The sequence below is a fragment of the Deinococcus hopiensis KR-140 genome, from assembly GCF_900176165.1.
GTDB lineage: Bacteria > Deinococcota > Deinococci > Deinococcales > Deinococcaceae > Deinococcus > Deinococcus hopiensis.
Genome location: NZ_FWWU01000008.1, coordinates 56274 through 113606 on the forward strand (window position 1 = coordinate 56274; position 57333 = coordinate 113606).

Below are 57333 nucleotides of genomic sequence, written 5' to 3' on the forward strand. Positions count from 1 at the left end.
CGATTACGCTGCTGCTGGCCCTCATGTCCAGCACCGGGGTACCCTCACTCGACTCGGTGTCGTTCTTGCCGCTGAACGTCTGCTTGACCAGGTGGTACCCGAGAAGGTTGTGGAGCTTCCCATACACCGTATCCGCACCGCGTTCTAAAGTGCGTCTGAAAAACGTGCTGGTGCATGTTTTTCAGACGTATGGGATGGAGGAATGATGGGGCGGAGGTGGTGCGCGAATGATTGGGGCGTCCGTACCCAAACGACCTCACCGATGCCGAGTGGAACGTCCTCCAACCGTTCCTCCCTCCTGAATCGCTTGTGGGTCGACCCCGCAAGTGGTCTTTGCGGGAAATTCTGGACAGCATCTTCTCTGTCCTACGCGGAGGCCGTGGCCTGGCGGGGTACGGCCTCACGATCTTCCCCCCTGGCAAACGATCTACCACTATCACAGGATGTGGAGACTGCAAGGCGTCTGGGAGACGCTCCACACGACTTTGCGTGAACTGGTTCGGCTGCGAGAAGGACGAGAAGCTACACCAAGTGCTGGAATGATTGACAGCCAATCGGTCAAAACCACCGAGGCGGGTGGGCCACGTGGTTACGACGGCGGTAAGAAGGTCAATGGACGGAAGCGTCATCTGCTCGTGGATACGCCCTGCCTCGTCATGGCGATCAAAGTGCATGAAGCGGACATCCTTCCCCCGCGCGGGCGCGGTCCTCCTCTTGCGAGGGGGCGCCGAACGTCTTTCCCCGAATGAAGCACCTGTGGGCAGATGCGGGATACACCGGAAAATTGGCAGGAGAAATCAAAACGTTTCTCGGCTGGACGTTGGAAATCGTGAAGCATCCGTGGTCAGGCCGGCAGACTACTTGGGCACCAAAAGACGCACCTCCACGCCACGTGGAGGTGCCCGCGGGATTCGTGGTGTTGAAACGGCGTTGGGTCGTGGAGCGGACCTTTGCCTGGCTGGGAAAATCCAGGCGCATGGCCAAGGACGATGAAGCTCTGCCGGAGACAGCGGAGAACCTCGTCTACGAGGTGATGATCCGCTTGATGGTCCGCCGCTTGGCCAAGGGTCCACCCTGACCTTTTTCAGACGCACTTTATTGATAGCGGCTTGAATCGGAGACGAGTGGTAGGCTGAGGTCATGGTGCAGGTCTGGCGACCCTCAAGGCTGAGCCGCGCGCAACTCGAAGAACGACGGCTGTATGTGCAGCAACTTCTCCAGGATCCTGAAGTGACCGACCGCGTCATCGCTGAGACCGTCGGTGTTGCGGAAAGTACGGTCAGGACCTGGAAACAGCGACTCCGAGAACGAGGCAGTCTGGAGGCGACGCGGGCCACTGGTCCTCGGCGTCGCCTCACTGCTGAACAACTCAAGCAGCTCCAAGCCCTACTCGAGGCGGGTTCGAAGGCCGCGGGGTATAAGGATGAGCGCTGGACAACCTCCCGCGTGCGGGAGGTGATCGGGGTGCAATTTGAGGTGTGGTACCACGTCGATCACGTGAGGAAGGTACTCCATCAGCTGGGCTGCCCTCCTCAGAAGCCCGATCCACGCGCGATGGAGCGTGACGAACAAGCCGTTCAGACTTGGGTGCAGACCGTCCGACCCGAGTTGGAAAAAAAAAGTCGCTCAGGGCGCAACCCTGGTCTTCGTTGACGAGAGTGGCTTCAGCCTGAAACCCACGGTCACGCGGACCTGGGCTCCACGTGGCCAGACCCCCATCATTCACGCCAAAGCCGGGTGGGACAAGCTCTCTACCCTGGGTGCAGTGACGACCCGTGGTCAATTTCTGCAGCACACCGTACCAGGAGCCGTTCGAGGGCCTCAGGTACTCGCGTTCTTTGAACATCTGCTCCGACATATCAAAGGCGACTTGATCGTCGTCTTGGACAACGCTCGCATTCATCATACGAAGGCCCTCCGGGCCTTCGTTGAGCAGCAACAGCGTCTCACCATCCAGTACCTGCCCCCATATGCCCCGGAGCTCAACCCGATCGAGCACCTTTGGGCCTATGTCAAAGGGCACCTGCTCGGCAATTTCTGCCCCAAAGACCAGGGCGAATTGAAAGATCGCTTGAACTTCGCCTGGCGTCGCCTTCGCGCCTCACAACTCCCCGCCAAGCTCACCCATGCCTATTGCTCGTCTCAAACCTAAGCCGGTATCAATAATGGTACTCCGTTGGGTCTGAAAGTGCTGGCGAAGAACACGGGGGATTCCCACTCTTTCCGTACCGCACTGACCCCAGAAACACGGGCACCATCCATCAGGTTCCCGCCAGTCAACGGAGTACCAATAATACGGAACCAAAGTGACTCCCATATGTGGCTAGATGTATGATGAGGATATAGATCACGTCTGGGAGGACTTAAATGGATATGACTCTCATAACCGTATGAGTGAAAACCATTATTATTCCGTATAATTGGGTCGGAAGGCGTACCCCATGCCCCTTAGGGTTCGGATCAGCCCGGCCGCCTTCACGTTACGGAGCTTGGTGTGGAGGTTTCTCATCTGCATGTGCAGCGTTTGGCGTCCTGGAAGCGGGGCACCGTTCCAGAGTTCGTGTTCGAGTTGCTCCACAGAATACAGCCGCCCGGGATGCCGGGCCAGGAGGAGCAGCAGGTCAAACTCTATAGGAGAAAGCTGCACTTCACGTTCTTCGTAGAGGCACTGCCGGAGTTGCGGACGCAATTCCAGGCTCCCAACGGTAAGCGTGTCGTCTTTACCACACGGCTGACGGCGCAACTGGGCTTCGACCCGGACCAGCAGTTCCTCCGGGAAGAAGGGCTTCGTGAGGTAGTCGTTGGCCCCGGCGCTCAGCAACTCCGCCTTGCTCTCCACGGTATCCACCGCTGTCAGAATGACGATGGGCACTGCGCTGGTCTTTCTGAGTTGCAGAGCCACTTGCGCCCCGTTGATATCCGGCAGCCCCAGGTCAAGCAGCACCAGATCCGGGTGTTGTTCTTGTGCGCGGCGCATCCCAGTTCGCCCGTCCGCTGCGGTCGTCACTTCATACCCAGCACCTTGAAGATCGTACTGAAGGAGCGCTGTGAGGTCTAGATTGTCTTCAATGAGCAGAATGCGCTCAGGCATAGCACCTCTGTGACACACACAGTCCCTTAAAACCTGGTGAAATGCTCAAGGAATTTCTAAAACTTTATTTACGCCGTTTAGGGCTGAGCGAGGTTATGGGCGAGGACGGCCAGGACGACGCGGAGCCGGAGAGAGGGAAGTGTTTTGGTCTGAACGGAGCGAATTTGAGCTTCGACCAATTGTGAAAAGACGGTTTCAATGCGTTTGCGGAGCTTTGGGTGGCGGTCTTGCCGCCACCCGTTGTCATAGCGGGTGTTTTTCTTGGGTGGGAACAGGTAGCCCAGGCAGCAATAGCCCTTGTCCCCAATGATCTTTGGCCCGCCGAACTCAGGCCACCTCCGGTTCAACTCATAGCTGACGGTGGTGTCGTGAAGATTGGCGGGTTTGAGGAGGGACTGGACGATCTCCCCTGCGGGTGTCACCCAGGCATGCAGCTTGTACCCGTACACGTCGCTCTGGGTCCCAAACCCCCATTTCGCTCCCGGGAACTTGCACCGCTTGCCTCGTTTCGGGCGACATACCGGGAGCGGCATGGAGTCAATGATCACTTCTGCACAGCGTTTGGCGGGGCTGACCAAGGCTTCGAGGCGTTCCAGCAGACGCACGCTTCGCATGTACGCCTGGGTGTAGGAGGGAAGACCGACGCGGTCTTCCCTCAACATGTTCCACCAGATCGAGGGATACGGCTGCTTGAACACGAAGCGAGCGAGCAAGAGGGCCACGAGCAGGGCATCCGTCAGCTTCTGATGCTTAAATCGCTTCTGATCGCTGAAGTGCCGCTTCGCCCAACGGTGGAGCTGACGAATCACCGCACGACGACCTAAACTATGATGGAGACGGTATCTGCACATACCGTCTCCATTTTTCCTCGTCTCCGTCCTACTCGGCTACCCCAGCCTCAAGCCCTAAACGGCGTTTATTTATTTCGTGACCCAGCGCGACCCACTGCTGGAGTACCCCGTTTGCGTGAATCAGCACGTCAAGACCAGAGGCAGACGTTAAGCTGGCGTTGGTTCCCACAAAGGCGGACCGCTCAGGAGAGCTTCATGGGCAGTGACGATTCAATGACGTCTGCGGATTTGTCGACCATACAGCGCGCAATTACGCGGCACCTCACGGTGTATCCCGCTTCCCATGACGTCATACAGCAGGTTCTGGAGTGGGCAGGGCAAGCCCTGGGGGCACACTCCGCGAGCATCTGCACCTACAACCCCAGAACCCAAAGCCTGCACCGGGTGAACGCTATGGGATACAGCGAGGAGCGCCTCCGCGAATTCCGTGATATTCCCGTCGAACCGGGCCTGCCCATCACGGACGCTGTCCTTGAGCAACGTACCATCTGCCTGACAGCACGCGACTGGGACGAGCGGTACCCGCACCTCACGTTCATTCGTCTTCCGGAGATGCAGGCCATTGTCGCCCTCCCCCTTCTGCTTGAGGGGAAGGTCCACGGGACCCTGACGTTCAGCTGGGACAGCGGACGTACCCTCGATGGGTTTGAGTGGGTTTTTCTGGAGGGGTTCGCGCTTCAGTGTGCAGACGCGTTGTACCGCTTGCGCCGAACAGCCTGGGACCACAAGGTGCTCGAGTACAGCGGCGGCATCGTGCTGGTGTTCGGAGCGGACAGGAAAGTCAGCTTTCTCAGTTCCAGTGTGACGGCACTGCTCGGGTACACCGAGGAGGACCTGCGTAACCTCCACCTGCCCGACGTCCTCCACCCGGAGGAGGCACACCTGGTGCGAGACGTCCTGGCGGACCCGGGCAGGTCGCTCCGTACCCGAATCCGCGTACGGCACAAAGCGGGTGGCTGGATCTGGCTGGACGTCACGGTGCAGAACTTGTTGGCGGATCCGGACGTGCAGGGCTTCGTGGTGAACGCCCATGACGTCAGCAGCAGTGTACGGGCCATCGAAGCCCTCAGGGTGTCAGACCGTGCACACCGGCAAGCCGCTGACCGTTACCGGCACCTGCTGGACCTCGTGAACGCGTTTGATTTGACCGTGGACCCGGACGCCCTCATCCTGACGATGCTTGAGCGGGCCATGGCCGTCACGGGATTTCCACAGGCGTTCTACTACGCCGCGGCGGGCACGGATATGACCCTCCGGTGGGCACGGGGTGCCCACACCGATGAGGCGCTCGCTCTGTTGCCGAACATCAACGATTTACGTGCTTTTGGAAAGCCCGGGCTGGCCACCATGCGGGGTGAACTCTTTTTCGCAGCGGCGGATGAAGCGCTGTTCGACCCACCAGAAGCGCTGCCACGCCACTTCTGGCGATCATTCTGTTCCGTACCCATCCTCATGGGGGGCGCCCTGCACGGCGTGTTCGTGTTCGTGTCTGGAGCGGAAGACCGGATCAGTCCTGACCTCCAGCAGCTGATGCAGAGTTTCGCCGATCACGTCAACGTGATGCTGGAGCGTTACCAGCATGTGCAGCAACTGGATACGGCACGGGAAGAAACGTTTCGCGCCCTTGGTCGCGCGCTCGAATACCGGGACCATGACACGCACGGTCACACCGCACGGGTCGTGCAACTGGCGGAGCGGCTGGGCCGGGCGCTTGAGCTGAATGAGGCGCAACAGGACGCGCTGCGGTGGGGGGCGTACCTGCATGATGTGGGGAAGATAGGCGTTTCGGACCAGGTGCTGCTCAAACCGGGCGCGCTCACCGAAGGCGAGTGGTGGGAGATGCGGACGCACCCTCAGCTGGGTTACGCGATCCTCGCGCAGATTCCCACGCTGCCCGCCGAGACGCTCGGGGTCGTGCGGCATCATCATGAGCGGTGGGATGGGCGGGGGTATCCTGATGGGTTGGCGGGAGATGAAGTACCGCTGCTGGCCAGGGTATTCGCGGTGGTGGACGTGTATGACGCGTTGACGAGCAAGCGGCCGTACAAGGCGGCGTGGACGAGGGAAGAGGCAATGACTGAACTGGAGCGGATGGCCGGATCGCACCTTGACCCGGACATCGTGCACCGCTTCCTGACGCTCCTTTCCAGCGATGTCATCCGCTCAGCGTCCGGGGATGACCGCTGGCACACGGAGTGAGCAGGGTGCACCCTTCAATCGCTGCCTGGGATGTGGTGCCGCAGGGTGCGCCCGGAAATGACCCGGCCTTCACCCTGAGCCTGGGGCAGCAGGACACCGAACGCGTCCTGGTGCAGGTGTGGGGCGAGGTGATCGGGATGCTGGAGACGACGCTGCGGGATACGCTGGTCTGGACGAAGGCGGACCGTGCCGGGCAGGTGCGTCATCTTCAGGCCCGTCAGGACCGGCTGGAGGACGCGACGCGGGTGGCCCAGAACGCGCGCACAGGGGGAAGCATTCAGCGAGGCGGTGTGGGCAGAGTTGCGACGCGAAGTGACCCAGTTGCGTCACAACCTGGACCAGGAAGGGGAAGGCGCGCGTCTGGAAGCACTGGCTGCGCGGCTCGACGTCCTGCCGTCATGCGCTCAGAGCGCCAAATCCTTTGACATTGGCTTCACCCTCTGCTCAGTCCACTGCAGGAAGATCTGAAATCACTTCAATGTCATCCCTATCGGCCAGAAGGGCTGGGGCGAGATACTCCTGCCAGGAAGGGAAGCGTCCACCTTCTTAAAAACGGACGTGCGAGTGGGGCGGAAGCAGGTTCCCGGGCTGGTTCAAGTCCAGTCACCCACACCCCTCATGCGGCCCCAGGTCGCCTTTTCCCGGTGCTCCAGAGTTCTATAAATTCCTCTGTAAGGAACTGGTCGGCGTTCAAACCGAATGGCCGCCTACCCTGGTTCATATGGCGGAGCCACAGGCACAAACTCTCTTCAGTGATGAACTCCACGCTGTAGGGCACGCGCTCAGTCCCATCCAACCACAAGAGGTGGTCACCGATATCATCCTGCGTCCTGCCATCAGTTCCCTCGGTGCAGTCGCTGGTGCGGTCCTGCTCATTAACGCCATGCAAGATCGCCTGGAACTCATCACGCGGCAGGGCTACGAACAGAATGCCAAGACCATCTGGCAAGACGGTCCCCTGGACCGTCACGTTCCCGCTATCGACGTCATCCAGAAACAGGAACCGTTGTTCTTTAAAGACGCTGAAACGCTGAAACAGCATTACCCGCAGCTCGAACAGGACACGGGAGCCATCAGTCCTCTTGGCAGCGCCATCCTGCCTATCCTCCTGAACGGCCGCTCTCTGGGCGTGCTGGTCCTCGACTTCCACGAGCCGCACTTCTTCACCTCCGCTGAGAGGCAATTCCTGGTTACGCTGGCCCTTCAGTGCGCTATCGCTCTGGACCGCACCACGCAGCACGCCCGGCTCCTCCAGCAGCAACAGCAGCAGGTGGACGTGTTGGAGAGCATCAATGACGGCTTCTACGCGGTGGATGAGACCTGGCGCTTCATCTACGTCAACCGCCGCGCCGAAGAACTCTGGCACCGCCACCGGGAAGACTTGCTCGGCAAGGTCATCTGGGAGGAATTTCCTGAGATCGTTGGGAGTGAACCGTATCAAGCCCACTTCCAAGCCGTGCAGGAACGGCAAATGGTGCGCCTGGAGGCTGTGTCTCCCGTTCTCAATTCCTGGGTCTCAATCAACATCTTTCCTACAACACACGGATTGTCGGTGTACTTTTCCGACATCTCGCAGCGCAAGGCCGACGAGATCAAGGAGCGAGAATTCACCCAGACCTTGGAACGCCAGGTCTCGGAACGCACCCGGGACTTGCAGGACCTGAATGCGGAGTTGCGCGCCTACGCGCTGGGCATCACGCGGGACCTCAGCGAACCCCTGCGCCGGGTGAATGCTGTGACCGCACTGCTGCAACGCCGCCTGGAAGGCCGACTGGATCAGCGGCATGAGCGGTTGTTCCAGCAGGTCCGGGAAGAGGCACGCGGCGTTGGAGAACGTCTGGACGAGTTGCGGCATCTGGCTGTGCTGGAGCGGCGGGAGTTGCGGGAAGAGCCTTTGCCGCTCGCTCAGCTCATCGTGCAGGTGCGGAGTGATCTGGAACCCCTGCTCAAAAGGCGCAAGGTGAAGTGGGTGATTGGGACGCTGCCGGTGGTGCTGGGGGACGCCCTGCTGCTCCGGCAGGTCTTTGCGGAACTGCTTCTGGTGACGCTGGACGCCACCACCGAACGAGTCCAGGCGGTGATCGAGATAGACGGTGAGGCGCGCGGGGAAAACGTGCTGGTCTGGGTGAAGCACAACGGCTTGGGCCTGACGGCAGAGCAAGCGCAGGGCCTGTTCAATGTATTTCAGGTACCCCAAGGCCAGCTCGGGACGGGAGAGCGGATTGGGCTGGCGAATGTCCGCCGCATCGTGACGCGACATGGTGGGCAGGTGTGGGCAGAAGGGAACAGGGAAGGCGAGATGGGGGCCTCCCTGCTGGTGGCGCTGCCGAATCGCCTGGGTGAACTGGGTCAAGCTTAAGGAGTGGGCCCTGGTGGCCTGACAGAAATTATGAAGGCAAGCGAAAAACGAGCGTCCAGCCAACTTCAAGCGAGATCAGAGGGGTTGGTTGAGGACGTTTTCGGAGCTCCAGGGGTTCAGGATCGGGGCCGCCTCGAAGGGTCAAGCGGGTCATGACCGCTTGACCTCGACTCAGGGCGTACTGCATGGCTCGTAACCCAATCTTGAGATAGCTCAATCCCGTTTGCCAATGGGGATCAAGGACGCGCCGAGTCCCGTTCTGCACGACTTGAAGTCCTTCGGAAACCAAGAGGAGGGTGGCCACAGCGATGATCATGACCAGCCGTTCCAGGCTTGCTGCATCGCGGAGTTTGGACGCTTCCAGACCGAACAGCCCGCTTTTATCATCGAGAAAGCCTTCTTCGATCTGGAAGCGTTCGCCGTATTCGGCGAACGTGTCGATGCTGGTTGGTTCATCACTGACGACTTGCCACTGTTCTGACGCATCTGTTGGACGCCCCATGGCCACATGCACTGGGCCAAAATACTGTCCGGTGAGCATGACGTTGTGCAAACACCGGGTCTCTCTGGGGACGAGCTGAACCTCATTGACCTTGCAGAGTCGCTGCCCCTGGGGGGCAGCGAGCAAGAGGGTGGATTTGATCCGGATACGGAAATGCCTGGAGTGAACCCAATCGAGCGGACCGCAGGGCAAGTCACATCTGGGCGGTAGTGTAGCGGGCGGCGAACTCGGCGGGTGGAACGTACCCCAGGCTGGAGTGCAGTCGGCGACGGTTGTACAGGTCCGCAATAAAGAACTCGATGTGTCGTCGAGCGTCGTCCAGATCGACGTATTCTTGCAGATCGACCTCCTCAGTCTTCAGGGTCTTGTAGAAGCTCTCCATTTTGGCGTTGTCATAGGGATTGCCTGTCCTGGACATACTTGGCGTGATTCCTGCGGACCGCAAGCGGTCCACGTACACCCGACTGGCGTATTGCACGCCCTGGTCCGAATGGTGCAGCAGACCGGGGGGCAGGACAACGCGCTGCAAGCGCGTTGTTGAGCGCTGCCAGCGGTAAATCTGCGTCCAGAAACTTTGACATGGACCAGCCCACCACCTCACGGGTAAAACCGTCCAGCACGCAGGCCAGGTACACAAAGCCTTGGCGGACTCGCACGTAGGTCAGATCGGCTTGCCAGACCTGATCTGGCCGTACTGGGACGACTTCGCGTAGCAGATTTGGGAAGCGCTTCTCGTTGTGGTTGGAATCGGTTGTCGCCCGATAGCGGCGCTTCGGGCGGCAGAGCAACCGGCGTTCCCGCATGACTCTCAACACGCGCTTGTGGTTCACTGGGCGGCCTCGTCGGGCCAACTCGCGGGTGACACGCCGATATCCGTATCCGTCGAACTCCACCACTACGGCCTCAATGTCCTGGGACAACGCCTGATCGGCGTCCATCTCCTCCCGGCCCTGCTGTTCGTAGAACCACGAGCGATTAACCCCGTGCAGCTCACACAGACGACGCACCGACACCTCTTTTGGGCGCGCTCCGCGCATCCTCGATCATTTGGTGCCTTGTTTCGAGCGGTACGTCGCCAACGACTTTTTTTAGGATTGTGTTCTCCAACGACAACTGCCCGCAAAACCGTTCCAACTCGGCGATTCGCTGTTCCAACGACTGGTCGGGCTTGGCCTGGTCGGTGAAGGCCATTTCCCCCACGCACCTCGACCTCCTTCCGCCAGCGGTGGATCAGACTGGGCGAGAGAGCGTGTTCTCGGCAGAGCTGAGCGGTCGTCTTTTGACCCCCGTCAACTTGATTCACGATGTCGAGCTTGAACTCACGGCTGTGGGTACGTCCGGGCATACGGGCTCCTTCGGTGCCGTCAGCCTACGGGCTGACGGGGACGAAGTGCTTGGCCTCTTGGTCCGCTCCTAAGGGTTCAGTCCAGCCACCCACAGACCCGGAGCCACGTCATCAATTGGGTATCGCAAAAGCCTCGATCTGCCAACAGACGGACTTCAGAGATCCCTAAGAAATCAAGCATCCCCTTGACCTCGGCCAGGACACCAAGCAACTGCGCTGTACTCACCTGAGCGCTGGAATGCTCCAAGACCCGGGAGACGAGCGGTACCGCTCGTCCACGGAACAGTACTGCCACACGAATCAGACAAAACCGCTCGAACAACACGCTGGTGTCGAGCGCCAATACCAAGGTGTGCTGGCCCCAATCACGCAGAGCATGGGTGATCAGAGGACCATAGATGTGTCCCGAGTCGATGGCTGGACAATCCAGCCATCGACGATAACGGCGTTCCGTGCTCTGAGCGAATGTCGCTCTGGAGTGAACATGAGGGACCCAGGCTGGCAGGGAGGGACACTGGGAGAGCAGCAAGCCCGTGACCATCCAAGCCAACGTCTGCGCATTTCGGCGGTCATTCCACAAGCACGACTGAAGATGATGCAGCACGGCCTGACACAGCTTCCCAGCATCTGACTGGGTGTGCATGGCGGGATGACCGCCATGCTGCAGGGTAGATTCAGGCAGACGAAGAAGTGGCATAGAGCCGGTAGAATTCTGCCGTGGAGTTCGAAGATCAATACGGTTCGGCACTCATGAATATTGAACTGGCCGTCATGGATGTCTATCTGCAGCATCCCCAGTTGTTAGATGCGCAGGTCGATGCAGGTCTGGGGGCGTTGATCTCCCGCTACAAAGCAGAATTGCTGGGACGCGAAGTGAGTCCACCTCAGTTGCCCCAGCGACCCTTGTTGGTCTTCGAATCGGTCCGAGACACGACGGAACTGATGCTGGGCCGTCCCGATCAAGTGATGGATACCATCACCTTGGAAGAGACCGTGACGTGCTTACAGCGTATTCGCAAATCCGTCAATTTCTGGACCAAGCGCAGCGGCAAACAGGGCTACCTCAAATTCGTCCGCTCGCAACTTCATCCCGCCGCGACCGACTCATAAATTCTGTCAGGCCCTCAGGGGCCAGACCTCTTCAAGGAGTTCCCATTCGGCATCCGTTACGTCGGAGTCGTAGGTTTCAAAGGGCATGCCTCAAGGTAATGAGCCACCATGAGAACTAATCCATTTCCAAAACGCCCTCTAGTACTACAGTTGCAGTTGGCGATTGCGTCTCTCAAACGCGGGAATTCTCGGGAGGTGACTGGTGACAGAAAGCCCTTGAACAACAGGTTCCTGGAGCAACTGTAACTGTAGTACTAGTCACTGATAAAGACCGTTCAGGGGATCTGGAGCGCGGCGCGCAGTTCATCGGCATAAGCGTCGAGCGTTCCAGAGGCTTTGGCAACCGCCGCTGCGCTCGTGACGTCACCCGCCTCCGGCTGCCCGATGATCAGTCCCATGCGCAGCAACGCGTATTCGCTACTCGTGAAGCGGTCACGGAGCAGGAACTGCATGGTTTTGAGCGCGGAGTCCACCCGGTCTTCGAGAGACAGCGCAGGCTCGGCCCTGGCGGACTGCGCCAACGTGGGCATTGGAGTATGCCGTGATTTTATTGCCAGCGTGCTCGGTTCGGGGTATTTGCCCTCGGTGTCCCGAATGACGTCCACCAGGACGCCTGAATGGTTGCGTGGCTTGTACCCGTTTTCGAGGAGACCCTGAAATTTCCCCAGGCGCAGCTGCACGTGTTCTTCCCCAAACTCATCCACCAGACGGCGCGCGACCGACTGTGAGATGCGGTGACGCATCAAATCTTCGACCACAGGAGAGACGCTGACAGGCGTAAGGGAGACGGGATCATGTCCGGTGAAGCGGTACGTCAAACGTTGGGTCTTCCCGCGGCCTTCGTAGGTCACCGCTTCCAGATACTGCCTGTCTATAAGCTCGTCATGGGCGCTTTTGAGGGTGCCGCGAATTTTGTTGGTGCGCTGATCGACGATTTTACAGGCCGCTGCCCAATCCACCAGATTGACCGTAAACGACTGCATGGGTGTCAGGGGATTGTCGGGGGGATAGCGGCGCGCATCCAGGAGGCGGTACAGCGCCCGCGTGAGCGGTCGGTCCAGACTCGTCGCGAACTCGTGATCCAGTGGCTTGGTGTACTTCGCGCGGATCGAGCGCACGATCGAATCGGCCAACCGGATCTTGATGACGCTGGAACGCTGAAGCCCGCTGTCATCCTTGTGACTCGTAAATTCAAGCTCCGAGAGGTAGTTGAAGGTCACGGTCGTCCAGTGACCACGCTTATGATCGCGCCAGGCTTCTGAAGCAATGTACGTGGCCGTGCGCAGGCGAAAAAGTGTTTGCCGTAGATTGTGGTAATACCGTCCGGCGTCAGGAAAGCCGGCGCGCTTCAAAATCTGATAGGCGCTGGTGTGCACGATCCCGTTTTCAGGACTGCCGCTCTCTACGAAAAGATCAACGATGGCGGTCGCGATGTCACCATCAAGCCCATGCGGCACGCCTCCGTATTTTGGTATGGCGTCGCAGGTGAGACTTGCCGGGCGACCGTCGACTGAAAAATGTTCGGTCCAGGAGGTAAAGGCCTCTGGAATCCGCTCTTGAATGCTGATCAGCCCAAGGCGGCTGACATTCGCCTCGTCGATCCGCGTGACATGTTCGAGAGGAGCAGGCGGCAGTTTATCACCCCGTTTAATACCCACCGCACTGCCTCCTGGGAATGGAATCCCGCACATCATAATTGGCCGGGATCCCAACTGCTATACCGTACAACTCAGGCGATTGGGCTGCTTCGCGGCCCGTACAACTCAGGCGATTTTACAGTGACGGGTCGAGAAAGACGTGCCGAAGCGGAAATTTCCAGATGGTCCAGCCTGGCTCGGCGGCACCGTACTACTCAGGCGATCCATCATCTTGGTCCCGTACAACGCGAGCGAAATACCGTGCAACTCAGGCGATTGGGCCTTGCGCCTTCCCGTACAACTCGGGCGATTCCGGAGCAGACGTACCGTACAACTCGGGCGATCGGGCCTTACACCTTCCCGTACAACTCAGGCGATTCCGGAGCAGACGTACCGTACAACTCGGGCGATTCAGTCTTTCTCTTCCCGTACGACTCAGGCGAAACGCCCGTACGACTCAGGCGATTGAGTCCTGTTGTCCCCGTACTACTCAGGCGAAAAACGCAGAAAAGGCCGTGTTTGTCGAGATACCCACCGCCCCTTGATGATGATCATCATGTTTTTTAAGATCAAAAACTCAATAAAAATCAACATCATATGTTCTGAGGGTTGGAGACCCTGGCGCTCCTTGCGGTCAGGATTGCCCTGGAGGCAGGGCAACAGGTGGCGTCAGGTCCAGCTTCCTTCTCAACCCCTGAATACGTTCACAGCATGGGGTCCTGCGCTCCCTCCGTCTGAGCCTGGCCTGTTTTCTGCTCTGTCACTTCGAGCGCCTGGACCAAATCGGGTCAGGCCAGGCGGATTCCGCCTGGCCTGACTGGGGTGTGCTCGCCTGACACGTGCGCATGAAGTGTGCCGGCTGGGTGCCGCTTTTTGAACTCAGGAGGACGCGGGAACAGATTCTGGCCGTCTGGAACGACGATCAGCACCATGCCGCCTCAACTGATGAATTTCAGTCAACCACCCTCACTGAATTTTGAGAAAGAGTCCAAGTGCGACTAATTCAGGTGTTATTTTAAACTCATCAGAGTAGGAGATAGATACTTATGCCCTTGACCCTTTGAAACGACATGTAAAAGCGTCTTTTCCAAGTTGATCTCAATCAGTTGGGATTCACGATATTACAAGCCGGAATCAATCTTCTTCTATAATGTCATTCTTGGGCACCGCTTTCGAAACTTGCCTAAAAAACAAAAAGGCGCTCCTATTACTGGTTTGGACAAACTTCTCGTCGAGAGTACCATCTCCAGCAAAGTACAATCTATTCGAAGTATCTAATTTTAAAACAATATTTTTTGCATTAACAAAATTTTCTTGGTAATTTATGCCATATGCCATATTCATTTCTAGATTATTTCGTTCTCTAATTTCACCCAGCTGAGCCAAGCCCTGAGCCACAAATGATTTTCCTTGAACTTTCCCGTACCGTCCCACTGCGAAGGTGCGTCCGTCCTCCGTCTTTTCATCATCAAAAACCAGAGTTCCACTAAAGCCGATAATCTCGCCTGGTGCAATATCATATTCCCAAACTCCTTCATACAAACTATGAATATTGATACTCTGCGTTGTACTTGTCTGTCCAATATTTCCGCTAGAGTCATAGGCTTTAATTGAAAATACGGCTTCTCCATTATCAAGCTGTGTTGCTTTGAACGAGGTTGCGTATGGTGCATCGACATCTGTGGCAATCAAAGTGCCATCTCGGTAAAACTCTACCTTGGTGATACCATTTGAATCAGCCGCTGTGGCTGTTAAGACCAAAGCTCCTGGCTTCTCTGGCACTTGAGTAGAGATGGCCACTGTAGGAGGCGTAGTGTCAACCTCAGGAGGAACTGTCGAGGGAGGAATGGGAGACATGGGAGGCGTGCATGCACTTAGGAAAAATCCGACTATTGGAAGAAAAGCTCTGGACTGACCCCTTAGGACCGGACCAAGAGGCCAAGCACTTCGTCCCCGTCAGCCCGTAGGCTGACAGCACCGAAGGAGCCAAGATGCCCGGACGCACCCACAGCCGTGAATTCAAGCTTGACATCGTGAACCAGATCAATGGGGCTCACAAGACGACCGCCCAGCTCTGCCGAGAACATGCCCTGTCGCCCAGCTTGATTCACCGTTGGCGGAAAGAGGTCGAGGCGCGAGGTGAAGCAGCGTTCACCGACCAGGCCAAACCCGACCAGTCGTTGGAACAACGAATCGCCGAGTTGGAACGATTTTGCGGACAGTTGTCGCTGGAGAACACGATTCTAAAAAAGTCGTTGGCGACGTACCGCTCGAAAAACGGCATCAAATGATCGAGGATGCGCGACTCGCGTATCCCCAGGTGTCGGTACGTCGTCTGTGCGAGCTGCACGGCGTCAATCGCTCGTGGTTCTACGAACAGCAGGGCCGGGAGGAGGTGGACACCGATCAGGCGTTGTCCCAGGACATTGAGGCCGTGGTGATGGAGTTCAACGGGTACGGATATCGGCGTGTCACCCGCGAGTTGGCCCGACGGGGCCGCCCGGTCAATCACAAGCGCGTGTTGCGTGTCATGCGGGAACGACGGTTGTTGTGCCGTCCCAAGCGCCGCCACCGGGCGACGACGGATTCCAACCACAACGAGAAGCGCTTTCCCAACCTGCTGCGTGACGCCGTTCCGGTACGGCCCAATCAGGTCTGGCAGGCAGACCTGACCTACGTGCGAGTCCGGCAAGGCTTTGTGTACCTGGCCTGCGTGCTGGACGGTTTTACCCGTGAGGTCGTGGGCTGGTCCATGTCAAAGTTCATGGACGCGGATTTGCCGTTGGCAGCGCTCAACAACGCGCTTTCGGCGCGTTGTCCTGCTCCCGGTCTGCTGCACCACTCGGACCAGGGCATGCAATACGCGAGCCGAGTGTACGTGGACCGCTTGCGGTCCGCAGGAATCACGCCAAGCATGTCCAGGACAGGCAATCCCTATGACAACGCCAAAATGGAGAGTTTCTACAAGACCCTGAAGACCGAGGAGGTCGATCTGCAAGAGTACGTCGATCTGGACGATGCCCGGCGACACATCAATTTCTTTATTGCGGACCTGTACAATCGCCGCCGACTGCACTCCAGCCTGGGATACGTCCCACCTGCCGAGTTCGCTGCCCGCTACACTGCTACCCAGATGTGACTTGCCCTGCGGTCCGCTCCATTGGGTTCACTCCACTCTTTTTTTCATCCTGGTCACTTTAGCAAGCAAGAAGACAGGAGGTGACTGTAAGTGCCTGGTGGTCCGGTAGGGAAGTGCGTTGGGAACAGGAGGAGCCTGAGGGCGGAACTGGACGATGCCCCGTGGCCCTTCATCCCCAGTCCTCACGGGCGCAGGAGCACACGAGGCGCTCACGGCACCATGCCGGTGACGCCAGTCGGGACATTCGTCTCACCAGCGGAGTTCTCCTCCCCGGCGACGACCGTCCCGTCCGATTTTAAAGCGAGGCTGTGGGCGTCACAGGCTGCGATGGCCACCACACTGCTCAGGCCAGCCGGGACAATCGAAGCCGGAACACTCGTCTGACCAGTGCCGTTCTTTCCCCAGGTGACGACTGTGCCATCCGCTTTTAAGGCAAGGCTGTGGAGGAAACCGGACGTGATCGCCACTCCACCGCTGAGACCAACCGGGACACTCGCCTGACCAGCATCGTTCCTCCCCCAGGCGACGACCGTCCCATCCGCTTTTAAAGCAACGCTCTGCAACGAACCTGCCGCGATGGCCACTACACTGCCCAGGTCAGCCGGGACACTCGTCTGACCAAAGTCGTTCTTTCCCCAGGCGACGACTGTGCCATCCGCTTTTAAAGCGAGGCTGTGCTCAAGACCACCTGCGATGGCCACCACACTGCCCAGGTCAGCCGGAACACTCGTCTGACCCCAGGCGTTCCTCCCCCAGGCGACGACTGTGCCGTCCGCTTTTAAAGCGAGGCTGTGATATTCACCTGCCGCGATGGCCACCACACCGCTCAGCCCCACTGGGACACTCGGTTGTGGCAAGTTGTCGACCTCAAAGAAGCAGAGGGGAGCCGAGCACGCAGGCGGCCTGAACTTCAGGCCGCCTGTTGCACGACCTGCTGCCACATCTTGAAGGCCTCTTCTTTGTGAGAACGGCGCTGGGAAGCAGGGATGGTGGAGCGAGCGGAATGGTGAAGGTTCGAGACTCAGGCGTGCAGGTCGAGGAAGCCCTGCGCTCGTTGTCGTGACCTGAACCCCCACTGCTGACGTTCCTGCCGTCGTGTGGGGCGGTGGGATTGCTCGATCAGAGTGTTGCAACGGGCAGTGGAGATCACCTGGACGTGCTCCACGCTGTGGAACACGGGGAGTTCACGCAGGGGCGCACCAGAGCTCCAGAGCTTGTCGGTGTGAATGATCTCCGGCACGTCGTACTCACTCAGCAGCCAGGAGAAGAACGATTTGGCGGCTTCCGTGTCTCGGTGTTGCTGCAACAAGACGTCCAACACGGCGCCGCGTTCGTCGACCGCCCGCCACAGCCAGTGTTTGACACCACCGACGTCCACGCACATTTCATCAAGGTGCCACCGGGAACCACGTCGTGGTTCCCGGCGAAGGAGGCTCTGGGCGAAGAGATGGCTGAAGTTGATGCACCACGTGCGGATGGATTCACGCGTCACGCAGATGCCCCGCTCCAGCAGAAGTTCTTCGACACCGCGGTCGCTCAGGGGAAATCGGTGGTAGAGCCACACGGCGTAGCCGATGACCGCGAGGGGGAACCGGTCGCCGGGGAGCTTCTGACCGCTCAACACCGCGTCACCCTACCCCAACAACTTGCCACAACCCATTCCACTTGTGGCCGTACACCCGTGGAATAAGCGTCGAGCGCCTGCGTCTGGGCTTCGGTTGCCATTGCGCTGTGCTGACCCAGGTTGTCGAGCAGGCCGTTGCCCCATTTGGGAGAGGAGGCTGTCTGGCTCCTGCTCAGAAGGTGTACGACGACCACCCGAGATTTCCGTCCCGCTGGGGACGGCGTTGTAAGGCGCCGAACTGGCCCTGCTGGTCCTGCGCGTACAAATCAATACCGCCCGAGTCCACGAGCAGTTCGCGGTTCAGGATACGTAAGCCGGGCTCGATGAGGTCAGGATTTCTTGCCAGCGCTTCCTGCAGGTCTGCCTCTGATCCCGCGAGCACAAACCCCCGCTTCCTCGGTCAACGCGAGCGCGAGAGCAAGTGCAGGTTCCAGGAACACCATGCGCACCAGCCCGTTCGGACTCCGCCTTAACGCGAGTAGCACGCACTGCCCCCATCCTCCACAAAAGCGGTCAACTCATCCGTTTTCGGGTGCCAATTCATCGGCTTGACGCCCTTTGGGGAATGAATCTGCACACTCCCATCTCGCTTCAAGAGCAGCAGGTACGGCCCCATATCCGCCGTGCTCATCGCTCGCCCGTGATACGTCACTTCCGCCAGCCCCGCCACTTGCACCAGACACTCCCGGGTCCGCGTTTGGAGACAGCAACAGCTCCCGAACTATCGCGTTCTCCCTCTCCATCCTGCCCTTATACAAACACACTTACAGTACGTAAAGAGCAGAATAGACGCCTGATACAAAACCAAGATGAGTTCCGAGTATAAGAGTTATTGGAGCTCAGTGGTGTAGAACAGCAGCAGGTTGGACAGCCGGACCCTCCCGGTTGAGAAGGTGCAGCCCTCATGCCCGGGCCTGCACAGCGTGCGCCGCGCCATAGTCCTTACGAAACAAGTTGCGCCGCTGCAACTCGGGGACGACCCAGCGGGTAAAGTCGGTCAGGGTGGTAGGGAGGTAGGGAAAGGCGACGTTGAACCCGTCAGCGGCGCCTGTCGTAAACCAGTGCTCGATGTGATCGGCAACGTCCTGGGGAGTACCGATCAACGTGTGGTTGCCGTTGGCAATCCGGTGGACGAGGTCACGGATGGTCAGGCGCTGCTCCTGGGCCTGTTGATACCAGCGCTGCTGCGTACTCACGCTTTTTTCGGTGACCGGCAAGGGGGGCAGTGGCGCGTCAAGGGGCAGGTCCGCCAGGGACACGCCGCCCAACCAGTACTCCACGTCACCCAGCGCCACCCGGGGATGAAGAAGGGCCTTGAGCCGTCCGAATTTTTCCTGAGCCTCGTCGCGGGTCGGTGCGATCACAGTCTCAAGATTCGGGCAGATGATGACATTATCTGGGTGTCGCCCGAAAGTCTCGGCGCGTTTGCGCAGGTCGGCGCGGTAGGCTTTTACGCCGTCATACTCCCGAATGTTGGTGAAAATGACTTCGGCCACGCGAGCAGCAAACTGCTTACCCGCTTCGGAAGCGCCCGCCTGGGCGATAATGGGCCGGCTCAGCGGGGGAGAGGTGAACGGCCGGGTGGGCGAAATGGTGAAGTGCTGGCCACCGTGTTCGAAGAAAGGCTGACCGCCCTGTCCCCAGAGGCCCAGCACCACATCCGCGAATTCTTCAGCCCGAGCGTAACGGCTGGCATGGTCGGCCAAGGCGCTCCCCCCGAAGTTGACGGCCTCGCCATGGTTGAGCGAGGTCACGGCATTCCAGCCAGCGCGACCTCCAGAGAGCGCCTGCAGCGTGGCGAAGATGCGGGCAACCTCCAGCGGATCGCTGTACGAGGTCGAAACCGTTCCAAACAGACCAATGTGAGTGGTCAGGGGAACCAGGGCCGCGAGGAGACTCACCGGCTCGAACGTGTCATTGACCACCGCCACGCGCTCCAGCACGGTTGGATGCGTATCGGGAAGACCCGCCAGATCGGGGATGAACACCGCATCGAATTTCGCAGCTTCCAGTGCCTGCACCAACCTCGACACGTAGGGAAAGTTCACGCCTGCGTCGGGAGGTGAATCCGGATGACGCCAGCCGGCCAGGTACTCGCCAGCCGGCTTCAGGAATGCGTTCAGACGCAGCTGGCGGGTCATGCCACAGCCTTCCTGGCTGGTCTGGACAGCGAGAAGCGTTCTCTTAGGTGCTGACCAACGTGAGCGGGTGTGACCACACGGCGCTCGCGCAGGCGCGTCATGGTCTGCACCATCACGGTGACGGCAGCGGGTGACCAATCCGTGAGGCCCACCTGCACGCCGTGGGCCGCATGGGTGAGCCACAGGTGCTCCAAATGATTGGCCAGCACATCTGAGGTATCCATATCAGGGTGCGGCGGAATGATCACAGGCGGCCAGGTGACCCACCGCGCTGCACTTCGTGCAACGCTGTCAGGCTGCTTGAGGGGAGGGCAGCTTTCGCGCGGAAGGTCACCGGCACCCCGTGCTTCGGGCACTGGCAGGAGCGTCACGTCCGCCACCCGTGCTGCCACAGGGAGGTGAGCAGCCTCGAGCAGGCTCAGGAAGATCGGGGGATAACCCTGAGGCGGACGTGACAGGTTCAGTGGCCCGGCCACCTGGTAAAACATGCCGTGATGGTCGAGTGCCTGCCGCTCTTCCGGACGGTAGTACACACCGCTCGCCTGGTCTCGCACCGGCGCGCCATCGTCGTAGCTGTCCCACAGACCGCGCAGCACGGTCACCAGTTCCAGCAGGTGCAGCTTCGCCCGTGAACCGAAAGGCCGTGGGGCCCGGAGGTGGACGCCCACTCGCCCCTTGGAAACGTGGTCCAGTGAAGCCAGACGCCGGGCGAGGTGAAACGGCACCTGATCCACCACAGCGACCTCGGGCACCACGCCGAGCTGTTGCGTACCGGCAAGCAATACGCCCGTCAGCGCCAGCGGATCGAGCTGCCCACCGTTCCCATCAGGCAGACCATGACCGTACTCGTCACGCAGCAGCAGCGCGTGGATGCCCCCGCGGTCCAGGATGCGGGCCACCTCAAGAAGTTTGGTGGTGGGCGGCGTGTCCTGGAAATTCGGGATAGGCAGGGACACCGCGACATGCAGGGCGTCAGACATGCACGAGTTCCTCCCGCTGCGGCGCAGCCCAGCCGAGGGCAGGGGCGACGTCACGCGCAATGATCTCGGCGTTGCGGATCGCCTCTTTCACGGTGGTCTGCTCCGACTGCACAGCGAGAATCAGGTCGCTGCTTAGCGGGAGGACCGGGTCAGCCCGCAGGCTCCCAACCAGATCCTCCGGCGTGCCGTACTGCACGTTCATGGCCGCGAGCAGTTCGTGAGGCCCCGCATGGGCGCTCACCCACCCAGCCTCCCTGTGCGCGGGCAGTTGCCGCTTGACATCATGCCACAACACGCTTGCCCGCTCCTCCCGGCTTGCGCCAGGAAAAGCCCCACGCACGGCGGCAATCCTGGGCGTCGTGCCCCGGAAGGCGGCGTGATAGGCCTTCGCCAGCGGGAGTTGCACGCTGCGCGCTGGACCGATCCCGAGGAGCAGGCCATGGCCGTCGGCAGCCACCTGTCTCACCGCGTCCTCTCGACTGGGCGCTTCCCAAAGCGTCGCGGCAAGACCCGGCGCGGCTGGTTCCAACCTCAGGTCACCCGGCAACGCCTCACCGCGCAGGATGCTCAGGAACCTCTGTTTATGCGCGTCGTACCGCGTGAAGCGCTGAGCGGGATCAACCCCGAAGGCTGGGAACTGCTCCACGGACGGGCCGCCGGTACCGAGACCCAGTTCCAAACGGCCACCGGAGATCGCCTCGAGCACCGCCGCGTCCTCGGCCAGCCGTAGGGGGTCTTCCAACGGCAGCACCGTCAGGGCGGTGCCCAGCCGGATGCGCGTGGTGCGGGCGGCCACGGCAGCCAAGAACACCAGTGGTGACGGGAGCCGCCCCTGCAACGTCTGCAGGTGGTGCTGCGCGACCCAGCCCGTCTCAAATCCGAGCTCCTCTGCGGCGACGAAGAGGTCGATCAGGGCCGGATACAACTCACGTACTGGGAGGTTGCCGTGAAAATGGGTGAGGAAGCCCAGCCGGAAAGGGCTGGAGCGCAGAGGGGTCATAGCGACGCTCCTTGGAACGAGAACGCGGGAATGCGCGGCACTGAGCCCAGCAGCTGCTGGGTGTACGGATGGGTGGGTCGAGCGAAAACAGTGGCGGTTTGCCCGTGTTCCACAACCCGACCGTTGTGGAACACCAGCACGCGGTCGCACAAGTGCGAGACCACACCGATGTCGTGTGAGACGATGAGCAGGCTAAAGCCCAGGGAGAGGCGCAGGGAGCGCAGCAACTCCAGAATCTGCGCGCGCACCGTTACATCCAGGGCGCTGAGGGGCTCATCGCCGATCAGGAGCCGGGGCTGATGAACCAGGCTGCGGGCCAACGCGATGCGCTGCCGCTGCCCGCCGCTGAACTCGTGAGGGTAGCGGTGCAGCGCGTGCTCATCCAGCCCCACCTGCCGCAGCATGTTCACCACCCGGTCGAGGTGGGTATGACCTGGAATCTCCGGGACGTTGAGCGCTTGAAGCGGCTCCCGGACAATGCGCTGCACCGTGAAGCGGGGGTCGAGCGAGGCATAGGGGTCCTGAAACACAATGCCGGTTTCACGCCGTAGCCAGTGCAGGGTGCGGGCCGGGCCGGGAATCACGTCCCGGCCGTCAAAGCTCACCTGGCCGGCCGTCCACGGTTCCAGGGCCAACAGCATCCGGACCAGCGTGGACTTCCCGGAACCGGATTCTCCGATCAACGCCACGCTCTCGGCGGACTGGATGTCCAGATCGACGTTGTCCACCACGCGCTTTACGGCGGGTGGGCTCCAGAAGAACCGCCGACCGTCGCTGACCGGGTATTCACGGCTCAGGCCACGGGCGCTCAGCAGCGCGGTCATGCGCTCACCCCCCCGGACCACTGACTCGCCCGGGCCGCGCTGACCAGATGGCGCGTGACCGGATGTTGCGCCCGGTTCAGCAAGTCCTGCACTGGGCCGCGCTCAACGATGCGTCCGCCCGACATCACGGCGGCGTGCGTAACGACCTGGGCCAACACGCCCAGGTCATGCGTGATGAACAGCAGGCTGGTGCCGCTGCTCTCGACCAAATCGAGGAACAGCTGGAGGATCTCGGCCTGGACCGTGGCGTCGAGCGCGGTGGTGGGCTCATCAGCGATCAGCAGGCGCGGGCGGGCAGCCACTGCACTGGCGATGCCGACCCGCTGCCGTTGCCCGCCCGACAACTGATGCGGGTAGCGGTCGATGATGGTGGTCGGCTCCGGCAACTGGACCTGCTGGGCCAATTCCACCGCGCGGGCCCTGGCCGCGCGGCGGGAGAGCCGTTCGTGGATACGCAGCGTCTCGGTCATCTGGTCACCGATCCGGCGAACCGGGTTCAGGGATGTCCGCGGGTCTTGGAACACCATGCTGATCTCCTTGCCGCGCCGGCGAGCCAGCTCCGCCTCTGGCAGGGGCAGCAGCGGACGGCCCTCCAGGTGGACCGTCCCGCGCGCGGCCGCTTCCCCGGGCAGCAGGCCCAGCAGGGACAGCGCCGTGAGGGATTTGCCCGAGCCCGATTCCCCGATGAGCCCGAAGCGGGTGCCGGACTCAACTTCGAAGGAGACGTCGTGCACCACGGGCTGGCTATGGATGTGCACGTGGAGGTTATGGACGGTCAGAGTCATGCGTTCACCCGCTCGGTGTCTGGCCCGGCACCGTTGGGCATGCCAGTGAGGGTCAGGTCGCGCGGGCGAGCGGGCCGCCCGTAACGCGCCCTTGGATCGCTCCAGTCGCGCAGGGCGTCGCCGAGCAGCGAGAACGACAGCACCGTCAGCGTGACGGCCAGGCCCGGCCACACCACGGTGAGGGGATGCACATCCAGATACGCCTGCGTTTCACTCAGCAGCCGACCCCACGACGGCGTGGCCGGCGACGCGCCGTACCCCAGGTAGGACAGGCCTGCCTCAGCCAGCACGGCAATCGCCATGGCATTGGAGAGCTGCACGGTCAGCACTGGCGAGACGTTGGGTAGAACGTGGGTCCAGAACGAGCGTCCGGCCGAAACCCCGGCAGCCCGGGCGGCCAGCACGTACTCGGCGGAGGCCACCCGCACGAGTTCGGTGCGCAGCACGCGCGCCACGCTGACGCCCAGACTCGCTCCCACAGCCGCAATCACGGTGCCAAGCGAACTGCCGAACGTGCTGGCCAGCATCATTGCCGTGAGCAGCGTGGGAAAGGCAATCAGCACGTCCAGCACACTACGGCTGATGCGGCGCGCCGGACGCGGGCCCAGGGCGGTCAGGACGCCGAGGCCCAGGCCGACTGCGCCGGCCACCACGCCGGAGAGCATGGCCACCAGCAGGGTTGTGCGGGTGCCCACCAGCAGGCGGCTCAAGATGTCCCGGCCAGTGCCGTCGGTGCCGAGCAGATGCGGCCATGAAGGGCCCAGCCAGCGGCGGTAGGGATCTGCCTCATCAGGAGCGAAGGGCGTCCACATCAACGAGAGCAGGGCCAGTACGGCCAGCACGATCAGGAACGCCAGGGCCAGCCGAGCGGGCAGCTGCAAGCGGCGCGGCGCCGCGTTCACGCGGCCTCCCGCTGACGCGGGTCGATCAGTCGGTGCAGCGTGTCCACGGCCACGCCGATCAGCAGCACCGCGCCGGTCAGCACCAGCAGTTCCCCCTGCACCTTCACCAGATCGCGGTTGCCGACGTCGTTGATCAGCATGCGGCCCACTCCCGGCAGGTTGAAGAGCTGCTCCACGACCACCGCGCCCACGACCAGCCCTGCCATCTGCAGGCCCAGCACCGAGATGACCGACAGCAGCACCGTGGGCAACCCGTGGGAGAGCAGCGCGCGCGTCCGGGTCATCCCCTTGGCGGCGGCGGTGCGCACGAAGTCCTCGTGTAGCACTTCCAGCACGGCCGAACGCACGAAGCGCAGCAACACCGCGCCCTCCACCAGACCGATCGCCAGGGCCGGCAACAGCAGGGAGCGCAGCGCCCGAACCGGACGCTCCCAGCCTTCGCTGGGGAACCCCTGAGCGGGCAGCCAGGGCAGTTTGAGTGCGAAGGCCAGCACCAGCAACAGGCCACTCCAGATGACAGGGACAGAAGCGGTGAGTTGCGCCACGCTGCTGATCACCGCACCTATACCCTGGCGGTGCTTGAGGCCAGACACAACGCCCAGCGGTACGCCGATCAGCACACCGAACCCCAAGGCCAGCAGCGCGAGCGGCAGCGTGACCTGCACCTTCCCGAGCAGCTCAGACGCAATGGGCGTCCCGGTCAACAGTGAGGTGCCGAAATCGCCGCGCGCGACCTGGGCCAGCCAGTGCGTGTACTGCACCGTCAGCGGCTCGCTCAGCCCCAACGCCTGCCGGATGCCAGCAATCTGATCCGGGGTCGCCTGCAGGCCACCGATCACCAGGGCCACGTCTCCCGGCATGACTCGCAGGGCGAAGAAGATGAGCATGCTGGCAACCAACAGACCGAGCAGCAGCGAACCGACTTGATGGGCAAGGATCCGGATCACGTCCCGCCTACCTGTTCACGGTAAGGCCAGCGAGATTCAGGCGGGCGCTGGTGAAGTTGGTGGGCACGCCGGTGATTGACTTGCGGATGGCTGTGATGGTCTTGGCCGTGTACAACCAGTCGGCCGGAGCGTCCTGCGCCACCAACTTGGCAGCCTCGGCCAGTTTGGCCGCGCTGCCCCGCTCAGTTGTGCTGCTCAGCGCCTGGGCGTACAGGGCCTGCACCTTGGCGTTGTTGTAGTTGAAGTAGTACTGCGGGTTCGCCCAGTTACTGAAATCCCGCGCCTCCGCGTGATCCACGTAGCTCAGGTCATAATCCTTGTTGGTGTACACGTCTTTGAGCCATGCAGCGAACTCCACCTGTTTCACCTTCAGTGTGATGCCCACCTTGGCGAGCTGGGTGGTCAGCACGTCGCTGACCGTGGTGCCGTAGAAACTGGGGATGGTGAGCGTCAACGTGAGGTTCTTTTGCCCGGCTTGGGCCAACAGGTTCCGGGCGCGGACGGGGTTGTAGGAGTCGATGCCCGTCAGGCTGGCGTAGCCGGGGTCGCCGGCCGCGATCGGCCCGCCCTGCTGCACCCCATAGCCGTTGAGCACCGCGATGATGGCCTTGTGGTCGATGGCCTGGCGGATCGCCTGACGTACGCGCAAGTCATTCAATGGCGCGCGGGCATTATTGAAGGCCAGGGTGTACTTGTCCGTGGTGCGGCCAGTGACGACCGTGAAGTTCCTGTTCGCCCGAATCTTGTCCAGCAGGTTGCTGTCCACGGCCGTTTGCACGTCCAGATCCCCGGACAGCGTGGCGTTCACGGCAGCGGTGCCGTCCGGGATGTACTTGAAGACCACCCGCGCCACCTGCGCCTTCTTGCCCCAGTACGCGTCGTTGCGTACCAGGGTTAGGCTGTCACCCTGTTTCCAGCTCGACAGTTTGTAGGGCCCGGTACCGTTGGCCGTCGTGGTTAGCGCGTTGGTCGCTGCCTGTTCGAGGACCAGTCCAGCGCGGCCTGACAGGTTCCACAGCAGCGCGGCGTCGGGTTTTTTCAGGCGCAGCACGACTGTGGTCGCGTTCGGACTCGTGATGGACTGAACGTTCTTCAGGTCAGCGTTCCCGCGGAGCGTCGGGGTGGTGCGCACTTGGTTCAGTGACCAGACCACATCGTTGACTGTGAACGGCTTTCCGCTGTGAAAGGTGACGCCGTTGCGTATGTTGAAGGTGTACGTCAGGCCGTCCTCGGAGACGCTGTACCTGCTGGCCAGACCAGGTACGATCCTGCCGTCCTGGGTGCGCGATACCAGTCCCTGGTAAACGTTGTCGATCAGGACCTGATCCAGGGCGATGCCCGCAGTGTTGCGGATGTCCAGGTTGGTGGGCTCTAGCACCAGCCCTACGTTCACCGTGGCGTTCAGGTCGGGGACCGCCTGGGCTGGAGTGGCGAGCAGAAGGGCAGCACTCAGGGTCAGCAGGCGGGTACGGACGGTATGTGTGTGGGTCATGGGTCCTCTGGGGCCGCGTTCAGGCGGTCTGGGTGAGTGGGAGGTGCTGGACGGCCGCGAACGCGAACTCCAGGTCCGCGATGAGGTCTTCGGGATCTTCCAGGCCGACCGACAGGCGGATCAGGCCGGGCGTAATGCCGCCGCGCCGCTGCACATCGGGTGAGAGCTGGGCATGCGTCGTAGACGCCGGGTGGATGACCAAGCTGCGGACGTCCCCGATGTTGGCGAGGTGACTGAACAGCCGAAGCGACTCGGCAAAGAGTTGTCCTGCGGCGCCGCCGCCCCTGATCTCAAAGGACACAATGGCGCCCGCGCCGCGGGGCAGGAGCTCGGCGGCCCGCCGGGCCCAGCGGCTGTGCGGGTGGGTGGCGTAATGCACGGCGGCCACCTGGGGGTGAGCGTGCAGGAAGTCCGCGACCCGCTGGGCGTTGGTGACATGCTGCCTCACGCGGAGGCTGAGGGTTTCCAGGCCCTGGAGCAGCAGAAAACTGTTGAATGGCGAGGGCGCCGGCCCGTAGTCCCGCAGTACGGTGGTGCGCAGGCGCAGGGCGTACGCCAGCTTCTGGGGGCTGAAGCGCGCCCAGTACCCTTGGGCTTCGTGGGGCAGATCAGGGAAGGTGAAGCCAGGCCATTTATCCGGCTCGGCCCCGAAGTCAAAGGTCGCGCCGTCAACGATGATGCCGCCGATGGCAGTGCCGTGGCCTGACAGGAATTTCGTGGTGGAGTGCGTCACGATATCCGCCCCGTGCCGCAGGGGTTGCAACAGGTACGGCGTGGCCAGGGTGTTGTCGATCACCAGAGGCACGCCGGCTGCGTGCGCGATGCCCGCGACAGTGGCGATGTCCAGCACGCTGCCCAACGGATTGCCCACACTCTCCGCGAACACGGCCCGCGTGTTTGGCTGAATGGCACGCCGCCATGAGGCGAAATCGTCGATGTCGTCGATAAACGTGGTGCTGATCCCGAGTTCGCTGAAGCGCCGGGCGAACAGGTTGGATGACCCGCCGTAGATGTGCGATGACGACACCAGGTGGTCTCCGCTGCGCAGCAGGTTCAACAGCGCCAGCGTATTCGCAGCCTGACCGCTGGACACCGCCACGGCGCTCGCTCCGCCCTCCAGAAAGGCGATGCGTTCCTCAGCCACGGCGGTGGTCGGGTTGGACAGCCGGGTGTACGTGTGGTGCTCCAGGTCGTTCAGGGCAAACAGGTCGGCGGCCTGCTCAGCGGACTCAAACTGGAAACTGCTGGTGGCATAAATTGGGGTAGCCCGCGCCCCGGTCGATGGATCAGGGCGCGCTCCAGCGTGAATCTGCGCGGTATCAAACCCCCACGGTCGGCGTGGATCGGTCGGCGTCACAGCGCGCTCCTTTCGATGTCCTTAAGCGCCTGCGTCAATGCACTGGGGGTGTCCTCCTGCAGATTGTGCCCACCCTTGATGGGGTACAAGGCCGCGTCAGGGAGGTAACGCTGGAATTCGGTCAGGTGGCTGGAATTCAGGAATCCCTGCGTCCCATACACCAGGGCCACAGGAATGGTCAGATCCTGGAGGGATGCCCACAAATCCAGGGGGTCGTGGGTGGGCAGCTTGAACAGGTCGAGGTGAGCCAGATGGTGCTTAAATTCCACCTGACCGTCTGGGGTGACGCGGGTGTTCAGGTACACGCCCCGCGCCACGGCCTCTCGGTCTGGTCCGAAGCCGAACGTCAGGGCACGCTCGACGATGGCCTCCCTCGAGGGGTACTGCCTCGGCCCCGCCAGAAAGTCCTTGACCGGGTTGGGTGCCTTGGGATCAATCTGCACGCCGGGCGTGATGTCTACCAGTACCAGGCTCCGGACCTGCTGCGGCTGACGATGAGCAGCAGCGATTGCGCTCAGGCCCCCAAGAGACTGCCCTACCAGAATCTGCGGTCCCGAGGTCAGTTGATCCAGTACGCCGCCAATAGCAGCTGCATTGGTAATGGGGCGATAATCGGCGTCCTCGCGCCAGTCGGAGTCGCCATGGCCCGGCAGATCAACGGCCAGCGCTGGCCTGTTGAGGCCAAGGATGGTGGCGTCCCAGGTATGTGCGTTCAGTCCTGCCCCGTGTAGGAAGGTGTACTGAGGCGGCTCGTTCGTCCAGTGCAGCGTACTGATATTGAGGCCACCGACGGTAGCGTTCTTGCGCCTGACGTGAGGGAGGTGGGCGGAACGGCTGACCAGGGCAGCGTCCTGTGGGAGAAACTGAAACTCTTCGGTGACCGTGGTCATGGCTCTCCTTGGGGGTGTGCCGGGGAAGCTGCATGTTGTGTTTCGGCGTGATCAGCAGAAGGGCGGGTGGTGGTACTCGGGTAATGGCCATAGCCCTGGGTGAATGAATGCCTGCGCCAGCTCCAGATGCAGTCGTGGGCGGTGAGCAAGTTGGGGATCACACGGCTCCAAGTGGCTCTTGGGTCTTGTGAAGCACCCATAAGATTACAAATCTTATCAACTATTCTGTCAGCGACCTGGAATCAAGGTGGAGATCAATAGGGTCCGTTGTCAGAGGGTCCTGCGGTTACACTGCTCGACCGACAGTGCGCTTTGTGCTCAGCCCAGGAGGTGATCCTCCGGGAAGCCCGTCCCAGATCGATTCATAAGTCGCGATCAAGCACCTGTGCCGTTATCTGCTCGGCAATCAGCCCAATTGGGAGTGACACTGAACATGACCCAGCTTCTTATCACCGACCTGGTATCAGTCAGCAGTAGCTCGCTTAAGCCTTCGGGAAAAACGGCCTGAAACGCATGCCGATTCTCTGGAAAGCAAGTTATACCTGGGTGGTAAAGGCAGGCCGTGACCTAGTCATAGTGCTCGGTCACCGAACGACATCGACAGGCACCAAACTGGTGAGCCGAGCGCTGGGGGTGCAGCTGGGTGTGCATCATGTCGTCTCCAGTTTCGCAGCGAGCTCTGAGCACCGGTAGAAGTGGTGACCAGGGTCGTGGTATCGCTACCTTAAAGAAGATTACAAATATTGTCAACTAGCGTTGTCGACGGAAAGCAGAGCGTGCGGACGAACTCTCCCTGGCGCTGACTCGGGCCAGCAAACTCATACTCCTTGCTGACGCGCTCCTCTTGCTCCTGCTGCAGTGATGCCCGAAGTCTGGACGCTCAAGACCCTTTACTCAAACCCCCTGACCGGTCAGAGAGATCTCCGACTCTCCCGTCATCAGGAAAACCCCCAGGCCCCTCTCGTCGCCGAGCGCCCAGGTATCCGTTGAGTTCAATACGCGAGAAGGCATTCGGCGGTAAGGGTATGGGGAATGCAGATGGACTGGGTCACCCCAGGCCTTTTTGCTGGGAGGACATACGCCAGGCACAGAACGAAGCGCGTCGATTACACTAACGTGCGTCTGAAAAACGTGCTGGAGTGGGTTTTACCTGCGTAGAGAATGGAGGGATGATGGGGCGGAGGTGGTGCCCGCATGACTGGGGCGTCACCTTCCCAAACGACCTCACCGATGCCGAGTGGAACGGAACGTCCTCCAGCCGCTGACCCCACCTGAATCGCTTGTGGGTCGACCGCGCAAGTGGTCTTTGCAAGAAATTCTGGACAGCATCTTTTATGTCCTTCGTGGGGGCCGTCGCCTGGCGGGGTACGGCCTCACGATCTTCCCCCTGGCAAACGACCGACCACGCTCACAGGATGCGTCCCCCTGAGTGCCATGGTGCTCCCACAAATATTCGGGACATTGAAGACGGGCCGGTCCTGGCGTGGCTGGTGGAGCGCCTTGAAGTGGGCATGAGCTGTGAGGTGGGCGCCCTGTTCATTCCGCTGGATATGCGCTGACTCCTTCCTCCTGAGCGCGCTTGGCCTGTTCCTTCCATAGCCCTAGAAATGGCTCAAGCTTCCTTCAGGGGCATGCCGGTCTACGTGCCAAACCGGGCGTTAGGGTAGATGCCCTGCCCCTCTTTCGCCCACGTCCGCAACTCCCGGAGGAACAGCCCATGCCCCTTCCCCTGCACCCCGGACTTCTTTTATGCTCCGCCCTGCTGCTTTCACCGGTTCATGCCCAGGTTCCGGCGCTTCCCCCCTCTCCTGTTTCCCCCGTGCAAGCGATTCGTCGGGCGGCCCTGCCTCTGAATGAAAATTCTCAGACTTACACGCCACTGCTGAACATGGCGAGGAACCGTTCGGTGGTTCTGATTGGGGAGTCCACCCACGGCACGCACGAGTTCTATCGGACCCGCGCGGAAATTACCAGGCGGCTGCTCGCTGAGCAAGGCTTTGACGCCGTGATCATCGAGGGGGATTGGCCCGACGCCCAGAGGGTCAACCGCTTCGTGCGGGGAGAGGGCACGGACGCCACGCCCGAGGAGGCATTGGCGAATTTCGAGCGCTTCCCCGAGTGGATGTGGCGCAACACAGTGGTGCGCGACTTCGTGGGCTGGCTGCGCGAGCACAACCGCACGCAGCCACGGGCGAATCAAGCAGGGTTCTACGGTATGGACCTCTACAGCGCCGTTCAGTCGCGGCAGGAGGTGATGCGCCTGCTGGGAGCGCTGAATCCCGGGGGGCTGGGCAAGGTTCGTGACCGGTACAACTGCCTGAACCGCCTTGCCCCGGAAGTCGACAGCGGCATGCCCATGCCTTTGGAAGGAGACGGCAATGCCTGTGAACAAGGGGTAACGGCCGTCCTGACTGAGCTTCAGCAGTACCGCACCGCGCAACGGGGCCGCACTGGGGTCTCTGCTGAGGCCCTGTTTGATCTGGAACAGAATGCGCGTGTGGTCCGTAATGCCCTGACCTACGAACGGGTCAGCCTGGACCCCTTCGGCGGTTCCTCGTCGTGGAATGTCCGTGATGGGCACATGTTCGAAACGCTGGAGGCCATCCGCAGCCATCTGGGACCTCAGGCCAGAGTTGTGGTTTGGGCGCACAACTCGCACCTCGGGGATGCCAGCGCCACCGAGATAGGCCGGGGCGGTGAGCTGAACCTGGGTCAACTCGTGCGGCAGAAGTACGGAATGGCAGCGCTGCTCGTCGGCTTCACCACCCACACGGGAACGGTGACAGCAGCGAGAAATTGGGACCGACCAGGCGAGAAACGCGCGGTGCGGCCCTCGCTGGTGGGCAGTTACGAGCGGCTCTTTCATGACACGGGGCTGTCAAGCTTCTTGCTGTTTCCGTCTCGTCTGCCCGCCGCTGCCTGGGGAGACGAACGGTTGGAACGGGCCATCGGGGTTGTCTACGCGCCGGAAACGGAGCGGGAGAGCCACTACTTTCTGGCGAACCTGCCCCGTCAGTTTGATGCCGTCATTCACTTTGACGTGACGAGAGCGCTAGAGCCGCTGCCACAACGCTAAGGGCAGATGCACAGGGCAATCCCAATGGGACGGAAGGGGAGAGCGTGGAGTTCAAATAGGCCGCCCGCACACCCAACTGCCGCAGCGGATTGACCTCGTCCTTCATCCGGGCGCTGAGGTGGCGCTGCTCCCAACGAGCAGGTCTTCCTCAGTGTGATGTACGGCGCCTCGATCCTCAGGGAAACATCTTGGCGACCGCCGACACGTCCATCACAGGAAACTGGGCCAGTCCACTTGTGCTGAGTCTTGAACGCCAGAGCGTCTACAGCACCCGCACGCTTCTCGCCGCCCAGAATCCACACATCCTCAAGCGCCGCTGGACGGCTCCCCTCGCTTCAACGCAGGCTTCCCCCCTGGCCCGACAGCAAGACGACCGCTGTGACCGGCAAAGGGGCGGGGATCGTTGAGACTCGTCACGCTTCCTCGGGGCTGGTGCGTTAACACATGGTCCATCCCCGCCATCAGCAGGCCAAATCGGATGATCGGGAGTCTGCCGCCGTCACTGCGCTTGCCTATGACCCTACGGGCCGTGTGCTCGCCATTGGTTCTGGGGGCGATGGTATTCCGCGACATGACTTGGTCACTGGGCAGGAACGGTTGCTCTCAGCGCAAGACAGGAAACCTCAAGCGCCCGCACATACAGGGTCTGTGACTGTACTGGTATGGACAGGAAAGCAAACGGTGGTGAGCGCAGCAAACGACGAGACGCTCCGACGCTGGGAGACACAGAGGGGTCATGAGCAGGTGTGCTTGAGCGTTCCTGGAGGCGCACAAAATCGTGCCCTCTGCCCAAACAAGCCATGCGGCTACATGTAGTCCAGCCCGGCGATACCCTAGAGCATTTGTCAAAAAAACCACTTCTTTTTGACCGAGCAGAGCGAGCGAATCTGAACGACCAGTGGGAAGAATGAAGCCGTGAGGGATGCCCTTCCACTCACGGCGGAATTTGGACAAATGCTCTAAACCTGTCCACCCTGTGGACCTAAACCATGTTCGAGTTGGGCGGCATTGCCCGCACCATCCTTAACTTGCTCGGGGAACCGGACATGCAGGGGCGAGCGCTTTCCCTCCAGTTCGTCGTCGCCCTCCTGGCCGCAATTGGGTCCATCCTGCTTCCCCCAGGCGAGAAGGAAGAAGTGCCCGGCCCGAATTGATTGTTGACCTCACCTCCCTGCGCAAGGAAGGCCGTTTTGAGCACCTGCAGGGATGGATGCACCGCCTGAACGACGTCACCACGGTGCATCTTGTCGTTCTCTATCTGTGGTGTAGCTAGCTTCATATGCCCAGGTCGTTCGCCGTATGTGTTTCCGCACCTACCGAGAAAAGCACGAACGCTTGTAAATCGCTGGTGCCATAGTCGCTTCACTCCCAGGTCTGGGGAGTGAAGCGGAGGAAAACTGACAGATTCAAGTAAGTCGCTCGATGTAAAACTATTCCATCATGCCGGAACCTGTTGGTCTCATCGGAGCAAAGTGGAGTGGAGAGCCACTCCTGGCGTACCTGGAGCAGGTACGCGCTCGATTGCAGCGTGCGCACGCCCGTGAGATCAACTGGCGTTCGGAAACCTTTGAGCGCCAAGCGCTCGAAGAGGAAATGGCCTGGAGACTTCAGCACTCCCGCTTCTAAGTAGGTCGTATTGAGATTGTAGAGTTAGGTATGGCAGGACCTGCTCGACGTATCGAAATCTCAGACGAGGATGACGTGGTGCTGCGTGAGTTGGAGACCAGTCGGCACACGCGCCCTAAAACCCGCCTACCGGCAAGTCCCTGTGCGACTTCACCGACAGGGCTGGAGCATTCCCCAACTCGCCAAACACTTTGATCGTAATCATCAAGCGATCCACAATGATCTGACACGCTTCATCGAGCGTGGCGTACCAGGTTGAGCCGATGATCCCCCACCCGGCCCACCCTCACGAATCACGGGACAAGCCGAGCAGTTTCTCGTGGAGAAACTGCGAGAAGAGCGCTTCTGGAACGCGACCATGTTGTGCGCGGAGCTCAGCAAACAGTGCGGTGTGGTGATCGGACCCAGGGCACTGTCCAATCATTTGAAGCGCATGGGATACAGCTGGAAACGCGCGAGGTACGCCCCCGCCAAGACCCTTGACCCGGAGGTTGTACACGGGCATCAGGCCTCTTTGGAGACCTTAAAAAGGAGGCGCTGGACGGCAAACTCACGCTGAAGTACCTCGGATGGGGTTGTCCCTGATGTTGTCTGTGGGTGCCACCTGGTCCAGGCGGGGATCTGGCCAGCCGTTCAGGATCCCCACACGGTGGGGATCCGCTGGACGCTTCAACCTCATGGGTTCGTACAGCCTGCACGGGAATCAACAGGACCTGGACGTCCGAGAACGGCAAGGCACCTGTACTGGTGAACAGGTCATGGCGTACCTCGGTACCCTGGCCGCCCAGTGCACCCTGGATCAGATCACGGTCGTCGTGCTGGACAACGCGCCCTTTCACAAGGGCGCGAAGCTCAGGGAAAAGATCGCATGCTGGGAAGAGCAGGGGCTGTACCTGCGGTACCTCCTGCCCTATGCCCCGTTTCTCAACCTCATTGAGGGCGTGTGGCGTCAACTCAAGGCAATTTTGATGCCACGCCGCTGCTCTGACTCGGTCGGTGAACTTCGAGCAGCCCTTGTCACTGGACTCAAGGTTCTCGGAGCAAAATTTATCTGAATTCTAAATGCGACGTACTGAGCAAGAGGAGAGCGAGCGTAGTTGGCGTCGGAGATGACTTTTTTTGGCGCTCGCCTAATGCTGACGTCTCCACCAGGACCAATGCCAGACCATTGCGTGAGCGTGAGTGTGCTGGAGGGCCAGGAGCAAAAGGCGACGGACCTCTGGCACGGTCAAAGGAATGAGGTCCTCGTCGTGGACCGCCCCCCCTTTTTCTCCTGGGCGGCCACCACCGTCAGGAAGGCATGTGCCAACATGGCGAGCGTGATGTGTCGATACCATCCCACCCAGGAGCGCACTTCGTATTGATCCGGACCGACTTGCCCCTTGGCCATCTCGAAGGCCACTTCTACCGCCCAACGTGACCCAGCAGCCTGCACAACCTCACTTAAGGTCGTGTCCGAGGGCGCAAACACAATGAAGTCAGCCAGGTCCGTCGGGTTTTTGCGTGACCGACGAGCGAGCACCCTATGTTCGGTCACGTCCTTGTTCCTCGCTGCTCAACTGACCTATGGCAGCAGCCCCACGCACCGCTCTCGTCCGTCGCCTGGACCTCCCCGGCCCTTCCGGCCTTACCGTCTTGCACGGCGCTGTTCTCCATCGCTGCTTCCTGCTCATCCCTTTGGTCCGTCATTTCTCCTCCTTTCTCAGGCGCTCTGCAGGGTCATCAGGGGCGACCGTCCGGCAGAGTGCAGCAGATGCTCCATGTACCGCTGGGAAAAACCCTGCACGAGCATCTCGGCCACTTGCGCGGTATCCGGCCCCAGAGGATGACAGAAGGGCTCAGGAACGTTGAATCCGTTCACCTGGGCGCCTTGCACGATGAGTTTGCCAGCGTAGGTCACGGTTAGCGGGAGCTGTACTTTGAACACCGGGCTCTTCAATCCGTCGAGCGGCAGACGCATCGAGATCAGCAGCACCGCAGCGCCCGCCACTTCCTGTGTGGAAAGGGAATGCCCGAGCAATTGGAAGTCGACGTCCCGATACCCGCGGTGTTCCAGGGCCACCTGAATCTGAGCTTGCAGTTCAGTCAGGTACGTTTGAGCCCGGTTCTGCGCCTCCTGTTGGATATAGAGAAGCTGAGCGAAATCGAGGGCGCAGGGTGAGGGGACCATTCCCCTGCGTATACCTAAAGAATTAGAGGTTGACATGGTCATATCAGCATCCCAGAGCGGGCAGGGCATCAGTGGCTGAGGAGACGAACGTGAGTTAACTGCTTTGAGAACATCTTCCCCAATTACCTTAACTCAACTTCACGCAGTTGCTCTTTCTTTTGTTGAAGCGACCGTGATGCAAACCCACATACTACGACCTCCCACATTGCCATCACTCTTCCAAACAAGGCCTGGTGGGTCACTTGTCACGGACGGTTTCCCAAGAATAGAGATGTTGGGAGGAATCTCGGTCAGGACGAATTTCTGCTCTCTCATAATCGAGAGGTCTGAAAGCCTACGCCCGTGACAAGTGACCCACTGGCTACATTTGGCCCCTGGGCTGTTCATCAGCAAACCCAGGAAAAAGAGCGGGCATCCCATACGGGATGCCCGCTCCATCTTCAACGGCCTCATTTGGCTGGCCCGAACCGGAAGCCAATGGAGTCAGCTCCCCCATTGATAAGGTCTTGGTTCTTCAGGCCCTGTGAAAGTGAGGCGGTGTTGCACTCTTAAAAAGCCCACTCTCCGCTGCGGAGAAGCGGCTCTCGGGTGCCGTCCGCAGTGATCCCGTCCACGTCCACGCTGGTGCTGCCAATCATGAAGTCCACGTGCGTCAGGCTGTCATTGCCGCCAAGTGCGGTGATCTCCTCCGGACTGAGATCACTCCCACCCTCGAAGTTCTCACTGAACGAGAACCCAAAGGCGAGGTGGCACGCAGCGTTCTCGTCGTACAAGCTGTCGAGGAAAAGCGTGCCCGTCGCAGAGACGGGGGACTGGGTAGAGACGAGAGCGACCTCACCTAAAAAGCGCGCGCCTTCGTCCGTACCCAGTGCCCGCTGCAAGGCCTCTTCACCCTTTGAAGCCCGCGCTTCGACAATGCGGCCCTCCTCAAAATACAGTTCGATGTCCTCAATCAGCGTGCCAGACAGGCTCAGTGGCTTGGTCGCGCGCACGGTGCCTCGTACCTCCGCGCGATGTGGAGCTGTGAAGAGCTCCTCCGTGGGTAAGTTCCCGGCAAAAAACACGCCCGTTGGCGTCAGCGAGGCACCACCGACCCATACATGGCTATCGGCCAGGCCAACTTCAAGGTCTGTGCCGGGTCCCTGGAAGTGGACTGCTCGGTACCGACGTGCGTTGAGCGCGTCGGCCCGGCGGGCAAGCTCTGCAAGGTGATCACGCCAGGCCTGTACGGGGTCTGGCTCATCCACGCGGTTGGCGGTGAAGACGTCGTCCCAGAGCCGCGCAACGGCAGCGTCGGCAGGCAGTTCTGGGAAGACTCGGGTGGCCCAGGCGGTACTGGGGGCTGCAGCGCGGCACCACGCGAAGGCGTTCTTGCGCATCAGTTCCGTGAAGGGGCGGAGGGGCCCCTGACGGCCCCTCCGCTCCCGGTCGATCAAGTCGGGGTCGATATCCGCCAGGAGCGTTGGATCGTCGGACGTCACGTGCAGGAATGCGTCCCCGCGCTCAGCCGTTTCCCGCCACAGGTCAGCGCGCCACTGCGGAAACGTGGAAAGGGAGTCCGGCGCAGCGTGCTGGAAGCGGACGCGAGCGGTATACGCGTCGTTCCAGATAATGTTTACCAGCGGTGCACCCGCTTTATAAGCGTGCTTGGCAATCAGCCTGGCGAGGGGCGCACATTCCAGATCCGTGCTAAGCAGCAGGCGTTGCCCGGCCTGGAGGTTTACTCCAATATGGATGAGCAAAGCGGCGTAACGGTCGAGACGCTCTTTGAAAGTCAGGGACATGAGGTCACACCATAGGCGGCGACCCCATCTGGCGGACTTATTTATTTTACTTAGGTGGTTCTATCAGAAATGGCGTACCCGATTGCGCGCCCTCATAACTTAGAGCCTAAAGATATTTTGAGTGTCGTAAGCGTGATGCCTTGTGCGTGTAAAATAGTCATGCGAGTCCTCCTGAGAGACGGGAACAGGGTTCTGAGTAGGGTCACTGGTATGATTTCGCCCGCTTCCCCTTCTTCCGTTTCCGGACGGATGGTGCAGGCATCGAGGGCTCAAGGTGGTGTCGCCGGGGCGGCTTTGGGATACTGCGAAGGGGGTGCAAAGGGCTGACGGCCACCAACACCAGGTGGGCTTGCCCATTGCGCTCGAAGGCGGTGACGTAGGCGGTTACTCCAGCGATCAGGGCCTCAAGCCGCAGGCCATCGTGGGAGACCCGACGCAGGACTGCTCTTGGCCAACGTTGGAGCAGCCGCACGACATACACGGGGAGATCCAGCGCGATCTGTTGCAGGAGGAACAATCCAGCTTGGGAGTGCGTTTCGGGTCACCCGGGCAATAGGGATGCACCTGGGGCTGTCCCCCCAGCAATTCATGAAGAGGGAGGAAACGAACGACTGTGAATGGCGCCCTATGGTATTGCTCACAAGCACCTGATTGGGGGAACGACGGGATTGGGACGGTCCTGCAGTAAGCTCACCTTGTGGATGCTCATCCAAGTGCGTTCTCCTTACTCTTGGTTGACGATGATCCGGCGGACGTTCTTCTGGCGCAGATGGCCCTGGATGAACTGAATGCGCCCGTGAAGGTGGAGGTCTCGCACGACGGTGTGCGGGCGTTGGCACGCTTGAAAAACGGGCCCACGCCAGACCTGGTGTTGATGGACATGAACATGCCGGCCCTGACAGGACTCGGGGTGCTGCTCAAGCTCGGGCACACTCTGCGCGGCACGCGCGTGGTCCTGTGGAGTTCAGGCTGGAAAGCGCAGGATGAGCCAGCGGTCATGGCCGCCGGAGCCGAGGCGTACCTGCGCAAACCCACCCATTACAGCGACTTGCTGGCGCTCCTGAAATCACTGACCCAAGGAACCAGGTAGGGCGGAAGCGGAGGGGTACCCCTATAGTCGTGTCCGATGCCCCTTCTACTCCCACCCTGTTCCGTCCTTTTGGTCGAGGACAATGCCTTAGACGTCGTACTGGTGGAAACGGCGTTAGAGGAACTGCAGTTTTTAGGGCAGCTGGAAGTGGTCCTCGGTGGCGAGGAAGCGGTGAAGCGCTTACAAATGCGACCTCTACCGGAGGTCGTGCTGATGGACATTCACATGCCGCGGGTGGGTGGCCTGGGCGTCATGGAGGCGCTGGGTGTGGGATTGACCAAGGTGAAGGTGGTGTTGTGGAGTTCGGCATTCAGTCCACTGGATGCCGTGGAGGCCCAGGCAGCGGGCGTGCACCTCTACCTGGAGAAGCCGAGAACCTATCAAGACCTGCTTGAAGCGTTAGGCCGCGTCATTACGTGCTGACCTGGCGCTGAGCGGTGCGCCCCCAGAGTCGAACCGTGCCGTGCCTGAAAGCGCGTGTGTCTGCAAGGGGCATGGAGTTACGGGCGCGCCAGCAGAACGCGCCCTGCACAAACCGCCAGCAAGACGAGGTAGGTCAGGTCTGCATGGGGACCTCCTCAGGAGGAACAGCAGTCGTGTATGGCCCGCCGGGCTGCTGGGGCAACATGGCGGACCTCCTTGAAACAGATGTGCCCTGGCCTCACGCACGTGGTGGGCCTGGGTCGATGCCCCACGCTGTTCTTCCCATGCAGGGCGACATAGAGCGCTGGTGGTCTGGGCCGGATTCGAACTGGCAAGGACTGGCGTTCAGTCCCCTGACCAGGGCCGAAACGTTCGCTCGAACAGGGTGAGCCAGGCGAGAACGCTGGGCGTTCGTCCGTCAGCTGAACGGAGGAATGATCGTCCTCTCCCCACGTCAAGCGAACGGTCGGGGTCTCAAGACGGTAGGGTCGAGCGACTTGGGCAGACCATCAGGCGTGGAACAGGAATTACGCTGGAAACTGCGCTGGAGGTAACATTCCAGAAACGGAAAAAACCTCACAGGTTCAAGACGTACGGATCCCAGACCCTTCCCCCTCTCCTCTCCGGAATGAAAGCAGGATCAGCCTCGAAGGGTTGACGGAGTGTAAATTTATGCTGTGATTCCTGGTGCCGCTGTGTGCTCGCTGCTCTTGGTCGACGACAGTGACACCGACGTGTTCCTGGTCGAGTCTGCCCTCGCAGAATTTGGAGCCTCCTTCAAAATGGAAGTCGCGCGAGATGGTGTCGAAGCCATCGAAGCGTTGCAAACCGGACCTGACCCGGACCTCGTCCTTTTGGACGTCAACATGCCCCGCATGAATGGGCTGGAGGTGCTGCAAGCCCTGAACGGCAACATGCGGGGCATGCGAGTGGTGGTGTGGAGTTCCGGCTGGCAGGCCAGAGACGTACAAGGCGTGCTTGACGCTGGAGCAAAAGCGTACCTGCAAAAGCCCAGTTCGTACCGAGCCCTCGTCACCCTGCTGGGCAGTTTCCTCCAGGACTGCGCGTAAGACTGCAGTCACGGGACTTCCGGTATACCTGGAACCGTGTCCCCTCGCACTCCAGTTTCCCTTCTCCTGGTGGATGACAGTCCCATCGACATCTACCTGGTGCAGTTGGCCCTGGATACCCTGGGATTCCCCGTTCACCTGGAAGTCATTTTCGAGAGTCAAGAGGCCCTAAAACGGCTTCAATCCGCCCCTGCTCCCGACGTCCTCCTGATGGACATGTACATGCCCGGCTTGAATGGGCTTGAGGTGTTACAGGCCCTGAAGGGCACGCTGGGAGGGGCGCGCGTGGTGCTGTGGAGTGCCGGAGTCCGCCCTGAGGAGGTGGCGGTTGTCCAGGCAGCCGGCGCCGAGGCGTACCTGGAAAAGCCTCTGGACAACGCAGCCTTGCTCAGTACATTACAGACCCTCCTGGGACAAGTTGATCGCCGCGCGTCCTGATCTGGGTTTACGTTCGCTTTGTAAAGTGTTATGACACTTCAGAACTGTCCGTAAGCCTTCTTCAGGCTGTTCCTGAAGAAGGCCCGCTCACCTTTATTGTGGGTAGGTGACGACCCCGCCCACGCCGCTTACAGCTCAGGCCCTCGGTGAGCGGCTGCAGCACATCACTGAAGTGCTCGCAGCGGCCAACACGCAGGACATGGTCTTTGAAGCCGTCTTGCACCCTGCATTGGACGCCCTTAGAGCCAGCACGGCCACCGTACTCCTCGCGGACCGTGAGGGGCAGCGCCTGGAACGTGAGGCCTTGCTCGGGTATCCCGAGGGTGACGCTTCCATCTGGCAAAGTGCACTGGTCGAGGACGACGGCCCCGCAGCGGAAGCCCTCAGGATCGGCGGGGCCTTGTTCTTCCCGGAAGTGCAGGACCTGGTGAAGAAGTACCCGAACCTCGAAGCCCGCATGGGCGCAACGGCTCCGGTGGCGGCCACGGCGGTCCTGCCTATGTTTTTGGACCGCCGTCCTCTTGGCGTCATCGTGCTGGATTTCCAGGAACCTCACCACTTCACGCTTGAAGAGCAGCGGTTCGTCCGCATTCTTGCCGCTCAGTGTGCCATCGCGTTTGGTCGGGTCCGCCTCCTGCAGAACCTGGAAGGGCAGGTGACGGCCAGAACCCGCGAGCTGGAAGCGCAAAAAGTAGTCCTTGAGACGCAGCAGGTGACCATGACGGAACAAGCGCACGCGCTGCAAAGTGCCAATGAGGAACTGGACGTCTTTACCCTGTCGGTCTCGCATGACCTCCGGGCTCCGGTGCGGCACATGCGGGGCTTTCTCAGCCTCCTGAAGCGGGAAGTGGAAGGGCAACTGACGGGAAAAGCTGCCCGGTACTTCCAGGTGGTGGAAGACACTGCTGGGCGCATGGACACCATGATTGAGGCCTTGTTGCAGTTGTCCCGCACCTCTCACCAGGACATGCGGGTTGGACCTGTGAATGTGGAGCGCTTGATCGAGAATCTGAGGTCTGAATTGCAGGGAGAGGCGGCGGACCGCGATATCACCTGGGTGATCCATCCAATCCCGGTGGTGATGGCGGATGAAGCGTTATTGCGGCAGGTCCTGATGAATCTGTTGTCCAATGCAATGAAGTACACCCGGCAACGTGAGGGCACTCGGATCGAGGTGTGGGGGGAGGAGCGGCCCGACGGGTGGGTGATGGAAGTGCGGGACAACGGGGTGGGCTTTATTGATCTCGGCTGAAGTTTAGGACGGAAGGTAGCTGTGGAGGAGGCGAGCAGGGAGTCGGACATACCGGACGCGCGCCCATCCAACCTTGAGGCGCGCCTTCAATTCCTTCAGTGTCCGTGCACAGAAGTTCCCCAGGACGTTGCGCTTGACATAGGCCCACACCAGTTCAATGGGATTGAGTTCCGGAGCGTACGGCGGGAGATATTGCAGAGACAGCCGTGCTTCACCTGTTGCGAAGGCCGTGACGGCCTTCGATTTGTGGATGCCGGCGTTGTCGAGGACGACCACGACCTCTCCTGGAACGTGCGTCAACACGTGCTGCAGGAAGCGAATCACGTCCGGACTCTTGAACGCGCCGTGTTGCGTGTGTTGCAGGAACTGGCCGGCAGTGGTGAGTGCACCGATAGTCGACACCTTGTCCCAGCTGGCTTTGCCATACACCACGGGCGTGTGGCCGCGCAGCGCCCAGGTGTGCTTCACCGTGCCTTTCAGGCTGAACCCCACCTCATCCAGGAAGACCAGGGTCGCTCCCGCCGTTACTTTTTTTTGATCTCGGGCAGGACGGTCTGAATCCAGGTGGCCACCGCTTCGGGATTCTGTTCCAGCGCGCGTTGATCGGGCTTCTGGCGGGAGAAGCCCAACTGGTGCAGGATTCTCCGAACGTGGTCGCGATGATGCCAGATGTCGAAGTGACGACCGATGACCTCCCGGACGCGCGGGGTCGTCCAGCTCGCGTCGGGGAAGCCATGCACCTGTGCGCCTTCGTTGAGCAGTCGCTTCAGGGTCTCTCGCTGCTCTCCGGAGAGTGCTGGCACTCTCCCCGTGGTGATGGTGGCCTGCAGTGCACCTGGACCCTGGTGCCGCAGGAGGTGCCTCCAGGTGCGCAGAGTACTCATGGAGACACCCAGAAGCTCCGCGAGTTCCTTGCTGCTGTATTGCCCAGTTTCGAGCAGCTTGAGGAAGTGCAGTCGACGTTCTTCAAGTTGAGCTCGCGTCAGGCGCGAGGGCAGCCAACGGTCCGTCATCCACCCATTCTAACGTCCGCAACTTCAGCCGGTATCAATAATGAGGCGTATGCAGGGAGGCTGTTTGGTGTGTTTCAACGGTTGCACCGGTCGGACGTATTTGAGGGTGAGGGTGTTGGGTTGGCGAATGTGCGCCGCATTGTTATGCGGCACGGGGGGAACGTCTGGGCGCGCAGTTCAGAGGGTATGGGAGCAACCTTTGGGTTCTCGCTTCCCAGAGTGCCGGCCACCACGGGATAATGGAGTGGTGTGAAACAGCATGTTGTGAGTTTCCTTGTCCGTTCTGGAGGAGGGAAGCGCCGTACACATTGGGGGCAAGGGGTAGAGTTACTGCGGCCGTACAGGTGAGGACCACGACACAGAGTTGAGTTCACCCTTCGGAGAGCGCGTGCCTGAGCGCAGGCGCTGTACCGCTCTCACGGACCAGACCTCATGGCTTAGGTCCTGCCGGGGGAGAGCCGCATCAAAGCCGCTACCCCCGGTGCTCAAGGGATGAGGTTGACACTCTGAGCGTGGGTGACCCGCTTGGCTCGCCATAGTGGTGGCAGTTGTTCACTTGAATTAACGTAAAGTAAAGTCCCTTATGAGACGTTACCTCCACTAGAAATCCGACGGAGCAGGATGAGGATGCAGGCGAGCTGGACGAAGCCCAGGAAGTTCTGGGCTTTGCGCTCATCTCGTGTCCGAACACGCCTGAATGACTGCAGTCAATAAGGTCGTGCGTTCCACCTTCCAGCGTCGCTTGTAACGACGCAGTGGTCGTCCATCCTGCGTCTTTTTCTTCCGGTTCTTGCGATTTGGCGCGGGTCATCTCGATCCCCAGAGCAGCAAGTTCCGCATCCAGAGAATCACTGTCATACGCTTTGTCCCCGATGAGTCGTTTGAGGAAGTCCATGCCAAAAGAGGCTTCCAGGGTGTCGTGCACCAGGGTCACTTCGGCAGGACTCGCACTTTCAGTATGAACAGCGAGCGGTATACCGCTCGCGTCCACCATGATCATGATCTTGGTGCCTTTGCCTTTCTTCGTGGGACTGACATCAGCGCTCCCTTTTTCGCGGCACTGAAGGTACCGTCGATAAAAGCTTCGCGGAGATCAAGAAGCGCTTGATCCTCCAATAATTCGTATAAACGGCCCAATACATTGGGAAACACGCCACGTTCATTCCATTCTTGAAAGCGCTCGAAACACGTGGACTTCGGAGGGTAATCGGGGCGAGGAAGTTCTGCCCACTGCGCTCCTGTTCTTAGCACCCACAACATGCCTTCGAGCAGTTCTTTATCTCCCCGAAACGGACGGCCGCTTCGGGTTTTCTTTTCGGGTGGAGGTAACAAGGGAGCGAGGATGGACCATTGCTCGTCTGTCAGTCACACCTTTTTAGCGTACCACACGACCCTCAGCCAAAACAGTAACCTATTTCCGGATGACCTGTATTTCTCTATACGGCGCAATTATGCAGCCAAAATCTTGGTTCCCGCCAAGTACAGCATTGCGGGAACTCAAGCAATTCTTTCGTGAACGCACGGCGTTGTGTGAAGCGCTGAATCAGGATCAGAACCGATTGCACGCTTCAGAACGTCGGCAGGATGAAAGCTAGACGGTTGCGGCATTGCTGAGTACCCGCATCGCCTTGCCCAAGCAGCAGATTTTAGAGCTTGAAACGGTCATCCAAGCAATCATCCGTTCCGATGATACGTTATATGCGACCTTTGAATTATTGACCAGCGTTCCTGGGTTCGGATTAATCACGGCAGCATCGGTGCTAGCGGAAACGGATGGGTTTGCGGTGGTGGAGACCGGCAAGCAAATCTCGGCGCATGCTGGCATTGCTCCCTCTCCGTTTCAGTCAGGTACGAGTGTCCATGGTCGAGGGCGCATCTCAAAGATGGGGAATGCTCACCTGAGGCGCTCGGCGTATCTTGCTGCCTTGAGTGCCACACGAAACAAAGGGCATCTGGGCGACTTCTATCGTCGATTAAGAGCCAATGGAAAGCCTCCTAAGGTGGCATTGATTGCGCTTGGCCATAAATTGTTACGGACAGGACTGGCCGTCGTGAGATCAGGGAAGCCGTTTAGCGAAACGTACTTAAAACCAACCTAAAACGACGTGTAGAGTGGATTCGTTCTGTTCCTGCCGCCCGTGACTGCAGGCCATCCTGTGAGGCAGAATAGTCTGCGTATGCCCATTGGAGAGTTCGTGTTGGCACGACAGGGCGGTGGCCGGGGACACTACGGCAAGGTGGCTGTCGAGGTGGAGCCAGCCAGTCAGCCAGACCAAGACATCATTGAGCTCTCAGAACACTTGATGATTCGGGGGAATGGCTTCGATTTGGCGGTGGACCAGGCGAGGGATTAGGTACAAGGTGCAGTCCAAGGATGTCGTGACGCCTTAGACCACGCCCGCACACAGGGAGTCACCAGCTGCTTCCAAATCGTGGTCGTTCGACTGGATGGGCTGTACGTGAACACCTTTGAGGAGCAGATGCGCCTCGCAGCATTCATGGCCGTGTGGAACGTGGTGACGGTAGGCGCCCAACCGCTTACCTTGACGTTCGAGGATGGACGTTGGGAGGCCGGACCGCCCTGATGTAACGGTCTGGTTTTAAGGGGTGCATTGAACACAGAACGTCACAACGGCAAGTTCAGCAAACGGGCAACCACTGTAGACGACGTCCAAAAACTACGCTATCTATTCGCGGTTATTCGTGGTGACTGATATCGGCGCTGGTCTGCCCACTTCAGAAGCTGTCCATGGCTCGCACCTCATTCCCAAACATACAGACGTTCAAGCACCGTGATGAACTCGGGAGACATCCATGTAGTGGAGGTATATTGGGCGAACGGTTCGCAACAAGGCGAGTAATCGAGGTGGCACAACAGACACAGGCCCAAAGCTTCATTCAACCAGTCTGATGATTATTTGGTTTTGCGCAGATGGAGATGAGCTCCCACGACAGGAGACACCAACGCGCACTTCACACCCACCTGCATCGCCCTCGCCGCCTGGACCGCAAGAGGCGGTCCAGCGTGCAAGAGCTGTGTGACGGCTCCTCGCCTAGCCTGTTGGATATGGTTTCTGCGTCCCCGTCTCCCAGAGCTTCAGCTTTCCAGGTGCGGCTGGCTGAGATTGACCCGCTTGTGGTGAGTGACGCTCCTCTGGCTGCCCAACTCGCGGCGGAAGTCGCCCAGGAGGCGCGCGGAGCCGGAGACAGCTGGGCCGAGGGACAGGCGCTGTGCCTCCAAGCCGGAGTGTTGTACTTCCAGGCCAACCACGAGGCGGCGGAGGCCACCTATTGGTCCGCGCACCGCCTCGCGCAGCGTACCGGGGACCGTAAGCTGGAAGCCCGCGCAGTCAATGGACTCGGGCTGGTGGCCCATCAACGCGCCGATTACGCTGGGGAACTGGAGCTGTACCTCCAGAGCCTGCACCTGGCGCAGGCGGCGGACGACGAGGTGGGGCAGGGGCGGGCGCTGAGCAACATCGGTGTGTTGCGGGCCAAGCTGGGTGACCACGCCGAGGCCCTGCGCGTTCATCAGGAAGCGGCGGAGGTGGCCGAGCGTGGCGGCGACCCCACCAGCCTCTCGAGTGCCCGCGTCAATATTGTGGTGGACTACCACATGCTGGGCAACCACACCACCGCCCTCGCCGTGGCGGAGCACCACCTTCCGGAGATTCGCCGCGCCGGGCTGCGGCAGCACGAGGTGGTGCTGCGGTCGTTTTGCGCCCGGAGCCTGCTGGAGTTGGAGCGTACTGAAGAGGCGCTGATGCTCGCCGGCGAGACCCTGACGCTCGCCGAGGAGATCGGAGAACGGAACTACGCCTGCTCGCTGCTGCTGACCCTGGGGCGGGTGCATTTGCGGCAGGGCCACGGCACGCTGGCCTTGCCGCTGGTTCAGCGGGCGCTGGCGCTGGCCACGGAGTTTCACATCAAAACGGTGGAGGTGGAGGCCCACGCCGCCCTGGCGGACCTGTACGAGGCGCAGGGCGAGGGGATGCTGGCGCTGCAGCACCTGCGCGCCCACCATGAGTTGGAGCGCCTCATTCACACCGAGAACGTGGACCGCAAGACGAGGATGTTGACGGCCCAGTTCCAGATGGAGACCCTGAAGCGCGAGGCCGAGATGCAGCGCCTGCGCTCGGAGCGGCTCTCCCAGGACAACAGCGCCCTGCGTCAGGACCGCGAATTGCTGGCCCACCGCGCCGCCCACGACACCCTTACGGGCCTGGCGAACCGGGCGCACTTTCAGGCCGAGGCCGAGCAGGCCCTGCGCGAACGGGGTGACGGTCAAGTGGCGGTGCTGTTTATCGACCTCGACCGGTTCAAAGTCATCAACGACACCCTAGGGCACGACGCGGGCGATGAACTGCTGCGGCAGATGGCGTCGCGCCTGAAGACGAGTGTGCGGCGGGACGATCTGGTGGCCCGCCTCGGCGGCGACGAGTTCACGGTCCTGCTCAGGCACTTGCGGAGCGCGCCGGATGCAGGGCGGGTTGGACGGAAGTTACTGGAGGCACTCGCCGTGCCGTTCACGCTGGGGAACCGCGAGGTGGAGGTCACGGCCTCGATTGGAATCGCGGTGGCTCCGGGGGATGGCGAGAGCCTGGAAACGTTGCAGCAGCGGGCCGATGAGGCGATGTACCGCGTCAAGCACGGCGGCAAGAATGGCGTCGGAGCCTTTTCTGATGATCCGAGCTGAAGTGCGGGCCAAGGAGGAGACAAAGGCTGGACTGAGGTGGTTCACTCCGGGCGTTCTTTAGGGCAGGACAGGAGGGCAAACTTGGCCTGGCATTTTCAAGCCGTACCCTACACCGTGCACTGTTCGGAGCAGGCGACATCCGCCAGCACGAACCCACTCCAAGCGGTGATCAGCACCGCGCCGCACTTCGTACCCCGCGCCGTGGAACCTGTCGGCCGTGCCCCCGTCGTCAACGACGCAGGGCGGGCTGGTAACAGCACGCAATTGACCCACCAGAAGGTCGGGTTGTGTCGTGACCTCACTGTCGTGGCGGCGGTTGGACCACGCGCGACCCGTGCAGAAGAGTCCTGGCCCTGCAGCACAATTGGCAGGGTCTCTCAAAGCTGACGCACAATTGGTTGCAGAAGCCTAAGCGGTGGCGTGCAGCCCGTCGTGAGGACGGCCTGTCTCAACCGCCCGTGAGCACCCCCAGCACCGCGAGGACTGCAGCGCTGAGAGGGCGTGTGGGGATAACCGTATTCGGGAACACGCGCTGACGACCGTCCCCCTAATTTCGAGGCATGTCTCATATCAACCTCCAGTAGGGCCGGGGCCGGTGTGGCTCACCCCAGTGGTACCTGGCTATATGCCAGAAGTGGGCGTATGGATCAACCACAACAAACTGTTGAAGCGACTGCTTCTCTAATTGACCTTAGAGAGGAGAAAAAGTAGGAGTTTTATCTGGGTAAAATCTCCTTCATTCAAGAGCAAAATAATCCTGATAAGTTCAACTATGAAGTCATTTCTGGGTGCGCTTAGGGCAGTTGTTCGAGAAATTTTCTTGGCTTTGATCGGTCAGCCAAGTCATCCTGGTCCGACGCCTGAAGAGCGCCGCACGGCTGAAGTTCAGCGACGACTTATGGAACGGCGTAGGAACGAACCCGCTTCGGTGGGAGAAGTGGCTAGCTCGGTAGCAGCAGAAGTGGCGAAGGTTATCATTGGTCAACCGACACCCTCGCCTATGCTGGAGAAAGAGTCGAAGCCCAAGAGAGGGTAGATCTTCAAACTCTTCTAGCAACGCGAATTTCCGATAAGGCTGTTGTCGCTAAGTTGGTTTAGGTAAGTGGCTAACGGGAGGAGATTGAAGAATCAGACGCCTCGCCCCCTCGCTCACCCCTGAAGATGTGACCGCACTCCGCCGCTTGATGTGGGCTTCGACTTCGTTGCCGTGCGAACGCAAAAGGTATCTCGCCTTGTGGCACACCCACCAGGGCCTCTCGGCCCTCCAGATCCAAGCCCTTGGTTTGCTCAGTGCAGCCCGGGTTTACTCGACGATCCGGCTCTACCAACGGGGTGGTCTGGACGCGCTCAAGGAGCGCGTCCATCCGGGGCGACAAAGCCGCTTGACCCCGGAGATTCTGGCCGATGTTCGAGAACAGCTCGAGAGCGGTGAGCGGACATGGAATTCACGAACCCTCTCCGAATACATCGCCCAGAAGCACGGTGTCACCATCGGTCGAACCGCCCTGCGCGATCAACTGCGTGCGGCGGGGATGAGCTGGCAACGCACCCGATATGTCGTGGCGGGGCAAGCGGACCCCAAACAGAAAGTAGCCTTCCGAAACGACCTGGAGGTCGTAAAAAAGGGGCGCTGAACAATCTCCATCGGCTGCTCTTTCTCGATGAGGCGGCGATCTGGCTGACTCAGCCCAATACCTACACCTGGCGACCCATCGGCTGTCCGATGGAAGTGCCCACCAGCAAGGCCCGCGGTATCACCGCGCGTCTGAATCTCATGGGCTGTGTGGACTTTGCCAGTGGCAAAGTCCTCTACCGTGAAATCGAAGGCAATACCAAAGCCACCGATACCGTCGCCTTTGTGGACACGCTGGCCCAGCAGGCCGATCCGGCCTGTCCCACGGTACTGCTGATGGACCAGGCGAGCATTCATATCAGCGCTGAGGTGGGTCAACATCGCCAAAGGTGGAAAGCACAGGGGCTGGTCGTCGCTTATCTTCCGCCCTACAGCCCTGAACAGGGCCCCATGGAGGGACAGTGGCGAAAGCTCAAATACCACGACCTCCCGCACCGACATCACGCTTCCAAGGCCGACCTTCGAGGAGCAGTTGAGAGGGCCACCTGGGGCATCGCCATATGATCCTCTCTTCTCCCGCTAGCTACTTAATCACACGTCGCATTTCAATCGCGTCCACGCCTGGCGCGAACCCATCCCGAGTGACGTGCCTCACCTGGAACCCACGGCGCGCGTAATACTCCGTGGTGAACTGACTTGTCGCGAGGCGTACCTCCCTAACCTGAGGTGCATGCGTCCTGAGCCATCCCAGGCGTGCTTCGAGCAACGCTGTTCCGATGCCTTGCGCGTGCAGGTCCCGGCGAACCATTCCCCATGTCAATCCTGCTGAGTTAACGTCCAGTTGCATGCCGGCCGCGTCATCTGGAAAGAGTGCCACGCCACCGCATGCCACGACCTCTCCATCCCGTTCCAGAACGAAGTATGTTTCCTGGTGTGTGCGCAGGAAACGAACGTAGTCTGCCTGCTCCTGAGGTGCAAAGAACTCAGGTGTGTTGCTGGCTAGTAGGGCAAGACACACGTCGTGATCACGAGGCTCGAAAGGTCGCACGCGTTCGACTTTACCGCAGTCCAACAGCAAGAAAGTCCAGGTCTTCTGGTGAGTAACCACACTCCTGAAGTTAACCTCTATCCATAATTCTCTGCTCTAACTGGGCTTAAAGCAAAGAAGAAGGCGACCGCTTGGATCGCCTCTGAGGGTGTGGGTTACTGGACTCGAACCGGCTTGAGGACCTACTTCCGCCCCACTCGCACGTCCGTTTTTCAGAAGGTGGACGCTGCCCTTCGGCCAGAGTATGCGTGCGAGACGCGGTTGCTCCATTTAATGGCCTTCAAGGGGTCTTGAGTTGCTTCATTGAGAGGATGAGAACAGCTTCATCCAGTCCCTGTGAGCTGTAGAACCCGACAGCAGGCAACAAAGAAGGCGACCCGGAGGCCGCCTTTGATGTTGAGTATTATAGACCGCTATGCACGGGAAGTCCAACGTATTCGCTGAGTCCTGAGCGGGACGACTGGTCCTGCTGTCAGGCAAGCAGACGGGGTTCCTTGGGACAGGCGAACCAGAAGGTCGCGCCCTGGCCCACTCTTCCCTCGCCCCACGCCCGGCCTCCGAAGCGCTCGCACAACCGCTTCACCACCGCGAGGCCGAGTCCCGTGCCTTCATAGGTCTCGCCAGGATGCAGCCGCCCGAACAGCTCAAACGCCTTGTCTTTCGAGCGCATATTGAACCCCACGCCGTTGTCCTCTACCCCGATCAGATGCGCTGTCTCGGTCTCTTCCACCCGAATACGCACCCGAACCTGCTCCCGGTTGCGCGTGAACTTTAAGGCGTTGCTGAGGTATTCCCGCAGGATCATCTGTAAGGCCTGGCTGTCCCCCTGCACCACTGGAAGGGTCATGGAGGTGAAGTGCACGTCCCGGTCCCTCAGCTGACTTTGCAGGTCCTTGTGCACTTCCCCCAGGACCCGGTTGAGATCCACACTTCGCAACCTCATGCGGAGTTGCCGAGCCTGAACGTACTGACCGACCGAGCTCAGGACCTCTCCGCTTTTGAAGAGCACCTGTTTGGCCGCGTCCAGGTGGGGACACAGCTGCCCCTCCATCAGCTCGTTCCGGTGGCGGCCGAGGACGTTGTGAACGCGCGCGAGGTGGTCTTGCAACTCCCTGCTGGTCGCGGTGAACACTTCGTTGAACTCCTCGTTCATCACCCGAAGCTGGATAGCGTGCTCCTGGGCCTGACGGTCCAGGGAGGCTGTGGAGTCCAGTAAGGTACGGTGCGCTTCCTTGAACGGGGTGATGTTCGTCAGTGTGAGGTGACAGGAGGGGATGGCCCGCTCACCTTTGCAGGGCACGATTTCCACGGCAACGTCGAGCACCTGTCCTTCAGCGCCCAGGAATTGAAGTTCGCCCGTCTGGTACGTGGAGGAATTGAACACCTGCTTGAGCAGACGCACCAGGGCCGTTTGGGCGGTGGGGGACAAGAACCCACTCAGGCGTCGGCCCATTAAATTTTCCTGGGAAGAGCCGAGTAGGGTACAGGCCTGCAGGTTGGAATCGAGGATGCATCCCTCGGCCGTCAGGATGAACGCGACGTTGGGAGCGTGCTGAAAAAGGTCCTGGGCTTCGACGCGCAGGTTTTCGGAAGCGCGGAGCTGACCTTCGAGGATGAGGATGCGCTCCTGGAGTGAAGCGGTCACGTCTTGTTGCGAGGCAGTATTGGTGGTGCTGACATTATCTCGGAGGCTCATAGTGCCCCTCCGTTCTCGAAGTGTCGTTCTGGGGAGAATCCATTGGTGACTTCAAGACCAGGGGATAGAGCTGAAGGTCAGCAGTATCCAAATCTTATCATTAAGTGAGTTTTGCCTCTGTGCAGAGGGCAGCTTTGGGAGTGCCCTGTATCTGCGAAGTCCCTGTCCGAACGGGGCTTAGTCAACGAAGAAGGCGACCCGAGGGCCGCCTTGATTTCTCTAAGTTAGCGTCATATACACACGTAGTCAAGGTTATGCGTTTAAAAGCCGGACAAAAGTCTGCATATTCAGGGGATGAGGGTGTCAGCGCCGGTGGAAGTGGCTGGACTCGATGCTTTTGTCCAGCCGTATCGGAGTCTGTTTGGTGATCGACGGCTCTTTGCGGGGTTCTGCGGCGCGGTCGCTGGGATCCTGGCGAGTGGATCAACACGGGTACGGCAGATGGCTCGGGTCACACCCAGTATGGGGGTGACGCCCCACGCTGAGCGCCGGTTGCGACGGTTGATTCATCACCAGAATCAGCGGACCGAGCTGAATGCAGAGACGTTGACCGAGCGGCTCCAGGCACAGGGAGCAGAGCGTGTCGCAGGTGAGGCGGAAGTGGTGGTGGTTCTCGATGGCTCAGACCTCCGCAAGCCCCACAGCCAGAAACTGGAACATCTGGATGTGGTGCGGGATCTGAAGGGCAACCTTGTTCCTGGATACCACACCCTCAACGCCATCGGGCTGACGCCCGACGGGCGTCAAAGCCTGCTGTATCACCGCACGTACAGCACGCGGAGTCCTGGTTTTTTGAGTGAGAACGCGGTCGTGCTCGAAGCGTTGAGGCAGATCACGCGGTCACTGCGCGAAGTGGGTGTGGTGCGCATTATCTTTGTCCTGGACCGAGGCTTCGATGACCTGAAGGTCTTGAAGCGACTGAGGCGGCTCAAGGTCGATTTCGTCATTCGTGCACAGCATGTTGAGCGGCGCGTTCGTCTGCAGCCCACGGGGGAAAACCGGGCCCTGCAAGCTGCGTTGCAGCTTGCTCCCGTATCACACACCTTCGCGATGTCCCGCCCCGTCCTGCGGGAGGGGAAGCTCAGCTGGCGGCCAACCCCAGCGGAGATCCGGGCGCAGGAGGTCTGGGTGGACGAGGGCAAACTCCACGTACACGCGCTCCATCTGCACTTCCCCACACGGCCCAAAGGCGAACAACAGGGCTGGACCCTGCTCACCAGCTTGCCCGTCTCGCCCGGCGTTCACGCCGGGCAGGTCGTGCGACTGTACCTGAGACGCTGGAGCACCAAAGACGTCTTTTCCTGGACCAAAACCGCGCTGGGATGGGAACAGGTTCGTGTCCTGCAGTTCGAAGCGCTGCGCACCCTGGTCGCCATGGCCTGGCTCGCCGCTGCCTTTGTCTTCACCCTCGGCGAGACGGTAGACACACCGGAAGTGAAGCTGCTCGCTCATCTTGGTGGCGCTGTCCCCCACAAGAATCGACCACCGGGCAAGAAGACCATCTTGCTGGGGTTGCAACGTCTCAGCGCTGCATACCTCGCCCGGCACACCACCCGCCAATCCGAGGAACATCCATCCGAAAAAACCCTCGTAGACAAGCTTTTCGGCCCCCAATGACTTTTGTCCGGCTCTCAATATGCGTTGAATGTCGTACTGGCGCGAGCTCTTGGGGAAAGAGTGGATCATCTTCAGGCCCAGTGCGGTGCTTGAATGATCAGGCCCCAAGTGATGACGTAGAGTTGCCAACTCCAGAACGTCTTGCGAGTCTGGCACTTGGCCGCCTGGTCCTGCTGTTTCGCTTCTTGGCGAAGGGTCTGGAGGCGCTCTTGAGCGGCGGCGTGGCGGTAGAAATCGTTCATGGCCTTATGGTGAGGTCCTACCTACTCACAGCACATCATCAATTTGCGAGTAGACGACAGAGGACAGCCGCTAATCCCCGTTTCTCTTCTCTAATTGGGCTTAGGCCAGAGCAGGCTGGGAGGCATGGATCACTCGGCCATAGGGTTGTACAGAAAGGGGAGGCCCAGGGCGTGCTGCCTGGGCCTCCCCTCGTGTTGTCCTGCTGCTCAGCCGTTGACGCTTTCCTTCAGGGTGCTGGCGACCTTGTGGGCTCCGAACACTCCTTGAGATCCCGTACGGCCAGTGGACGAACCTGCGCGAGTACTGACAGCGGAATGAGGAGCGGAACGCCGAGATCCGGGAACTGGTGGCTCGCCTCCTGGCCAGCGCTGCGCACGAGGTGGCGTCGTGAAGCTGGTCCCCGTACAACGCCGTAGGGGTCTGTGGACCCAAAGCTCGTCCGATACCTCCCAGAGCGTGTTCTGGTCATTGATCTGATCTTGATGCGGTTGCGTCGTCGTTACTGCCTCTCAGTAGATCAATATCTTCCGGATAGGCTCTTAGTCCGGAAAGCTGGCCGCGACCCTCACTTGTTGCGTGCCTGTTTGCCGTGGTGGCTGTGTATGATGCGCTGAAGGGTTAATGTCCTGCCAAACCCGCGTGGTCGCACGATGAGGTGAGCATCAAGCTCAAGTGGGAAGCCTGGAGTTTCCTTGACCCGGACAGTGTGGCCCTCTGAGGAGCTTGTTTAAGTCTTGAGCGTCAGGAGCATCTCATGCTGAATTCAGACCACGATCCAGTATCTGACGCCTCACAGCAGCACACCTTTCCAAAGCCAGAGGGGGTCATGGAGGCGCTTCACGGTTTACTGCATGAAGTGGAGCGCTGCAGTGCTTATGAAGATCCCCGAGGAACTTCCCTGGCCCAGCAGGTGATCGCCACAGCCCAGGAACTGTCAGTCCCAGAAATAGAAGTCCGGGCGAGACTGGCCCTGGCCTGGACTCTCCTGGAGCAGAAGCCAGCCGAAGTCCTTGAGCACGTCCAGGTGGCAACACGCCTCGCGGCCGCTTCTGGTGATCCAGCGCTGCTGGCCCAAGCGCATTGTCTTTCTGCCAGGATCGCGGTGAGTGCCAGCGATACCCCCACCATTCTCCGTGAGGCGTACTACGCGCAGCAACATGCTCAACAGGCGGGTCACCGGGAGCATCTGGTTCACGCTCACAGCCTGATGGGGATCGCCCACCTGCTGGAGGGCAACTATAGCCACGCGCTAGTTCATCAGGAAGAAGTGCTCAAATATCTAAATCAGGTGCTTTCGCCGTCTCTGAAAACCGTTCTGCTCTGTGATGTTGGAGCGAACTTCAATGATTTCGGGACGCCACACGAAGCCATGACCTTTCTGGAACAGGCCCTGGCCATCACGGTTGAACATGACCTGCACTTTGCCCGAATCCTGGTCCGTGAGAACTTGGGGCAGACCTTGTTGCAACTGGGTCGTCTGGAAGAAGGAGAGCGTCTTCTCCGGGAGGGATTGGATGAGGCGGTTGCCGGAAGGTATGACCGCTGGGAAGCCTATTTCCGTTGCACCCTGGGTGAACATCTGGTGACGGTGGGTGACGTCCAGACCGGTTACGAGCAACTCATTCGCGCCACTGAAGCTGCACGACGGGTTCACGACCATTACTTGGCGTCCACTTCTGCCTCGACCCTTGGCCGCGTCTTGCGTCGGCTGGGTCGCCTGGACGAGGCGAGCTATCACCTTGAGGTGGGGCTGAAGATCGCGCAGTCCTCGAATCTGCTTGGCCCCTGCAAACTGGCCCATCAGGAATTGAGTGAAGCGCTGGCCCAACAGGGGCATTTTGAGGCGGCCCTGGGTCATTTCCAGCAATTCCACGAGCTGGCGATGAAGGTGCAGCTGGAAGAATCGCGCCGCCACGCACAACTGCTCATCGTTCAACAGGAGCTTGACCGTGAACGGGAGCAGTCCAGATTCCAGCGTCAGGCCAATGACGAGTTGCGCCTGGCCCATACCGTGGTGCAGCAGCAGGCCGAGGAGCTCGCGCGGATAGCCAGTGAGGATGGGTTGACGGGTCTGGCCAACCGCCGTCACTTTATGACTCGCCTGCGCGAACGGCTAAGCGGCCCAGCGTTTGCCATTGCCTTTATTGACGTGGACCATTTCAAGGATGTGAACGATCGCTTCGGCCATCCGGTGGGAGACCAGGTCCTGATTCATCTGGGGCAGATTATGAGGCGGTACACCCGGCCTGAAGACATGGTGGCACGCATCGGAGGCGAGGAATTTGCCGTTCTCCTGACCATCCCTGATGCCTCGCGGGCATGGGAGGTGGCCGAGCGCATTCGTGAGGCGGTGGCCGCTTACGCCTGGAGTCAGATTGTTGCTGGTCTGAACCTCACGGTCAGCCTGGGGTTCGTGATGAGTCCGGAAGCGCAGGACCAGGACCGTCTTCTCAAACTTGCCGACACCCGCTTATACGAAGCCAAACTCTCCGGCCGCAACACCGTGGTGTGATACCGCGCTTGTATTCGTAAACCCCCCCTCTCCCCGGTCCTGCGCAAGGCCATGGTGACGCGGGATCCAGTGCAGGGCTGGAGTGAGGGTCCCCGCTTTGTGTTGATGGTCGACGCGCCGCACTGCGGCGCGCAGGGTTCCTCGCCAATCCCGGCCCTGTTCAGCCTCCGATTCGCTTCCGAGCTGTCCTTCGCGTACCAGATGCGAATTCCAGCGGCTGTCGGCGTCACGGTGATGGCGTTGCTGACCCAGGTCGTATCACCTTATTCCATCCCGTTGCGCTGCTCTGGGGCTACTGCGTAGTCACCTCATCCATTTGGTGGATGTTTGTCCTGGGTGTCACGCGTACACTAAGGTCATCCCACAACAAGAACCGACCGGGTGAAGTCGGCGGGCAGCCCTCTTCGAGGGCTTTTATGCTGGCACGAGCGTCCACCCGCACGGGGACCCCCAACGGGGGCATCCCCCTGCCAGAAGACTGTCAGACCCGCGTTGGTACACCTGAGCTGTGGCCCCAGGGAGCGTTGTTCCCACGTTCCCTGGCGGGCCACGCGAACGCCAGCCGTCGCTCCAGCGGCCGTCCAGCCGTCCTTCAACGCGAACATTCCGCTGCAACACCCGTGCACTCCCTTGGGTCCGTGCTCAAAGACGATATGGCCATTCACGCTGGTATCCCCGAAAAAGCCGTCAAGGCAGCCCTCCAGAAACTCAAAGACGACCCGGCCTACGAAGGCACCACCTGGGATTTCGGCAAAACCCGAGCAGGCCGCCCCATCAAGGTCTACTTCGAAGCGGAAACCATACCGCAGATCCACGCGGCCAAGAAACGCC

The 57333-nt window shown here is 60.5% G+C and carries 55 protein-coding genes and 5 pseudogenes (1 of these 60 cut by a window edge); 30 read left to right on the forward strand and 30 right to left on the reverse strand.

Going from position 1 to position 57333, the window contains the following annotated elements; translation table 11 throughout:
* The first annotated feature begins 231 nt into the window (after positions 1-231).
* A pseudogene (locus tag B9A95_RS10700) lies at positions 232-1078 on the forward strand (IS5 family transposase).
* Between the two features lie 62 nt (positions 1079-1140).
* Positions 1141-2152, forward strand: a protein-coding gene (locus tag B9A95_RS34560; RefSeq protein ID WP_212648305.1) for an IS630 family transposase whose coding sequence is annotated in 2 segments (ribosomal slippage) — positions 1141-1611 and positions 1613-2152 — 1011 coding nt in all. Because the reading frame shifts where the segments join, the coding sequence is not laid out codon by codon here.
* Between the two features lie 255 nt (positions 2153-2407).
* Here B9A95_RS34560 and B9A95_RS10705 read toward each other — a convergent pair.
* Together B9A95_RS10705 and B9A95_RS10710 are read right to left on the reverse strand one after the other, a co-directional pair.
* Positions 2408-3091, reverse strand: a complete 684-nt coding sequence (locus tag B9A95_RS10705) for a response regulator transcription factor (RefSeq protein WP_084047256.1) — start codon at positions 3089-3091, stop codon at positions 2408-2410.
* A 77-nt stretch (positions 3092-3168) separates the two neighbouring features.
* Positions 3169-3942: an IS982 family transposase gene (locus B9A95_RS10710; protein WP_084047258.1), complete on the reverse strand. Its 774-nt coding sequence runs from the start codon at positions 3940-3942 to the stop codon at positions 3169-3171.
* 195 nt (positions 3943-4137) lie between these two features.
* Here B9A95_RS10710 and B9A95_RS10715 point away from each other — a divergent pair, with 195 nt between their 5' ends.
* From B9A95_RS10715 to B9A95_RS10725, 3 genes are all read left to right on the forward strand, one after another.
* Positions 4138-6141 carry an HD domain-containing phosphohydrolase gene (locus B9A95_RS10715; RefSeq protein ID WP_170928579.1) on the forward strand — a complete coding sequence of 668 codons (2004 nt, stop codon included), beginning with the start codon at positions 4138-4140 and terminating at the stop codon, positions 6139-6141.
* Between the two features lie 5 nt (positions 6142-6146).
* On the forward strand, positions 6147-6566 hold the full coding sequence (locus B9A95_RS10720) for a hypothetical protein (protein WP_139806674.1): 420 nt from the start codon (positions 6147-6149) through the stop codon (positions 6564-6566).
* A gap of 296 nt (positions 6567-6862) precedes the next feature.
* A complete protein-coding gene (locus B9A95_RS10725; RefSeq protein ID WP_084047264.1) occupies positions 6863-8500 on the forward strand; it encodes a GAF domain-containing protein in 1638 nt (545 codons plus the stop codon).
* 28 nt (positions 8501-8528) lie between these two features.
* Here B9A95_RS10725 and B9A95_RS10730 read toward each other — a convergent pair whose 3' ends face one another.
* The 4 genes and pseudogenes from B9A95_RS10730 to B9A95_RS37055 form a co-directional block, all read right to left on the reverse strand.
* The gene (locus B9A95_RS10730) at positions 8529-9053 is read right to left on the reverse strand and encodes a hypothetical protein (RefSeq protein WP_212648306.1); all 525 of its coding nucleotides are present in this window, start codon (positions 9051-9053) and stop codon (positions 8529-8531) included.
* Between the two features lie 142 nt (positions 9054-9195).
* The gene (locus B9A95_RS33555) at positions 9196-9420 is read right to left on the reverse strand and encodes an integrase core domain-containing protein (RefSeq protein WP_170928570.1); all 225 of its coding nucleotides are present in this window, start codon (positions 9418-9420) and stop codon (positions 9196-9198) included.
* Complete coding sequence (locus B9A95_RS10735) at positions 9395-10039, reverse strand: IS3 family transposase (RefSeq protein WP_139806675.1); 645 nt, start codon at positions 10037-10039, stop codon at positions 9395-9397. Before B9A95_RS10735 ends, B9A95_RS33555 begins: the two co-directional genes overlap by 26 nt.
* 218 nt (positions 10040-10257) lie before the next feature.
* Positions 10258-10347 (reverse strand): annotated as a pseudogene (locus B9A95_RS37055) (hypothetical protein); the annotation flags it as partial.
* 717 nt (positions 10348-11064) lie between these two features.
* Here B9A95_RS37055 and B9A95_RS10750 point away from each other — a divergent pair.
* Positions 11065-11457, forward strand: coding sequence for a hypothetical protein (locus B9A95_RS10750; protein WP_084047266.1), 393 nt, complete (start codon positions 11065-11067; stop codon positions 11455-11457).
* Between the two features lie 275 nt (positions 11458-11732).
* Here the strand turns inward: B9A95_RS10750 and B9A95_RS10755 are convergent, their stop codons facing one another.
* On the reverse strand, positions 11733-13115 hold the full coding sequence (locus tag B9A95_RS10755; protein ID WP_245808252.1) for a replication initiator protein A: 1383 nt from the start codon (positions 13113-13115) through the stop codon (positions 11733-11735).
* 1113 nt (positions 13116-14228) lie between these two features.
* On the reverse strand, positions 14229-14951 hold the full coding sequence (locus B9A95_RS32070; protein ID WP_139806677.1) for an Ig-like domain-containing protein: 723 nt from the start codon (positions 14949-14951) through the stop codon (positions 14229-14231).
* Positions 14952-15085: 134 nt separating this feature from the next.
* On the opposite strand from B9A95_RS32070, the gene B9A95_RS10760 reads away from it, so the two are divergent.
* Both B9A95_RS10760 and B9A95_RS10765 read left to right on the forward strand, forming a co-directional pair.
* Positions 15086-15385, forward strand: coding sequence for a transposase (locus B9A95_RS10760; protein ID WP_084045091.1), 300 nt, complete (start codon positions 15086-15088; stop codon positions 15383-15385).
* Positions 15382-16233 (forward strand): IS3 family transposase, encoded by an 852-nt coding sequence (locus B9A95_RS10765; RefSeq protein WP_084047268.1) that lies wholly within the window; start codon positions 15382-15384, stop codon positions 16231-16233. Before B9A95_RS10760 ends, B9A95_RS10765 begins: the two co-directional genes overlap by 4 nt.
* Before the next feature lie 209 nt (positions 16234-16442).
* Here the strand turns inward: B9A95_RS10765 and B9A95_RS10770 are convergent, their stop codons facing one another.
* The 14 genes and pseudogenes from B9A95_RS10770 to B9A95_RS10830 all read right to left on the reverse strand — a co-directional run bounded on the left by B9A95_RS10770 (position 16443) and on the right by B9A95_RS10830 (position 29175).
* Positions 16443-17054 carry an RCC1 domain-containing protein gene (locus B9A95_RS10770; protein ID WP_212648307.1) on the reverse strand — a complete coding sequence of 204 codons (612 nt, stop codon included), beginning with the start codon at positions 17052-17054 and terminating at the stop codon, positions 16443-16445.
* Between the two features lie 89 nt (positions 17055-17143).
* A pseudogene (locus tag B9A95_RS10775) lies at positions 17144-17854 on the reverse strand (IS6 family transposase).
* A 175-nt stretch (positions 17855-18029) separates the two neighbouring features.
* A complete protein-coding gene (locus B9A95_RS36575) occupies positions 18030-18239 on the reverse strand; it encodes an endonuclease NucS domain-containing protein (RefSeq protein ID WP_342744581.1) in 210 nt (69 codons plus the stop codon).
* Between the two features lie 87 nt (positions 18240-18326).
* Positions 18327-18533 (reverse strand): hypothetical protein, encoded by a 207-nt coding sequence (locus B9A95_RS36580; RefSeq protein ID WP_342744582.1) that lies wholly within the window; start codon positions 18531-18533, stop codon positions 18327-18329.
* Positions 18534-18759: 226 nt separating this feature from the next.
* Complete coding sequence (locus B9A95_RS10785) at positions 18760-19998, reverse strand: LLM class flavin-dependent oxidoreductase (protein ID WP_084047271.1); 1239 nt, start codon at positions 19996-19998, stop codon at positions 18760-18762.
* Positions 19995-20978, reverse strand: a complete 984-nt coding sequence (locus B9A95_RS10790) for an LLM class flavin-dependent oxidoreductase (RefSeq protein ID WP_084047273.1) — start codon at positions 20976-20978, stop codon at positions 19995-19997. Before B9A95_RS10790 ends, B9A95_RS10785 begins: the two co-directional genes overlap by 4 nt.
* Positions 20971-21978 (reverse strand): LLM class flavin-dependent oxidoreductase, encoded by a 1008-nt coding sequence (locus B9A95_RS10795; RefSeq protein ID WP_084047275.1) that lies wholly within the window; start codon positions 21976-21978, stop codon positions 20971-20973. The genes B9A95_RS10790 and B9A95_RS10795 overlap by 8 nt, the downstream gene beginning before the upstream one ends.
* The gene (locus B9A95_RS10800) at positions 21975-22802 is read right to left on the reverse strand and encodes an ATP-binding cassette domain-containing protein (protein ID WP_084047277.1); all 828 of its coding nucleotides are present in this window, start codon (positions 22800-22802) and stop codon (positions 21975-21977) included. Before B9A95_RS10800 ends, B9A95_RS10795 begins: the two co-directional genes overlap by 4 nt.
* Entirely contained in the window at positions 22799-23587 is a 789-nt protein-coding gene (locus tag B9A95_RS10805) for an ABC transporter ATP-binding protein (protein ID WP_084047279.1), read from the reverse strand. The genes B9A95_RS10800 and B9A95_RS10805 overlap by 4 nt, the downstream gene beginning before the upstream one ends.
* Positions 23584-24489, reverse strand: a complete 906-nt coding sequence (locus B9A95_RS10810; RefSeq protein ID WP_212648308.1) for an ABC transporter permease — start codon at positions 24487-24489, stop codon at positions 23584-23586. The genes B9A95_RS10805 and B9A95_RS10810 overlap by 4 nt, the downstream gene beginning before the upstream one ends.
* The gene (locus tag B9A95_RS10815; protein ID WP_084047281.1) at positions 24486-25436 is read right to left on the reverse strand and encodes an ABC transporter permease; all 951 of its coding nucleotides are present in this window, start codon (positions 25434-25436) and stop codon (positions 24486-24488) included. Before B9A95_RS10815 ends, B9A95_RS10810 begins: the two co-directional genes overlap by 4 nt.
* 7 nt (positions 25437-25443) lie before the next feature.
* Positions 25444-26928 carry an ABC transporter substrate-binding protein gene (locus tag B9A95_RS10820; protein ID WP_084047283.1) on the reverse strand — a complete coding sequence of 495 codons (1485 nt, stop codon included), beginning with the start codon at positions 26926-26928 and terminating at the stop codon, positions 25444-25446.
* A 19-nt stretch (positions 26929-26947) separates the two neighbouring features.
* Complete coding sequence (locus B9A95_RS10825; RefSeq protein WP_084047285.1) at positions 26948-28285, reverse strand: O-acetylhomoserine aminocarboxypropyltransferase/cysteine synthase family protein; 1338 nt, start codon at positions 28283-28285, stop codon at positions 26948-26950.
* On the reverse strand, positions 28282-29175 hold the full coding sequence (locus B9A95_RS10830; protein ID WP_084047287.1) for an alpha/beta fold hydrolase: 894 nt from the start codon (positions 29173-29175) through the stop codon (positions 28282-28284). The genes B9A95_RS10825 and B9A95_RS10830 overlap by 4 nt, the downstream gene beginning before the upstream one ends.
* A 1415-nt stretch (positions 29176-30590) precedes the next feature.
* Between B9A95_RS10830 and B9A95_RS33560 the strand changes: the two genes are divergently transcribed.
* The 6 genes from B9A95_RS33560 to B9A95_RS10845 all read left to right on the forward strand — a co-directional run bounded on the left by B9A95_RS33560 (position 30591) and on the right by B9A95_RS10845 (position 34932).
* Positions 30591-30734, forward strand: a complete 144-nt coding sequence (locus B9A95_RS33560; RefSeq protein WP_170928581.1) for a hypothetical protein — start codon at positions 30591-30593, stop codon at positions 30732-30734.
* A gap of 329 nt (positions 30735-31063) precedes the next feature.
* Positions 31064-32251, forward strand: coding sequence for an erythromycin esterase family protein (locus B9A95_RS10835; protein WP_245808253.1), 1188 nt, complete (start codon positions 31064-31066; stop codon positions 32249-32251).
* A 188-nt stretch (positions 32252-32439) separates the two neighbouring features.
* Positions 32440-32658, forward strand: a complete 219-nt coding sequence (locus B9A95_RS32080) for a hypothetical protein (RefSeq protein WP_139806678.1) — start codon at positions 32440-32442, stop codon at positions 32656-32658.
* A 582-nt stretch (positions 32659-33240) separates the two neighbouring features.
* On the forward strand, positions 33241-33405 hold the full coding sequence (locus B9A95_RS33565; RefSeq protein ID WP_170928582.1) for a hypothetical protein: 165 nt from the start codon (positions 33241-33243) through the stop codon (positions 33403-33405).
* Between the two features lie 791 nt (positions 33406-34196).
* Positions 34197-34436 (forward strand): helix-turn-helix domain-containing protein, encoded by a 240-nt coding sequence (locus B9A95_RS37060; protein ID WP_084047291.1) that lies wholly within the window; start codon positions 34197-34199, stop codon positions 34434-34436.
* Positions 34437-34461: 25 nt separating this feature from the next.
* On the forward strand, positions 34462-34932 hold the full coding sequence (locus tag B9A95_RS10845; RefSeq protein WP_084047725.1) for a transposase: 471 nt from the start codon (positions 34462-34464) through the stop codon (positions 34930-34932).
* 173 nt (positions 34933-35105) lie between these two features.
* Here the strand turns inward: B9A95_RS10845 and B9A95_RS10850 are convergent.
* Together B9A95_RS10850 and B9A95_RS10855 are read right to left on the reverse strand one after the other, a co-directional pair.
* Positions 35106-35408, reverse strand: a pseudogene (locus B9A95_RS10850) (IS701 family transposase); the annotation flags it as partial.
* A gap of 171 nt (positions 35409-35579) precedes the next feature.
* Positions 35580-36047, reverse strand: coding sequence for a hypothetical protein (locus tag B9A95_RS10855; protein ID WP_139806680.1), 468 nt, complete (start codon positions 36045-36047; stop codon positions 35580-35582).
* Positions 36048-36396: 349 nt separating this feature from the next.
* Here B9A95_RS10855 and B9A95_RS37065 point away from each other — a divergent pair, with 349 nt between their 5' ends.
* Positions 36397-36546, forward strand: a complete 150-nt coding sequence (locus tag B9A95_RS37065) for a transposase (RefSeq protein ID WP_084047293.1) — start codon at positions 36397-36399, stop codon at positions 36544-36546.
* A gap of 49 nt (positions 36547-36595) precedes the next feature.
* Here the strand turns inward: B9A95_RS37065 and B9A95_RS10865 are convergent, their stop codons facing one another.
* Complete coding sequence (locus B9A95_RS10865; RefSeq protein WP_084047295.1) at positions 36596-37831, reverse strand: aminopeptidase; 1236 nt, start codon at positions 37829-37831, stop codon at positions 36596-36598.
* 730 nt (positions 37832-38561) lie between these two features.
* On the opposite strand from B9A95_RS10865, the gene B9A95_RS10875 reads away from it, so the two are divergent.
* The 5 genes from B9A95_RS10875 (at position 38562) to B9A95_RS10895 (ending at position 42104) form a co-directional block, all read left to right on the forward strand.
* Positions 38562-38921 (forward strand): response regulator, encoded by a 360-nt coding sequence (locus tag B9A95_RS10875; protein WP_084047298.1) that lies wholly within the window; start codon positions 38562-38564, stop codon positions 38919-38921.
* A 36-nt stretch (positions 38922-38957) separates the two neighbouring features.
* Positions 38958-39344 (forward strand): response regulator, encoded by a 387-nt coding sequence (locus B9A95_RS10880; RefSeq protein ID WP_084047300.1) that lies wholly within the window; start codon positions 38958-38960, stop codon positions 39342-39344.
* A gap of 677 nt (positions 39345-40021) precedes the next feature.
* Positions 40022-40414, forward strand: a complete 393-nt coding sequence (locus B9A95_RS10885) for a response regulator (RefSeq protein WP_170928584.1) — start codon at positions 40022-40024, stop codon at positions 40412-40414.
* A 69-nt stretch (positions 40415-40483) separates the two neighbouring features.
* Positions 40484-40852 carry a response regulator gene (locus tag B9A95_RS10890; RefSeq protein WP_170928585.1) on the forward strand — a complete coding sequence of 123 codons (369 nt, stop codon included), beginning with the start codon at positions 40484-40486 and terminating at the stop codon, positions 40850-40852.
* Positions 40853-40958: 106 nt separating this feature from the next.
* A complete protein-coding gene (locus tag B9A95_RS10895; protein WP_084047306.1) occupies positions 40959-42104 on the forward strand; it encodes a sensor histidine kinase in 1146 nt (381 codons plus the stop codon).
* Between the two features lie 3 nt (positions 42105-42107).
* Here the strand turns inward: B9A95_RS10895 and B9A95_RS34565 are convergent.
* Positions 42108-43117, reverse strand: a protein-coding gene (locus tag B9A95_RS34565; protein ID WP_425429899.1) for an IS630 family transposase whose coding sequence is annotated in 2 segments (ribosomal slippage) — positions 42108-42643 and positions 42643-43117 — 1011 coding nt in all. Because the reading frame shifts where the segments join, the coding sequence is not laid out codon by codon here.
* Between B9A95_RS34565 and B9A95_RS35365 the strand changes: the two genes are divergently transcribed.
* A complete protein-coding gene (locus B9A95_RS35365; RefSeq protein ID WP_425429935.1) occupies positions 43055-43357 on the forward strand; it encodes an ATP-binding protein in 303 nt (100 codons plus the stop codon). The two genes, B9A95_RS34565 and B9A95_RS35365, sit on opposite strands and share 63 nt — an antisense overlap.
* Positions 43358-43698: 341 nt before the next feature.
* On the opposite strand, the pseudogene B9A95_RS10910 reads toward B9A95_RS35365, so the two are convergent.
* Positions 43699-44482, reverse strand: a pseudogene (locus tag B9A95_RS10910) (IS5 family transposase).
* Between the two features lie 263 nt (positions 44483-44745).
* Here B9A95_RS10910 and B9A95_RS10915 point away from each other — a divergent pair.
* From B9A95_RS10915 to B9A95_RS33580, 6 genes are all read left to right on the forward strand, one after another.
* Complete coding sequence (locus B9A95_RS10915; RefSeq protein ID WP_170928586.1) at positions 44746-45216, forward strand: transposase; 471 nt, start codon at positions 44746-44748, stop codon at positions 45214-45216.
* A gap of 96 nt (positions 45217-45312) precedes the next feature.
* Entirely contained in the window at positions 45313-45471 is a 159-nt protein-coding gene (locus B9A95_RS33570) for a hypothetical protein (RefSeq protein ID WP_170928587.1), read from the forward strand.
* 78 nt (positions 45472-45549) lie between these two features.
* A complete protein-coding gene (locus B9A95_RS33575; RefSeq protein ID WP_170928588.1) occupies positions 45550-45702 on the forward strand; it encodes a hypothetical protein in 153 nt (50 codons plus the stop codon).
* A 482-nt stretch (positions 45703-46184) separates the two neighbouring features.
* On the forward strand, positions 46185-47813 hold the full coding sequence (locus B9A95_RS10920; protein ID WP_170928589.1) for a diguanylate cyclase domain-containing protein: 1629 nt from the start codon (positions 46185-46187) through the stop codon (positions 47811-47813).
* A gap of 1163 nt (positions 47814-48976) precedes the next feature.
* A complete protein-coding gene (locus B9A95_RS10925; protein WP_084047312.1) occupies positions 48977-49447 on the forward strand; it encodes a helix-turn-helix domain-containing protein in 471 nt (156 codons plus the stop codon).
* Between the two features lie 14 nt (positions 49448-49461).
* Positions 49462-49950, forward strand: a complete 489-nt coding sequence (locus tag B9A95_RS33580; RefSeq protein WP_425429939.1) for a transposase — start codon at positions 49462-49464, stop codon at positions 49948-49950.
* Positions 49951-49969: 19 nt separating this feature from the next.
* Here B9A95_RS33580 and B9A95_RS10935 read toward each other — a convergent pair whose 3' ends face one another.
* Positions 49970-50494, reverse strand: a complete 525-nt coding sequence (locus B9A95_RS10935) for a GNAT family N-acetyltransferase (protein WP_342744583.1) — start codon at positions 50492-50494, stop codon at positions 49970-49972.
* Between the two features lie 412 nt (positions 50495-50906).
* On the reverse strand, positions 50907-52130 hold the full coding sequence (locus tag B9A95_RS10940) for an ATP-binding protein (RefSeq protein WP_084047314.1): 1224 nt from the start codon (positions 52128-52130) through the stop codon (positions 50907-50909).
* Positions 52131-52424: 294 nt separating this feature from the next.
* On the opposite strand from B9A95_RS10940, the gene B9A95_RS10945 reads away from it, so the two are divergent.
* Positions 52425-53747: a transposase gene (locus tag B9A95_RS10945; RefSeq protein ID WP_139806682.1), complete on the forward strand. Its 1323-nt coding sequence runs from the start codon at positions 52425-52427 to the stop codon at positions 53745-53747.
* Between the two features lie 71 nt (positions 53748-53818).
* On the opposite strand, the gene B9A95_RS33585 is transcribed toward B9A95_RS10945, so the two are convergent.
* On the reverse strand, positions 53819-53989 hold the full coding sequence (locus B9A95_RS33585) for a hypothetical protein (RefSeq protein ID WP_170928590.1): 171 nt from the start codon (positions 53987-53989) through the stop codon (positions 53819-53821).
* A 1103-nt stretch (positions 53990-55092) separates the two neighbouring features.
* Between B9A95_RS33585 and B9A95_RS10950 the strand changes: the two genes are divergently transcribed.
* Both B9A95_RS10950 and B9A95_RS10960 read left to right on the forward strand, forming a co-directional pair.
* The gene (locus B9A95_RS10950; RefSeq protein WP_170928591.1) at positions 55093-56502 is read left to right on the forward strand and encodes a GGDEF domain-containing protein; all 1410 of its coding nucleotides are present in this window, start codon (positions 55093-55095) and stop codon (positions 56500-56502) included.
* Positions 56503-57140: 638 nt separating this feature from the next.
* Positions 57141-57333, forward strand: the 5' portion of a protein-coding gene (locus B9A95_RS10960; protein WP_084047730.1) for a hypothetical protein. 44 nt of this gene lie beyond the right edge of the window; only the first 193 of its 237 coding nucleotides appear in the window; its start codon is at positions 57141-57143; its stop codon lies off the right edge, out of view.

What these genes read in the sequence shown, in the direction of transcription:
- B9A95_RS10705 (WP_084047256.1), bottom strand. Translation starts at nt 3,091, where the DNA reads ATGCCTGAGCGCATTCTGCTCATTGAAGACAATCTAGACCTCACAGCG.
- B9A95_RS10710 (WP_084047258.1), bottom strand. Translation starts at nt 3,942, where the DNA reads ATGTGCAGATACCGTCTCCATCATAGTTTAGGTCGTCGTGCGGTGATT.
- B9A95_RS10715 (WP_170928579.1), top strand. Translation starts at nt 4,138, where the DNA reads ATGGGCAGTGACGATTCAATGACGTCTGCGGATTTGTCGACCATACAG.
- B9A95_RS10725 (WP_084047264.1), top strand. Translation starts at nt 6,863, where the DNA reads ATGGCGGAGCCACAGGCACAAACTCTCTTCAGTGATGAACTCCACGCT.
- B9A95_RS33555 (WP_170928570.1), bottom strand. Translation starts at nt 9,420, where the DNA reads ATGTCCAGGACAGGCAATCCCTATGACAACGCCAAAATGGAGAGCTTC.
- B9A95_RS10735 (WP_139806675.1), bottom strand. Translation starts at nt 10,039, where the DNA reads ATGCGCGGAGCGCGCCCAAAAGAGGTGTCGGTGCGTCGTCTGTGTGAG.
- B9A95_RS32070 (WP_139806677.1), bottom strand. Translation starts at nt 14,951, where the DNA reads ATGTCTCCCATTCCTCCCTCGACAGTTCCTCCTGAGGTTGACACTACG.
- B9A95_RS10760 (WP_084045091.1), top strand. Translation starts at nt 15,086, where the DNA reads ATGCCCGGACGCACCCACAGCCGTGAATTCAAGCTTGACATCGTGAAC.
- B9A95_RS10765 (WP_084047268.1), top strand. Translation starts at nt 15,382, where the DNA reads ATGATCGAGGATGCGCGACTCGCGTATCCCCAGGTGTCGGTACGTCGT.
- B9A95_RS10785 (WP_084047271.1), bottom strand. Translation starts at nt 19,998, where the DNA reads ATGACCCGCCAGCTGCGTCTGAACGCATTCCTGAAGCCGGCTGGCGAG.
- B9A95_RS10790 (WP_084047273.1), bottom strand. Translation starts at nt 20,978, where the DNA reads ATGTCTGACGCCCTGCATGTCGCGGTGTCCCTGCCTATCCCGAATTTC.
- B9A95_RS10795 (WP_084047275.1), bottom strand. Translation starts at nt 21,978, where the DNA reads ATGACCCCTCTGCGCTCCAGCCCTTTCCGGCTGGGCTTCCTCACCCAT.
- B9A95_RS10800 (WP_084047277.1), bottom strand. Translation starts at nt 22,802, where the DNA reads ATGACCGCGCTGCTGAGCGCCCGTGGCCTGAGCCGTGAATACCCGGTC.
- B9A95_RS10805 (WP_084047279.1), bottom strand. Translation starts at nt 23,587, where the DNA reads ATGACTCTGACCGTCCATAACCTCCACGTGCACATCCATAGCCAGCCC.
- B9A95_RS10820 (WP_084047283.1), bottom strand. Translation starts at nt 26,928, where the DNA reads ATGACCCACACACATACCGTCCGTACCCGCCTGCTGACCCTGAGTGCT.
- B9A95_RS10830 (WP_084047287.1), bottom strand. Translation starts at nt 29,175, where the DNA reads ATGACCACGGTCACCGAAGAGTTTCAGTTTCTCCCACAGGACGCTGCC.
- B9A95_RS33560 (WP_170928581.1), top strand. Translation starts at nt 30,591, where the DNA reads ATGCGTCCCCCTGAGTGCCATGGTGCTCCCACAAATATTCGGGACATT.
- B9A95_RS10835 (WP_245808253.1), top strand. Translation starts at nt 31,064, where the DNA reads ATGGCGAGGAACCGTTCGGTGGTTCTGATTGGGGAGTCCACCCACGGC.
- B9A95_RS33565 (WP_170928582.1), top strand. Translation starts at nt 33,241, where the DNA reads ATGTTCGAGTTGGGCGGCATTGCCCGCACCATCCTTAACTTGCTCGGG.
- B9A95_RS10845 (WP_084047725.1), top strand. Translation starts at nt 34,462, where the DNA reads ATGTTGTCTGTGGGTGCCACCTGGTCCAGGCGGGGATCTGGCCAGCCG.
- B9A95_RS10855 (WP_139806680.1), bottom strand. Translation starts at nt 36,047, where the DNA reads ATGGTCCCCTCACCCTGCGCCCTCGATTTCGCTCAGCTTCTCTATATC.
- B9A95_RS10865 (WP_084047295.1), bottom strand. Translation starts at nt 37,831, where the DNA reads ATGTCCCTGACTTTCAAAGAGCGTCTCGACCGTTACGCCGCTTTGCTC.
- B9A95_RS10880 (WP_084047300.1), top strand. Translation starts at nt 38,958, where the DNA reads ATGCCCCTTCTACTCCCACCCTGTTCCGTCCTTTTGGTCGAGGACAAT.
- B9A95_RS10920 (WP_170928589.1), top strand. Translation starts at nt 46,185, where the DNA reads ATGGTTTCTGCGTCCCCGTCTCCCAGAGCTTCAGCTTTCCAGGTGCGG.
- B9A95_RS10940 (WP_084047314.1), bottom strand. Translation starts at nt 52,130, where the DNA reads ATGAGCCTCCGAGATAATGTCAGCACCACCAATACTGCCTCGCAACAA.
- B9A95_RS10945 (WP_139806682.1), top strand. Translation starts at nt 52,425, where the DNA reads ATGAGGGTGTCAGCGCCGGTGGAAGTGGCTGGACTCGATGCTTTTGTC.
- B9A95_RS33585 (WP_170928590.1), bottom strand. Translation starts at nt 53,989, where the DNA reads ATGAACGATTTCTACCGCCACGCCGCCGCTCAAGAGCGCCTCCAGACC.